Origin of the sequence: Tolypothrix tenuis PCC 7101 (assembly GCF_963874875.1) — a bacterium.
Taxonomy (GTDB): Bacteria; Cyanobacteriota; Cyanobacteriia; order Cyanobacteriales; family Nostocaceae; genus Aulosira; species Aulosira tenue.
On the sequence record NZ_CAWNJS010000001.1, the window covers coordinates 6,358,664 to 6,416,334 of the forward strand.

At 41.2% G+C, this 57,671-nt stretch carries 43 protein-coding genes (2 of these 43 running past the window's edge); 22 read left to right on the plus strand and 21 right to left on the minus strand.

Going from position 1 to position 57,671, the window contains the following annotated elements:
- Positions 1 to 362: the 3' portion of a hypothetical protein gene (locus tag AACU25_RS25150; protein WP_096580333.1), read on the plus strand. It extends 94 nt beyond the left edge of the window; only the last 362 of its 456 coding nucleotides appear in the window; its start codon lies beyond the left edge, outside the window; it ends in the stop codon at positions 360 to 362.
- Positions 363 to 1,132: 770 nt separating this feature from the next.
- Here the strand turns inward: AACU25_RS25150 and AACU25_RS25155 are convergent.
- From AACU25_RS25155 to AACU25_RS25170, 4 genes are all read right to left on the minus strand, one after another.
- Positions 1,133 to 2,245 carry a sensor histidine kinase gene (locus AACU25_RS25155; protein WP_096580335.1) on the minus strand — a complete coding sequence of 371 codons (1,113 nt, stop codon included), beginning with the start codon at positions 2,243 to 2,245 and terminating at the stop codon, positions 1,133 to 1,135.
- 157 nt (positions 2,246 to 2,402) lie between these two features.
- A complete protein-coding gene (locus AACU25_RS25160) occupies positions 2,403 to 3,113 on the minus strand; it encodes a response regulator transcription factor (RefSeq protein WP_096580337.1) in 711 nt (236 codons plus the stop codon).
- Positions 3,114 to 3,281: 168 nt separating this feature from the next.
- Positions 3,282 to 3,989, minus strand: coding sequence for a LabA-like NYN domain-containing protein (locus tag AACU25_RS25165; protein ID WP_096580339.1), 708 nt, complete (start codon positions 3,987 to 3,989; stop codon positions 3,282 to 3,284).
- A 1,193-nt stretch (positions 3,990 to 5,182) separates the two neighbouring features.
- Positions 5,183 to 9,364, minus strand: a complete 4,182-nt coding sequence (locus AACU25_RS25170) for a DUF4912 domain-containing protein (RefSeq protein WP_321206647.1) — start codon at positions 9,362 to 9,364, stop codon at positions 5,183 to 5,185.
- Between the two features lie 962 nt (positions 9,365 to 10,326).
- On the opposite strand from AACU25_RS25170, the gene AACU25_RS25175 reads away from it, so the two are divergent.
- Complete coding sequence (locus AACU25_RS25175; protein WP_096580341.1) at positions 10,327 to 12,063, plus strand: ABC transporter ATP-binding protein/permease; 1,737 nt, start codon at positions 10,327 to 10,329, stop codon at positions 12,061 to 12,063.
- Positions 12,064 to 12,207: 144 nt separating this feature from the next.
- Here the strand turns inward: AACU25_RS25175 and AACU25_RS25180 are convergent, their stop codons facing one another.
- Together AACU25_RS25180 and AACU25_RS25185 are read right to left on the minus strand one after the other, a co-directional pair.
- Positions 12,208 to 13,683 carry an ABC transporter ATP-binding protein gene (locus AACU25_RS25180; protein ID WP_096580342.1) on the minus strand — a complete coding sequence of 492 codons (1,476 nt, stop codon included), beginning with the start codon at positions 13,681 to 13,683 and terminating at the stop codon, positions 12,208 to 12,210.
- Between the two features lie 322 nt (positions 13,684 to 14,005).
- Positions 14,006 to 14,206: a hypothetical protein gene (locus tag AACU25_RS25185; RefSeq protein WP_096580344.1), complete on the minus strand. Its 201-nt coding sequence runs from the start codon at positions 14,204 to 14,206 to the stop codon at positions 14,006 to 14,008.
- 486 nt (positions 14,207 to 14,692) lie between these two features.
- On the opposite strand from AACU25_RS25185, the gene AACU25_RS25190 reads away from it, so the two are divergent.
- Complete coding sequence (locus tag AACU25_RS25190; RefSeq protein ID WP_096580346.1) at positions 14,693 to 15,157, plus strand: GNAT family N-acetyltransferase; 465 nt, start codon at positions 14,693 to 14,695, stop codon at positions 15,155 to 15,157.
- 56 nt (positions 15,158 to 15,213) lie between these two features.
- Here AACU25_RS25190 and AACU25_RS25195 read toward each other — a convergent pair whose 3' ends face one another.
- The 4 genes from AACU25_RS25195 to AACU25_RS25210 all read right to left on the minus strand — a co-directional run bounded on the left by AACU25_RS25195 (position 15,214) and on the right by AACU25_RS25210 (position 22,714).
- Positions 15,214 to 15,825 (minus strand): class I SAM-dependent methyltransferase, encoded by a 612-nt coding sequence (locus tag AACU25_RS25195; protein WP_096580348.1) that lies wholly within the window; start codon positions 15,823 to 15,825, stop codon positions 15,214 to 15,216.
- Positions 15,826 to 15,969: 144 nt separating this feature from the next.
- Positions 15,970 to 16,464, minus strand: a complete 495-nt coding sequence (locus tag AACU25_RS25200) for an ureidoglycolate lyase (protein WP_096580350.1) — start codon at positions 16,462 to 16,464, stop codon at positions 15,970 to 15,972.
- A gap of 30 nt (positions 16,465 to 16,494) precedes the next feature.
- On the minus strand, positions 16,495 to 16,938 hold the full coding sequence (locus AACU25_RS25205) for a DoxX family protein (RefSeq protein WP_096580352.1): 444 nt from the start codon (positions 16,936 to 16,938) through the stop codon (positions 16,495 to 16,497).
- Between the two features lie 328 nt (positions 16,939 to 17,266).
- Positions 17,267 to 22,714 (minus strand): ATP-binding sensor histidine kinase, encoded by a 5,448-nt coding sequence (locus tag AACU25_RS25210; protein WP_096580354.1) that lies wholly within the window; start codon positions 22,712 to 22,714, stop codon positions 17,267 to 17,269.
- Between the two features lie 501 nt (positions 22,715 to 23,215).
- On the opposite strand from AACU25_RS25210, the gene AACU25_RS25215 reads away from it, so the two are divergent.
- A complete protein-coding gene (locus tag AACU25_RS25215; RefSeq protein ID WP_096580356.1) occupies positions 23,216 to 24,277 on the plus strand; it encodes a BMP family protein in 1,062 nt (353 codons plus the stop codon).
- A 258-nt stretch (positions 24,278 to 24,535) separates the two neighbouring features.
- Positions 24,536 to 25,612, plus strand: coding sequence for an RNA ligase family protein (locus AACU25_RS25220; RefSeq protein ID WP_096580360.1), 1,077 nt, complete (start codon positions 24,536 to 24,538; stop codon positions 25,610 to 25,612).
- A gap of 122 nt (positions 25,613 to 25,734) precedes the next feature.
- Here AACU25_RS25220 and AACU25_RS25225 read toward each other — a convergent pair whose 3' ends face one another.
- Positions 25,735 to 27,168, minus strand: coding sequence for a carotenoid oxygenase family protein (locus AACU25_RS25225; RefSeq protein WP_096584028.1), 1,434 nt, complete (start codon positions 27,166 to 27,168; stop codon positions 25,735 to 25,737).
- A gap of 560 nt (positions 27,169 to 27,728) precedes the next feature.
- Positions 27,729 to 28,640 carry an EamA family transporter gene (locus AACU25_RS25230; protein ID WP_190445713.1) on the minus strand — a complete coding sequence of 304 codons (912 nt, stop codon included), beginning with the start codon at positions 28,638 to 28,640 and terminating at the stop codon, positions 27,729 to 27,731.
- 436 nt (positions 28,641 to 29,076) lie between these two features.
- Here AACU25_RS25230 and AACU25_RS25235 point away from each other — a divergent pair, with 436 nt between their 5' ends.
- From AACU25_RS25235 to AACU25_RS25255, 5 genes are all read left to right on the plus strand, one after another.
- Positions 29,077 to 29,610: a hypothetical protein gene (locus AACU25_RS25235; RefSeq protein WP_096580364.1), complete on the plus strand. Its 534-nt coding sequence runs from the start codon at positions 29,077 to 29,079 to the stop codon at positions 29,608 to 29,610.
- Between the two features lie 230 nt (positions 29,611 to 29,840).
- Positions 29,841 to 30,995, plus strand: a complete 1,155-nt coding sequence (locus AACU25_RS25240) for an NAD-dependent epimerase/dehydratase family protein (protein ID WP_096580368.1) — start codon at positions 29,841 to 29,843, stop codon at positions 30,993 to 30,995.
- Between the two features lie 285 nt (positions 30,996 to 31,280).
- The gene (locus tag AACU25_RS25245; RefSeq protein ID WP_096580370.1) at positions 31,281 to 31,925 is read left to right on the plus strand and encodes a DUF4291 domain-containing protein; all 645 of its coding nucleotides are present in this window, start codon (positions 31,281 to 31,283) and stop codon (positions 31,923 to 31,925) included.
- 6 nt (positions 31,926 to 31,931) lie between these two features.
- The gene (locus tag AACU25_RS25250) at positions 31,932 to 33,068 is read left to right on the plus strand and encodes a glycosyltransferase family 4 protein (protein WP_096580372.1); all 1,137 of its coding nucleotides are present in this window, start codon (positions 31,932 to 31,934) and stop codon (positions 33,066 to 33,068) included.
- A gap of 208 nt (positions 33,069 to 33,276) precedes the next feature.
- Positions 33,277 to 35,874, plus strand: coding sequence for a GAF domain-containing protein (locus tag AACU25_RS25255; RefSeq protein ID WP_096580374.1), 2,598 nt, complete (start codon positions 33,277 to 33,279; stop codon positions 35,872 to 35,874).
- Positions 35,875 to 36,041: 167 nt separating this feature from the next.
- Here AACU25_RS25255 and AACU25_RS25260 read toward each other — a convergent pair whose 3' ends face one another.
- Positions 36,042 to 36,317: a DUF7219 family protein gene (locus AACU25_RS25260; RefSeq protein WP_422641119.1), complete on the minus strand. Its 276-nt coding sequence runs from the start codon at positions 36,315 to 36,317 to the stop codon at positions 36,042 to 36,044.
- 581 nt (positions 36,318 to 36,898) lie between these two features.
- On the opposite strand from AACU25_RS25260, the gene purC reads away from it, so the two are divergent.
- The 6 genes from purC to lpxB all read left to right on the plus strand — a co-directional run bounded on the left by purC (position 36,899) and on the right by lpxB (position 44,339).
- The gene (gene purC, locus AACU25_RS25265) at positions 36,899 to 37,636 is read left to right on the plus strand and encodes a phosphoribosylaminoimidazolesuccinocarboxamide synthase (RefSeq protein WP_096580378.1); all 738 of its coding nucleotides are present in this window, start codon (positions 36,899 to 36,901) and stop codon (positions 37,634 to 37,636) included.
- A 243-nt stretch (positions 37,637 to 37,879) separates the two neighbouring features.
- Positions 37,880 to 40,444, plus strand: a complete 2,565-nt coding sequence (locus AACU25_RS25270; RefSeq protein ID WP_096580380.1) for a BamA/TamA family outer membrane protein — start codon at positions 37,880 to 37,882, stop codon at positions 40,442 to 40,444.
- A 137-nt stretch (positions 40,445 to 40,581) separates the two neighbouring features.
- Positions 40,582 to 41,433, plus strand: coding sequence for a UDP-3-O-acyl-N-acetylglucosamine deacetylase (lpxC, locus tag AACU25_RS25275; protein ID WP_096584031.1), 852 nt, complete (start codon positions 40,582 to 40,584; stop codon positions 41,431 to 41,433).
- 87 nt (positions 41,434 to 41,520) lie between these two features.
- On the plus strand, positions 41,521 to 42,036 hold the full coding sequence (gene fabZ / locus AACU25_RS25280) for a 3-hydroxyacyl-ACP dehydratase FabZ (RefSeq protein ID WP_096580382.1): 516 nt from the start codon (positions 41,521 to 41,523) through the stop codon (positions 42,034 to 42,036).
- Positions 42,037 to 42,240: 204 nt separating this feature from the next.
- Positions 42,241 to 43,059 carry an acyl-ACP--UDP-N-acetylglucosamine O-acyltransferase gene (gene lpxA / locus AACU25_RS25285; protein ID WP_096580384.1) on the plus strand — a complete coding sequence of 273 codons (819 nt, stop codon included), beginning with the start codon at positions 42,241 to 42,243 and terminating at the stop codon, positions 43,057 to 43,059.
- Between the two features lie 125 nt (positions 43,060 to 43,184).
- On the plus strand, positions 43,185 to 44,339 hold the full coding sequence (gene lpxB / locus AACU25_RS25290; protein ID WP_096580386.1) for a lipid-A-disaccharide synthase: 1,155 nt from the start codon (positions 43,185 to 43,187) through the stop codon (positions 44,337 to 44,339).
- A 140-nt stretch (positions 44,340 to 44,479) separates the two neighbouring features.
- On the opposite strand, the gene AACU25_RS25295 is transcribed toward lpxB, so the two are convergent.
- From AACU25_RS25295 to rpsU, 3 genes are all read right to left on the minus strand, one after another.
- Positions 44,480 to 44,884 (minus strand): ChuX/HutX family heme-like substrate-binding protein, encoded by a 405-nt coding sequence (locus tag AACU25_RS25295; RefSeq protein WP_096580388.1) that lies wholly within the window; start codon positions 44,882 to 44,884, stop codon positions 44,480 to 44,482.
- A gap of 333 nt (positions 44,885 to 45,217) precedes the next feature.
- On the minus strand, positions 45,218 to 46,171 hold the full coding sequence (locus AACU25_RS25300) for a PhoH family protein (protein ID WP_096580390.1): 954 nt from the start codon (positions 46,169 to 46,171) through the stop codon (positions 45,218 to 45,220).
- 258 nt (positions 46,172 to 46,429) lie between these two features.
- Complete coding sequence (gene rpsU, locus AACU25_RS25305) at positions 46,430 to 46,606, minus strand: 30S ribosomal protein S21 (RefSeq protein WP_045871170.1); 177 nt, start codon at positions 46,604 to 46,606, stop codon at positions 46,430 to 46,432.
- A gap of 46 nt (positions 46,607 to 46,652) precedes the next feature.
- On the opposite strand from rpsU, the gene AACU25_RS25310 reads away from it, so the two are divergent.
- A complete protein-coding gene (locus tag AACU25_RS25310; protein ID WP_321206648.1) occupies positions 46,653 to 46,775 on the plus strand; it encodes a hypothetical protein in 123 nt (40 codons plus the stop codon).
- 175 nt (positions 46,776 to 46,950) lie between these two features.
- Here AACU25_RS25310 and AACU25_RS25315 read toward each other — a convergent pair whose 3' ends face one another.
- From AACU25_RS25315 to AACU25_RS25335, 5 genes are all read right to left on the minus strand, one after another.
- Positions 46,951 to 47,388, minus strand: a complete 438-nt coding sequence (locus AACU25_RS25315; protein ID WP_096580392.1) for a KH domain-containing protein — start codon at positions 47,386 to 47,388, stop codon at positions 46,951 to 46,953.
- Complete coding sequence (rpsP, locus tag AACU25_RS25320) at positions 47,348 to 47,611, minus strand: 30S ribosomal protein S16 (RefSeq protein ID WP_045871172.1); 264 nt, start codon at positions 47,609 to 47,611, stop codon at positions 47,348 to 47,350. Before rpsP ends, AACU25_RS25315 begins: the two co-directional genes overlap by 41 nt.
- Before the next feature lie 330 nt (positions 47,612 to 47,941).
- Positions 47,942 to 49,402 (minus strand): signal recognition particle protein, encoded by a 1,461-nt coding sequence (ffh, locus tag AACU25_RS25325; RefSeq protein ID WP_096580394.1) that lies wholly within the window; start codon positions 49,400 to 49,402, stop codon positions 47,942 to 47,944.
- Positions 49,403 to 49,608: 206 nt separating this feature from the next.
- Positions 49,609 to 50,997: an aminopeptidase P family protein gene (locus AACU25_RS25330; protein ID WP_096580396.1), complete on the minus strand. Its 1,389-nt coding sequence runs from the start codon at positions 50,995 to 50,997 to the stop codon at positions 49,609 to 49,611.
- A 148-nt stretch (positions 50,998 to 51,145) separates the two neighbouring features.
- Positions 51,146 to 51,406, minus strand: coding sequence for a hypothetical protein (locus AACU25_RS25335; RefSeq protein ID WP_096580398.1), 261 nt, complete (start codon positions 51,404 to 51,406; stop codon positions 51,146 to 51,148).
- Between the two features lie 815 nt (positions 51,407 to 52,221).
- On the opposite strand from AACU25_RS25335, the gene AACU25_RS25340 reads away from it, so the two are divergent.
- The 5 genes from AACU25_RS25340 to AACU25_RS25360 form a co-directional block, all read left to right on the plus strand.
- Positions 52,222 to 52,386: a hypothetical protein gene (locus AACU25_RS25340; protein ID WP_190445953.1), complete on the plus strand. Its 165-nt coding sequence runs from the start codon at positions 52,222 to 52,224 to the stop codon at positions 52,384 to 52,386.
- A gap of 6 nt (positions 52,387 to 52,392) precedes the next feature.
- Positions 52,393 to 55,191, plus strand: a complete 2,799-nt coding sequence (locus AACU25_RS25345; RefSeq protein WP_199347468.1) for a PAS domain-containing hybrid sensor histidine kinase/response regulator — start codon at positions 52,393 to 52,395, stop codon at positions 55,189 to 55,191.
- A 42-nt stretch (positions 55,192 to 55,233) separates the two neighbouring features.
- On the plus strand, positions 55,234 to 56,031 hold the full coding sequence (locus AACU25_RS25350) for a PhzF family phenazine biosynthesis protein (protein WP_096580400.1): 798 nt from the start codon (positions 55,234 to 55,236) through the stop codon (positions 56,029 to 56,031).
- A gap of 296 nt (positions 56,032 to 56,327) precedes the next feature.
- On the plus strand, positions 56,328 to 57,188 hold the full coding sequence (locus AACU25_RS25355) for a DNA-methyltransferase (RefSeq protein ID WP_096580402.1): 861 nt from the start codon (positions 56,328 to 56,330) through the stop codon (positions 57,186 to 57,188).
- 296 nt (positions 57,189 to 57,484) lie between these two features.
- Positions 57,485 to 57,671: the 5' portion of a DUF4332 domain-containing protein gene (locus tag AACU25_RS25360; RefSeq protein ID WP_096580404.1), read on the plus strand. The gene runs 260 nt beyond the window's last position; 187 of the gene's 447 nt are visible here — the first part of the coding sequence; it begins with the start codon at positions 57,485 to 57,487; its stop codon lies beyond the right edge, outside the window.

Here is a 57,671-nt window from a genome sequence, read left to right on the forward strand (position 1 = left end):
TATTTATTTGGGAAGGTACTTGGAATTTAAAAACTAATAAAAAACGGGGAATTAATCTAGATAAGCTGATTAGTGAAAGCACTGGTGATGCAAGTTTGGCCAGGTTTCAACTGTTGATTTTCACTTTTGTGATTTCAATGAGTTTAGTCTTGATCATTACTAGTAACAAACCACCAGCGTTTCCTACTTCTATTCCCGATCAAATTTTGGGATTGTTGGGAATTAGTAGTACTTCCTATGTTCTGGGCAAAGCCTTACAATCACAGATTAAAGACTCCTCTTCTGAACCACCTCCACCTAGCGAACCACCTCCACAATCGCTACCACCAACAGATCCAAACTCCGATCCTTATTCAGGATAGAAATCCCAGTCAAGTATGATTCAATGATTTGGGTGCGTTAGCCTTGGGTGTAACGTACCCAACTTGTATTTTATAAATCAAATCTAAATCCTATAGTTATCAATATTAAGTATCATGGTGTTAGTCGTGAGAGTTTTTTTGCGGAAACAGGTAAGCGATCGCCGCACATCCAGACACAGTCACTAAACTTACTAAAAATCCAGCCAGAATAACAGTAGACATAATTCATTCAGGGAGTAGGAGAAGCAGGGTTGGTTGCTGTCAAAGCGGGAACGGGTATAAGTTTCTACTCCCAGCGATTTTTTTGCTGAGAATCATAGAGTGATTGACCAAAGTGGAATCAATGGAAAACTATATTTTTCTCAATCTCAGGCTAGCAATTGCATATTACGCAGCCATGACCACCTTGTGACAATCTATTGTATGTATAGAGGACTTCCAGAAAATAAATTATCCAATATAGTCCAATACGCTTGGGTTAAATTAATTAGTGATTAATTTGTCACTTAATTAAAAAAGCCAGATCAATTGGGGGATTCTCCCCCAAACCCCCGATTGGGTGACGGTTGCGTCCCCCAAACCCCCTCCAAAATTATTGTTCTGTTTTTTTGTTGAGTAACTAGTTTTTTGGTTTTGTGATCAATTAATTTTCTTAACCCAAGCGTATTGCAATATGGTCAGAGAATATTTTTATTCTCCCCCTGCTCCCTGCCAAAAAAAACGATAGTAGATTTCTTTTAGTTAGAAGTCCTTGGGAGGCAATTTTGTATTTAAGCTAAAGGCAGAGAGAATTTAAAAGTACTACCCAACCCTTGTTTACTCTCAACTTGGATTTCACCACCTTGCAATTCCACTAACCTCTGAGAGATGGTTAAACCAATCCCTGTCCCGCCAGATTGACGAGCGCGGGATGAGTCAGCGCGCCAAAAACGCTCAAACACATGGGGTAAATCTTGAGGAGCAATTCCAATCCCTGTATCCATAACGGCGATCCAAAGTCGAGATGATTCCGTCCAAACACGTAGAGTAATTGCGCCTTGTGCTGTATAACGTATGGCGTTCCCTAAAAGATTTACTAGTATTTGTTCTGTACGATCCAAATCTGCTAATACCAAAGGCATAGGAGATGGACATTCCAAACGGAGAACCGGGCCATCTTCTAATAACTGGTCTGTAAATTTTTCTACTAATGAATCTAATAAAGGACGTAAATTTACACGCTGTATGTTAATTGCTAAATAACCTGCTTCAGCTTTGGAAAGTTCTTGTAAATCGTTAACCAAACGCTCTAAACGCTTAGTTTCTTTTGCTAGCCGCCGATAAATTTCGGGTGATGGCTCAATTTCTTCATCGGCTAGTTGTTCTAAGTAACCGCGTACAACTGTTAGCGGTGTTCTTAGTTCATGAGTCATGTCTCCAATTAGTTCCCGCCGCCTTGCTTCCACACCTTCTAAACTGTTTGCCATGCGGTTAAAGCTAGCACCTAACTGGTTAATTTCGGGAATATCAGACATTGGTAAACGCGCTTCAAAATTACCAGCCGCAAATTGCCGGGTAATTTGCTCCATGTCGGTCAATCCCTGCATAATCCTTCTAGATACCCAGTAACTCAATCCACCTGCGGCTGTAGTACCCACTATTACTGACCAAATAGTGCTTCGTCGCCAAGCAGTTTCAAATCCTTGCACCAATTCAGCGCGAATATCAATTAAATTTAACCCTTCATTTTCTAGTCGTTCTAAGTGAAGAACAAAGAAGCGAGGAGAAGAAATTTTACTAATGATTACTAAGCTAAATACCCCTACTATCATCACGACTAAGTGAGAGAATAATAGGCGCGATGCTAAAGGCAAGGACTTTGTCCAGCGCCAGTCCTTTTTCATAAGCTGTTATACCAGTTTGATGAAAGTTTTAATGAATTTGGCAAGCAGCAGGGTAAGGAGAGTGGGGAAGATGGGAGATGAGGGAGAAATAGAATTTCAAATTATGGATTGTTCCGTTTCACAATCCAAAATCTAAAATCCAAAATCTAAAATTGTATTAAATTGTAGTTGAGTCATCAAATTTATAGCCTACTCCCACTACAGTTTTAATAAAAGTAGGATTCGCAGGATCGGGTTCAATTTTTTTGCGTAACCGAGCTATGTGAGTATCGACTACGCGCTCATCACCAAAAAAATTATCGCCCCAAAGTTTATCAATTAGTTGGGTGCGGTTCCAAACTCGGCCAGGATTGCTGACAAAGGTGCTTAACAAGTTAAATTCTAAGGTGGTTAAGTCTAAAACTTCTGGTGCGTTATCATCTAGCTGACGACTAGCAGTGCGCTGATCTATATCAACAATAAAATGTTGGCTACGATTAACTTGATTTTGTCCACCTTGGCGCAGGCTACGCCTTAACAAAGCACGCACTCTCGCAACTAATTCTCTGGGGCTGAAAGGCTTAACCATGTAATCGTCAGCACCAGTAGATAAACCAATAACGCGATCGATTTCTTCGCCTTTAGCTGTGAGCATTAAAATATAAGGGTCTTTTGCGCCTGGTTTTTGGCGAATTCTGGCGCAGACTTCTAGCCCATCTAAACCAGGCAGCATTAAATCTAAAATAATTAAATCTGGTGGTTGTTCCTGAAACATCCGTAAGGCATTGATCCCATCACGGCTAATACGGCAGATAAATCCTTCTTTTTCTAAACTAAGTTGGATTAATTGGGCAATTTCTATTTCATCTTCAACAATTAAAATATCCATCTCGATTAGGCGGGAGTATAAGACGCAGAGTTAACCCCAAGGGGAATTTCAAAATTCACCATTCAAAATAAAATTGCAGCCACCATGAGTGATTTCGGTAGCGCAATTTTTTCGCGGTTGCGGTCATTTACTAGTTTTTGACATACTCACCTGTGGATTTGTTGTCATTTAAAGACCAGAAGTGGAGAGATGACGATAATTATAGCCAACCTTAGAATCCTTTTGGATATGCTTTTTAATACTATCTAGGTCAACGAAGTAGTCAGCGACATCAATTAAGATGTCACTGGTAAGAGCTCGTAAACTAACAACTTCTACCCGGACTCCTGTGCTACTAACAGCATTCACAGCATAAGCTAAATCTCCATCTCCACTTACTAAGACAGCGGTATCATAGTAGGGAGCGAGATTGATCATATCTACAGCAATTTCAACATTTAAATTGGGTTTTTTAGAATTCTCGGAAATTTGGAATTCTTTGGTAACAACACGATAGCCATTGCGACGCATCCAGAATAAAAAGCCCTGCTGCTTTTCATGAGAACGGAGACGCATAGCAGGCGATCGCGAGTGGTCTATCCCAGTATAAAAGAAAGCCCGCAGTAATCGTGAGTTCTCTGTTAACCGACAAAGTAATTTGAGATAGTCAATTTCTAAACCGAGTTGCAAGGCTGCTTGCAATAAGTTTAATCCATCAATAAAAATAGCAACTCTACCACGATGAACGCCTTGAAAAAGTAAACTTGATGTTGCAGTGGCTGGTTTGTTGTTTTCTTCAGCTTCTTTATGATTAATTATCTGCCTTTCTTGCCATTGTGATTCCTGTTTCAGGTGTTTATCTTTTTCTTTTTCTTGGGTAAAACTACTAAGATTCATTGGGCTATTCCTCTGGATTATCCATGTTAAGAAGTGCTGGGCAATTGGCAGTATTCACTCTGCGCTGATAAATCAGCATCAGAGTCCATCTATTTTAGATTTGTTCCAATACTTTTCGGTTAAGGGAGAAAAGGGGAATGGGAAAAGGCAAAAAAACAACCTTTAACCCTTAACCTTTTTCCCAAAAGCTATTTTGAGTTCAAAACGCTATCCCTTGTAGTATTGAGATTTGTTCCACTTTAATGGCGCGATAGAGGAACAAAAAAATCTAAAATCGGCAATCTAAAATTTAAAATGGGCACAGTCAATGATATGCAATCAATAGCTGCAAATCGTTGTTTTGGCTGTTGATTGTGCAGATGTCAAAGTCTAAAGCGGAGATTTGCGGTTGGTATCAAAACAGATTTAACAAGATATCCCCAATATTTATCAATAGCTCACTATTTACCCTAATCTACTGAATGTTGGCTTTGCACAAAACAATCAGGAGTCAATGCGTACAGATTCCTATTAAGGAACTGGGCTATAGTGAGCTATCAGCAGTTATTTTTATTGTACATCTATATTTAAAATCAGAACTATAGACTAGTAACTATGGTCTAAAGAAGAAATGTTTTCTGATGCAATCATCAGAAAAAACTATTTTTTGATTTTTGTCAGTTTGATTATATACCAATCTGATTTAATTTGTAGAAATTATTAGCATAGAAAGGAAACAAAAAAGAAATATTTAAATATATTAGGACGTACGCAACTGGCACAGTGATCCTCTGGCATAAGAGTCAAGAGTCAAGGGTCAAGGGTCAAAAATATCGGTTTTTTGGACTCTTGACATTTGAACGCCAGTTCACTCAACGGAGGGAACCTCCGCACGTGACTGGCTCCCCTGGACAAACATCAACGAAAAAAATATGACACTTGCGTAAGTCCTATATATGATATTTTTTACAAATAATTTAGGCTGGTTATGAAAAAATAGATTCCCGCTTTCTTCAAAGATAGAAAATCGGGAATCTAAATTTTTCATTGCGAAAACTATTTTTTAAGCTTCTCAGATGGGGATCAATACTACTCGGTTAAGTGTTTTGAACTCAAAATAGCTTTTGGGAAAAAGGTTAAAGGGTAAAGGTTGTTTCTTTCCATTGAAATATTTCCCTTTTTTCCCTTAACCGAAAAGTATTGAGATGGGGCGACTATGCTTCTGGAGTTTCTTGGGAGAATTTTTTATGAATGCTTTGAGTTTGTTCTCCATTAGCAGAATGTGCTGTCATTAGATATTCCATTAACCCGTCGGAGAAGGGGATACGCAAGTGGAAAGTACCATCTGGCTTCAGTTTAATGTCATGCCCAGCAATGTTGACAGTTGCACCCGGTTCAGTTGCGCCGTGGATAATTAACTCCGCATCCGCTACAAACCAGAAATTTGCTTGGGGACGGCTGAAAACGCGGACATTGGCAGAACGAGTGATTGATTCCCAACGATCGCCTTCTGTAATATAGCCAAGTTCGGTCATGTAATCGCGATCGCTGTTGGGGATGGCGACAAAGCGATCTGTTACTAATTCCTCACATTCATATTGCTGCACTAGATGGGGAGTTTGATAACTCAAGTCAATGTCGGTGACATCGTACAGCCGCACAATCAATTGAGATATCCCAGCGTTGTGCAATTTTTGCTTGTCATGTTCGGAAATGTGCCAAGCAACGTAAGCCCATTTAGGGGTACGGGATGAGAAGGTAATGCTGCTTTCATGATTTGCAGCTGGTTCTGGTGTGGGGGTTGGGGCTACGGGGGTTGATTCCTGCACAGGTGTTGCTTCTGGTGTGGGGGCTGGGGCTACGGGAGTTGATTCTGGTACAGGTGTTGGTTCTGTTGTGGCGGTATCTGGGATGTAAGGGCTAAAGACACGCACGGTTTCAGAACGGTCGATTAATACCCAGTTATTTGCTGCAAGATAACCGATTTCTGCAATGTAGTTGCGATCGCTTCTCGGAATCGCTATTACAGTTTCATTTGTGCCGTCTGGACATTCTAACTCCTGAAGCAACTGAGGAGTTTGGTAACTCAAATCAAGTCCTGTAACATCGTACAAGCGGATCTTCAATTGATATCCGTAATTTTGTACGATTTCCCGGGTTACCTGGGTAATATCCCATAAAACATGAGCTGATTCTGAATTTAGGGGCGTGAGAGTGACTCTGTCTTGAACTTTGCTGTCTGTTTCGTCTTCTAGGATGGAGTAACTGCCAAAGACGCGCACAATTTCGGAACGGTCGATTAATACCCAGTTATCTGCTGCAAGATAACCAATTTCTGCAATGTAGTTGCGATCGCTAGCCGGAATTGATACTACAGTTTCATGTGTCCCAGATGGGCATTCATATTGCTGTACCAGGTGCGGAGTTTGATAACTCAGGTCAATTCCCGTAATATCATACAAGCGTAAAGCCAATTGCGAGCCTGATTCTTGTAGTTTTTGCTGGGTTGCGTCGGAAATTTGCCAGGAAACATTCGCTGAGTGCAAACTTTGGGGCGAAAGAGTTACTTTGTCTGCTACTTGGGTGTCTGCTGCTTCCTCTGTGGTGTAGGGACTGCTAAAGACACGCACGGTCTCAGAACGGTCGATTAATACCCAGTTATTTGCTGCAAGATAACCGATTTCTGCCATGTAGTTGCGATCGCTAGCCGGAATTGCCACAAAGCGATCGTATGATGCTAAATCGCATTCATACTGCTGCACCAGGTGCGGAGTTTGGTAACTCAGGTCGATGCCAGTGACATCATATAGCCGCAGCACTAATGGAGAACCGGAATCTGTCAATATTTGCTTGTTAGCATCAGAAATTTGCCACGCAGCATAAGCCCATTTGGGTGTGTGGGATCTGAGAGTAACTGTGTTCTCAACATGATCTGCTGCTACTGCGCTATCGCTATCATTTGTAGCAGTTGGTATGTTTGATTCTGTAGATTCTTCACTGCCATAAACTTTAGACCAAGCGCCAATTCCTGCACCTGCTGCTACTGCACCAGCAGCTACAGCCCCTAAATTAGGTAGAGAATCATCTGCGGGTAAGCTTTCTACTGTTTCTGTGGTCTCTTCTGGTAGATTTGCGAAAATTTCCTCGATTTCTTCTGTGGGTTCAGCAGTTGCTTCGGCTTCATCTGCTATGGCATTTAAATCCACTTCTGGAAAATCAGGTAAATCTGGAAGTGTGGCTGTTTCGGATGTTGATTCGCCGACATCTGGCAAATGGGGAAGTGCAGCAGCTGTTTCAATAATTGGCAGCGATGCATCCGCTGTTGGTTCTTCCACATCAGGTAGCAATACCTCCGATGTTGGTTCGCCGATATCTGGCAAATCTGGGATGGTGGCGGCTGTTTCCACATCTGGTAGCAATACCTCTGCTGTAGGTTCGCCCACGGCTGGCAAATTTGGCAGTGCGGCGGCTGTTTCAATAATGGGCAGTGCTACATCCGATGTTGGTTCGCCGACATCTAATGTATCAGTATTGGCAGATGTAATTTCAATTGTTGAGACTACATCTGCTGTGGGTTCTGGAACTGTTGGTGAATCTGGGATTGCCTCTGTAGTTTCAGGGCTGGGCTGTTCTATCTCAGCTAGTACTTCATCAGATGCAGGTGTATCCCATAGAGTATAATCACTGCCTTGGATTGTAGTATTAGCATCTTCGGGAGCGCTTTCTCTACTATCTACCACAGACCAGCCGACTGCACCTGCTGCTAAAGCTGCACCTCCAGCTAAGGCTGTAGCCCCTGCTGTGGAGATATTTTCGCCAATGTTGGATTCTGGCTGAGGCGGTTCTGTGGCATTGGCGCTAGGAGCATCTGAAGTATTAGATAATACTGCTTCTGGTGGCGATTCTGGTTGAGGTGTAACTTTAGATGCATCTGCTAAGTTGGGATAAGAAGTATTCACCACTGCTGCTGGTGCTTCGGTATCCCATGCAAATTCGCCGTTATTTCTCATCTCTTCCGATGATAGTGCTGCGCCTGTGCCTGCTGCTAAAGGTGGGTTAGTTGCTGCGGGTACTGACTGATTCGGGTCTACTGGTAAAGGTGGCGCTGTGGGCGCAGATCCTAAGTCTTTATCTGTTGTATCTTCTGCTGATGAGCGTCTTTTGAGTAACCACCAAGACAATCCGCCTAAAGCTGCGATCGCTAACAAAGGCAATAATAGCCAAAATGGCGCTTCTCGCTGCACGCTGGCATTGTTATCCGCAGCCGTTCCCGAGGTTGTATCTGGGACAGTGGTTGCACTAGGGTCTGCGGTATTAGTTATGCCTTCGGTTGTGGGGACAGTAGTTGCAGCCGTTGTCGCTTCAGTTGTGGGGGCAGTGGTTTCAGCCGTTGTGGCAGCAGCAATTGTGGGAGAAATGGTATTAGTTGTTACTGCCGCAACTGCCGGGGAAGTAGTAGCAGTTGTTGCTACCAAAGCTTGTATGCCACCTTTGGCGATCGCAGCTGCTTCGGCTGTTCTAGCTTGTTCTATAGCTTGCTTACCTGGCGGTGCGATCGCAAAACCCAGAAATGCAGCTGTCGCCGCGTTGGGGTTTTTCTTGTAGACGTAAACTAAAGGCTGGGAGAAGGGATATTTGGGATCGGTAGGTGAGGTTTGATGTACCTTGAGAGTCCGCACCCCTGGGAGTTGGGATACTTGATTGGCTAAAGCATAACTGATACCATCTTTACCCAATTGCTTGGCGATTTCTGCGGTGTTATCTTCCGGTACTTGAATTGCATTTGTGCCTGTAGTGAAGTTAGCAGCCTTAAATACTGGATAACTACGCAAATTTTCTCTAGTATCGCTAGTTGGGGGGCGATCAATAACGCGAATTTTACCTTTTGGCCCGCCTACCTGCGACCAATCTGTAATGCTACGTCCCCGGAAAATCCTGGCAAATTCTCTACCAGTCAAGCTACCTTTAAACGGATTCTCCGCACCGACAATGATGGCAATCTTTTCGCGGTATAAGCGGACTTGTGCTAACCCTTTTGCTTGTTCTTGTGGTGTCAAGCCACGTCCTAGGGCTGCTACATCAATTTTGTCCTCTAGCACAGCTTTTAGTGCGGCATCAGTACCATTAGCCCCTACTTCCACTTTACTTCCAGAGAATTGCTGCTCAAAACTCTGTTTCAAGTTTTGATTAATTAGACTCAAGCTACTTGAACCATCAATCCGCACTGTAGTCCCATTTTCCAATGTTTTTGGTAAAGGAAAAGCGGGAGCATCAGTTGCAGATTGTGCCTGTATCGGTGTTGGCACTAAGAGAGTTGCTGCCATAGGTGTAGTTCCTATCGCCAGCAGTAATGCCAGTCTGACTATTGCACTATCTTTCTTTTCTTGTTGCCACATATGCTCCTTATCAGGGTACAGAAAACAGAAATCCGGCCAGCCTTTAACTTATGCTTTTATCTATAAAACGAGGAGACGCGCTAATTATACATCTCTATTAACTTTGTTCTTAGTTGTTGGGAATAAACAAGGGACTAGGGAACGGGGAACAAGGAACAGAATTCATCGCGGGTAGTGCGTCGCCTGTGTGGTTGCTTGGAAGCAGTAAGGGAACAGAGAACGAGGCATTTGGTATTTGCTGCTTGCGTCTCAAAGCGGTATTTGGAGGCTTATAGGCTTAAATGTGCAGTTCAGTAAATGCTTATCAATAAACGAAACTATATTGCAGTAGATGCAGGAGAACAGCGAAAAGCCTTAACTTTTAAGCTTTTGCCCTTGCCCATACAAAACTTTACATATTTCAGTTTAATCAGGCTCACTTACTAAATACTGCGTCTCACTTTATCTTGTTTAGTGACAAGATTTTTAGACTGTTTATTTTTTTTAAAGTATACCCAGCCAGTATTTCGGGCTATCTTTCAAGAAATAAGGGAACAGGGAATAGGTATAAATAGGGTATGGGGCAATTTAATTTTGGATGTGTGATTTTGAAGTAGGGGACTACTTTGGGGAAGATATATCTCTTTAATTAGTCTGACAATTGACTGTTTTTTTATCACTAAGTTGACAGAAATATTTGCTGAATTTTCTCAATTTAAGGTGCGATCGCATTATTGCTTTTAACTAATTACTTGCACAAGCCAGTAATAATCATAGTTCTGGATTATTCTTTGTGAAAATCAACAGCAAATACATTGACAGCATAAAATACTAGCGTACTTAAGCATAAATAAACTTTATATATTTCTAACTTAAATATTGTATTTTTCGATTGAAACTTTATAGTTATCTGTCTATTGATAGTGATAATTTTAATTTTAATAATTATTTAATAACTCGCCTCCAGACGAGTAAAATCGCCTATGAATAAGCAAAATATAGTATTGAAGCTGAGTAAAATCACAAATATTGACCCAACTTTTTTACAACGCTTTTGGCAGGTAGGAAAACTTTATTGGCAAAGCGAAGAGAAATTTGGGGCAATTGGGTTGCTGTCAATTCTCATATTGATTGTTGTATCTACTACACAAATAGATGTCATTGTTAACACTCAAAAGGGTAATGTACTATCTGCGCTAACGGCAAAAAATTCTAGTACATTCTGGGAAACAATCAGTTATTTGCTGGGTTTATACCTTTTTTTAGTTTTAGTTTGGGCAGCTTACAACTATATCAGAAAAAAGCTAACTCTTTACTGGCGACGCTGGCTAACGGAGCATTTCCTCAATCACTATTTTAGAAATCGGTCTTTTTATCAGCTTACTCAATCCCAAAGAGAACTTGATAACCCAGATCAACGGATATCTCAAGATATATTCAGTTTTGTTGATGGGTTTATTTCTTTGTTTTTTGACGTGTTATACGCTACTTTACAGATGATTGCTTTTACTGCAGTCCTCTGGTTTATTTCACCAAATCTAATGATTGTTTTGGTCGTTTATGCCGTCAGTGGAACTCTTGTAACGGCAGGTTTTTTTGGTAAAAAATTAGTTAAAATCAACTTCGACCAGAATAAAAAAGAAGCTAACTTTCGTTTTGGCTTAGTCCGATTGCGAGAAAATGCTGAGTCTGTAGCTTTTTATCGAGGCGAAGCACAAGAATTAAGCCATATTAAATCTTTGTTTGATTTAGTATTTAAAAATTATAATTATCTGCTGCTATGGCAGGAATTATATTTAAATGGATTTGTCAAAATTTATGAATTTATACCCCAAATCATCCCTGCAGTAATTATGGCTCCACTAGTGCTATCGGGACAACTAGATATTGGAAAATATACCGAAGCACAAGGAGCATTCTTAATCCTGTTTTGGGATATGTATGTGATTACTCGCACATTTAATCAATTGACTGGTTTTGCAGCAGCCATTGAAAGGTTAGCTGAATTAAATTATTTTCTCAAAGAACCTAAAAATAGCGATTCCTGCGAAATAGTTCCGAATTCAACAATTCAGACTGTCGAAAATAGCCATTTAGCAATTCACAACCTGACATTGTATACACCAAACTATCAAAGAATATTATTTCACGACGTTTCGCTGACATTGCAACCAGCACAAGGGCTATTAATTGTCGGCACAAGTGGCTGTGGAAAAAGTTCTCTATTGCGAGCGATCGCAGGTTTATGGAAGTCTGGTACTGGTACAATTAGTCGTCCCAACCTTGAGGAAATCCTATTTTTACCTCAACGTCCTTATATGATATTGGGAACTCTCCGCGAGCAGTTAGTATATCCCCAAGTTAATACTAATATCAGTGACCAAGAACTCGAGCAAATTTTACAAAAAGTCAATTTACCAGATTTAGCCGCAAGATTTGGCGGTTTTGATGTCGAAAAAGATTGGTCTGATGTGCTATCTTTAGGCGAACAACAGCGCGTTGCGTTCGCGAGAATTTTAATATCTCAACCAGATTATGTAATTTTAGATGAAGCTACTAGCGCTTTAGATATTAAAAACGAAGAGAATCTTTATCAACATTTGTACAACACACAAACAACTTTTATTAGTGTTGGACATCGTCAGAGTCTCTTTAAATATCATCAACAAGTTTTAGATTTATGTGATGGCGAAAAGTGGGAAATTAAGTGTATCGGATAATTGGGCATGGGGCATGGGGCATTGGGCATTGGGCATTGGGCATGGTAATTGGTAATTTCTTCCTTGTCCCCAATCCCGAGGAGTTCTTTAATTTTGAATTTTGAATTTTGAATTTTGAATTGATTTGTCCCCAATCCCCAGTCCCTAGTCCCCATTCCCCAATCCCCCACCCATCAACAAACCAATCTCCGCTACTGTCGCCGTATGTGCATCTAAAATGGCGACAAATTCACCTCTGTAAATTACAGCAATGCGATCGCTCATTGCCATGACTTCTTCTAACTCAGTAGAAATATACACAATTGCGGCACCGCGATCGCGTTCTGTTAATAATCGCGTATGAACTGCTGCGGTTGCAACCACATCTAAGCCTCTGGTAGGTTGCATAGCGACGATTACACTTGGTTGGCGGGCTAATTCTCGCGCTAACACCACCTTTTGCTGATTTCCGCCGGAAAGCTGGCTTACCTTAATATCTTTGCCTGTGGTGCGAATATCAAATTCTTGGATTGCAGTTTGAGCATGATTAGCGATCGCTTCTTGTTGTAACAAAAAACGGCGACAAAATGGTAAATGTTTAAAAGCCTTTAAAATTAAGTTTTGGGCAATGCTAAATTGCATCACCAAGCCCATTGTTTGCCTATCTTCTGGGATGTAGCCCACTACGCAAGGATTGTGGCTAAACTCGATTTTACCTTGGACAATAGTGCGTAAAAGAGCGATCGCATCTGCTAATTCTCGCTGTCCATTTCCATCGACACCCGCCACACCTAAAATTTCCCCAGCCTGCAATTCAAAAGATATATTGCGGACAGTAGAAATACCTTTATCATCAGCAACCTGTAAATTTTGCACCGACAGCACAATTTCCCCTGTTGATTTCGGGCTTTTATTTAACTGTAAAGCCACCTCGCGCCCTACCATTAAATCTGCTAACTGCTGGGATGTAGCTGCTTTTGTGGTGGTTGTAGCTACAACCTTTCCCTGTCGCAAAACTGTGACAGTCTCGCAGAGATGCATAACTTCTTCTAATTTGTGGCTGATAAAAATAATTGTGTTACCTGCGGCTGCGAGTTGGCGCAAAATTGCAATTAATGATTCTACTTCTTTTGGTGTCAATACGGCTGTAGGTTCATCGAGAATCAATAACTTAACTTTACGGTAAAGAACCTTGAGAATTTCCACCCTTTGTTGTGCCCCAACAGGCAAATTTTCTACTTTAGCAGTGGGGTCAATTTCTAAACCGTAAGCTTGAGATAATGCAGCAATTTCTTGTTGTTTCTGGCGTAAATTCAGCCACCAGCTTTTCTCAGTTCCTAAAATAATATTTTCTGTCACAGTTAATTGAGGTACAAGCATGAAATGCTGATGAATCATGCCAATTCCCAATTTAATTGCTGCATGAGGTGAAGTAATTTTTATAGGTTTTTCTTGTAAATAAATTTCACCAGCATCAGGCTGATAGAGTCCACTAATAATATTCATTAAAGTACTCTTACCAGCACCATTTTCACCTAAAATTGCATGAATTGTCCCCGATGCCACACTCAGGCTAATATTATCGTTAGCCACAAAAGACCCAAAGCGTTTAGAAATATTTTGCAGCCGTAAATAGTTCATCTGAATCAGAGTTGATACTTTCAGGGACAAGAGAAAAGCTTGCCCTAATGATGGCAACTTAAACGCAATTTAGAACTACTATAATACTGATATTTAATTTTTGAAATATATAGGACTCATATTTTTGAAGTTCACGTAGGATGCGTTAGCGATAGCGTAACGCATCTGACATTTTTTCAGGAATCAAACTTTATTCCTATATAACCAACAAAAATGAGTGGAAATTGCCTATGAGAGTACAATTCTCCACTCATAATTTGCTGAATTAGTGCCAAAAGAACAAGACCCTGCTCAGATATCAATTTTCCAGAGTTGGGAATAATTAGCGAGATTCAGTACCTTGATTGGGGCTACCTGCTACATTATCTTCGCCTGGTGCTTCTGGTTTTGCAGTTTCTCTAGCATCGCTTTGTTCTGCATCACCAGTTTTGCGGATGCTATCTTCTAAGGGGGTTTGATAACCACCAGAGGCTGTAGGGGTAGTACCTTCGCTATTAGATTGATGCTTTTGTTGTTCAGACATAATTAAGGCTCCTGTGATTTAATTTATGCCTTATTTTATGAATATGTGAATGGAAATTTAATCTATCTAGAATATGGTTAAGGCTGCTTCATACCTCTATCGGAAGTAATGTTTAACCTGTTAAGTAGTAGGCGCAATTAAAAATCAATCTTTTAACCTGTAATTTGTTATTAGTCATCTGTCATTGGTAAGGATTACAAAATTTAAATTATCAAGAGGTAATAGATGAGAAAATATATAAATGTAGAAGCGCTTTGCAAAAATCAAATATGATTCCTATGATTTAGCAGTTCACGTAGGATGCGTTAGCGATAGCGTAACGCATCAGATAGCTGAGTTTTCTCGGAAATAAAATCGGATGCCTATAGATGTATAATCACTTTGCAAAAATCAAATATGACTTCTATGATTTAGCCGTAGATTCTGAGTAAATTGAATAACCGTAAAATCGAAATTTTTGTAAGATAAATTATATAAGAATAATTAATGAACCAGAGCAATTTAGAATTACCATCTGGCTGTACTCTCCGCAAAGCAACATCTCAAGATAATTGGCCGATTCGGTTTTTGGTGTTATCTGCTAAACTCGATCCAACTCAATTACGCTGGCAACAATTTTGGGTAATTGAGTGTAATGGAAAATTAGCAGCTTGCGGACAGCTACGCAACTTTGATGATACTCAAGAACTGGGTAGCTTGGTAATAACACCAGCTTGGCGCGATCGCGGTTTGGGGAGTTTACTGACACAGCATCTCATCACTACAGCCACGCAACCGTTATATCTAGAATGCCTAGGACAGCGTCTAGCAGAATTTTACAGTCGTTTTGGCTTTGTTGCGATCGCCTTTGAAGAATTACCGCGATCGCTTAAATCTAAGTTCGGCTTGTCACAATTAGGAAAAAAACTGATTCGGGTTCCTGTAGTGTTTATGCAATATCAGAATCGGTGATGGGTAATTGTAGTAGGATGCGTTAGCGCTAGCGTAACGCATCCGCACCAAAGCTATTATTTCTTAGCAAAAACCGTCAATAAAACAGGCCCTAATAAATAATAGTGTCCAACACAATCTAAACCAACAGCAGCCCCCATAACTTCCCGTTGATTAGGACTATAAAATCTCACTTTTCCTAGAGAACCCATTGTTATTTGCACTTCAGATTTACTTTTCAATGTGGTGTCAACTAAATAAAAGCATCCGCCTGGTGAAAGCACTCGCGCCACTTCGCTGAAAATCTGTTGCGGTTCCAAATAGTGTAAAAAACTGATCGTGTTGAAAACTGCATTAAATTGTCCTTCAGCAAAGGGAAGAGACTCCGCTTTACCTTCAACATAAATTAACCGGGGACGATGGCGATTATTGCGTCTGGCTACCCGCAACATCTCACTCGATAAATCTAATCCAGTTCCACGCAAATCGGGAAACTTTGCAGCTAGGCGTTCGAGTAACCTTCCAGTACCACAGCCTAAATCTAATACATTTGGGTGAGGTGGTAAATCGACAAATTCTAGCAACCGTTTGTGAATAGTTTGATAGAACACAGAGGGTAAAAGCCAGTCGTAGCTTGGTGCCCAAATATCAAAAATTTGCTTTTTGTTACTTATAAATTCACTAGCCATAGTTAGCAATAATTACAGTATTTGCAGGTAAATGAAGTATACAATTAGGGATACAATAAGATTGTATCCTAACAACAATCTGTAACTCATTTATTTACAATTTACTGGAATTAATCACTTCCTATACTTCTTTACTCACCCAGGTTACGCCATTTCAAACTTTAATTGATGACTCTTGAGAAAATCATGAGTAAAATGGTCTACCACATTGGTATTGCTTAATTCTAAATTATAAAAATCTACGAATTCATGGTCAAAATATGGCCCCGCGTGCCAAGTTCCTACCTCTAACTTAATAAAACAATTCCCTGGAATGCGAAAAGCGGCGATTTCTTCTAAAGCTGGTTCATTTACATCATTATGAGGAGGACAAACTGCAATTAACCAATCCTTACCTTCCAATGAACCTAAACATTGAGTACATTGCACATGACGGGTAATTTTATGAAAACTGCGCCCTTTACGATGCAAGCGCATAATATAAAAGCGTGGCGTGCCATTTTGCAGATTTAATTGTGCATCTTCTACATCAAAAGCTTTACCATCTGTACTTGCAAAAATCACCTGTCCATAACGCCGAAAATTTTCTGGTGTTACCAATTGAGCTTGTAATTGTTGGACTGTCTGTGATGTACTCATATAAAAACCTATCAAGATTTAAAATTTAAATTATTCCCATTCTAGTGATTTGGGAATCAGTGATTTAGGAATTATTGACGCTTGTTTGGCTTTATCTGAAGGTTTGGTATACCACCAAGCCCAAGCAATAAAAACTGCTTGGAAAGGAAGCCGGATTGCTTGTAACCAAGGCGAATCTGAATATGGTATGGTTTCAATCTTAATATGATTAACTGCCATATTGATATTCGCAGGGAAAACCGCAATAAATAATAAAATTAATCCCCAAGCTGCGGCTTGACTCACAGGTGGAACCAATAAACCTATCCCACCTAAAATTTCATAAAAGCCGCTGAGATAAACTAATTCTAAAGGATATGGCAGTTGCGGAGGCATAATTTTAACGTATGGTTGTGGCACTAAAAAGTGTGTCACTCCTACAATGATGATTGATACTGCTAGGATGACACGCCAAAGTTCTTTATTTTTGTACATTTGAGTTACCTAATCTCAACATAATTATTAATTCGTAATTCGTAATTTGTAATTAAGCAAAGGGTTAGAGTCCCAAACCTCAGACAGTTTATACCGTTATGGTGGAGTTTAAATCCCCATTCATCACGTAATTACGTGGGCGTAAGCCTTGGCTTTGCAACCTATCGCGAACCCACAGGGTATTAGTAACTACGAATTGTTAATTACTCACTTGTCTTCAGTTTTGACGATTAATGTAATTTTGTCTTCAGCCTACAGTGAGAATCAAGGGTTATTTATCAAGAAAATTCGGATGCGTTACGCTATCGCTAAGGCATCCTACGGTAAACTAAGGTGCTATTGGGATGGTAATTACAAATTCTGTTTCTTGTTGAGGTAGAGAATTGACAGTGATATTACCACCATGTTTTTTAATAATGGAATAGCTAACAAATAATCCTAAACCTGTACCCCTACCTATAGGCTTAGTAGTGAAAAATGGTTCAAATATCCGTTGTTGAATATGCAAGGGAATAAAGCTGCTGGTATTGGCGATCGCAATTTTTATCTGCTCATTTTCAACTACTTCTGTACGAATCCAAATTTGTGGCTGTTCGATATTTTGTCCAGCTTCGCGAATCGCATCAATAGCATTATTCAGGATATGCAAAAATACTTGATTCATCTGTCCCGGATAGCAGGTGACGGGGGGAAGATTAGCATATTGTTTAATGAGTTTTATCTCGGGTTGGTTTTTATAAGCTTGTAAGCGATTTTGCAAAATTAATACTGTACTTTCGATGCCACTATGTAAATCTACTGCTTTAATCGGTGCTTCATCTAAGCGAGAAAAGTTACGTAAACTCAAGACAATCTGACGGATGCGATCGCTCCCTGATTCCATTGATTGCAAAATGTCAATTACATCTTTATAAAGAAAATCAATATCGATTTCATCTTGTTTAGCTTGAATTTTGGCAGAAGGTTGAGGATATTCTTGCTGGTAAAGTGTGATTAAACTCATCAAGTCGGCAATGTAATTTTCTAAATGGTCGATATTGCCCTTAATAAAACTGATAGGATTGTTAATTTCGTGAGCAATTCCTGCTACTAATTGCCCCAATGATGACATCTTTTCAGAATGAATTAATTGAGCATGGGTTTTTTGTAGATGTTGCAATGTATCTTCTAAATCTTGAGCTTTTTGATTGAGTGCCTGGGTTTTTTGCTCTACTTCTGCTTCTAGATTTTGGGAATAATTAGCGATTTGTTGATACAGTCGAGCATTTTCTAAAGAAATGGCAGCTTGGGTACAAAGAAAATCTAAAATCAGGATGCGATCGCTCGTAAATACACCACTGGTAGAACGATTCTTCAAATACAAAATCCCAATCAAATGTCCTTGATGGAGAATTGGCAAGCACAAGATACTTTTAGGTTGCTGTTGAGTGAAATATTCATCAATGACAGGTAAATCTGTTTTCAGATGCTCAATTACTACAACTTCTTGGCTATTTTTAACATACTGAATCAGCTTGACTGGTATATTACAGTTTCCTTCTAGCGGTTGCGAGCAAAGTTCTGTAGTTTCTGGTGTTGCAATGGCTTGGAGATACCAATTACCATCACTATGGGGTAAGATTAAAGCACAGCGATCACCACCAGAGTTTTGCAGAATAATTTGAGTTAATTGGCGCAGTAGTTCATCAAAATGAATTGTACTCGAAAGAGTTTGAGAAGCTTTGAGAACGGCAGCAAAATCTAGAGCTGTGTTGAGACTCTGACTAGCAGCTTGGGTAACATTTGTAGAAGCATGAACTGAGGTGCGGGAAGTAGCAAGAGTTGCCAGATTTTCTAGGGGATTCCAGCTTTGGCTGGCTGGCTGTAAAACTGGGCGTAGTAAATCGGGGTAGCGATTGGCTAAATCATCGGTTTTGGCTTTTGCACCCCAACGGGAATAGCAATAATAAGCTGACTGCATATAACCCGCAGCTACATTTTCTTTACCCCAATCAAGGTAAAATTTAGCGGCAAGTTCGTTTGCTAAGGCTTCTTCTTGCAGGTAGCCGTTGTCTTTAGCTCCTGCTATGGCACGATCATAGAGTTCCATTGCTGTGTAAGAATTACCAGACACGCGACAACATTCAGCTTCTACTAAATGCAATTTATGTAAATGATTATTGGGGGCATAATCTGCATATTGCTTGAGTTTTGTTTGATGACTTTGAACGCGCTGCCAAATATGAGATGATTCTTCAGTCACAGATTTTAAGATTGCCAACTGCGCTAAAGCATCATAAAAAGGCAGCAAAACGCTAACAAATAATCCTGGTACGCCATCTAAATATTGTTCAGCAAGAGTGGCTTGGGCGATCGCTTGTTCGTATTCGCCAAACAAGTAGCAGAGAATTACTTTGTTAATTTGTACATGATAAACAGCCGGGCGATCGTTAACTTGTTGGTGTTGGGGTAACATCAAATCTTCGTTGTAGACATCACCAACCAAACGATAAGGAACTTGACTGTCACCTAGTAAATTTAAAACCGCTTGGTGATAAGCTTTGTGATAATTCAAGGCTGTGGTTTGTTTTAGTTCTGCGATCGCTATCCCATAGGTGGCTAATTCTGCTTCTAATTCTGTCAATTCTTTACCAACACAGTAAGATTGGAAACTATAGCCAAATATGCACCATACCGCCCATTCTAAATCCCCCGTTGTCAATCCACTTTGATAACCTGTGAGTAAAGATTCTAGGGTTTTTTGCAGAGGATCTTGCCAATGTCTAATAAAATTGTTGAATACAGCTGTGATTTTGGCACGTAGTTCTTCAGCCGAGAATTGCTCTATTAAATTTAATGCTAGTTGCCCAAATTGATAGCTTGTTTCTACAGCACCAGTAAAAGCACAAAGAATTAAGCCATAATTTGCATAAGCAAAAGCCGATAAGGTAGTATTACCATATTCAATTGATAAGTTAACCTGCTTACCGATAATTATGGGTAACATTTCGGGACAGCCATTATAAGCAGTACCAAACATACTCGACAAAATGCGAATTGCTGCTTTGGTGCGCGCATCTGTCATTAAAGGCAAATTAACTAATTCTAAGGGTTCTTTTCCTGCTAATATCTGATGAGTTTCCCCCATCGCTTTACCGATATCTTCTGGTGTGGGATAGGCAGGAATATCTATACCCAAATCATGGAGAATAGACAAAGCTGTATCTAATCCTAACCGCAGTTGATTCTTGGCAACACAAGCTAAAATTTTGGTTTCATAAATTGGTACACTATCTAAAATATTATTGACGTATGTAAGAACAATTTCCGCTAATTGTTCCATCTGCTCAAAATCAGTATTAAGATAAGCAGCTTCCACTGCTTCTGTATATACTGCGAGCATTAATTCATAAAATTCTTGCCAATTATGATTTGCTAACAATGTTCTCGCTATGCTGTAATAATCTACTGCGGCGGCATAAGCTGTGGCGTGTTTAGCTCTGCGCCCAGCAATTAACGCCAATTCAGCTAATTTTCTTTGCTCTTGGTAATCAGTAATTAAATCAATTCCTAATTTAAATTGATTAACTATATCAAAGATTTTTTCAGTAATTTCTGTTGGGTTTGTATATTTCAGTAACAGTTGCCCAATTGTGAGATGAGTAGTTTGTTTTTGCTCGATGGGAATTAGCGAATAAGCCGCTTGTTGAACGCGATCGTGTAAAAATCGATAGGTAGCGTTTTCATTATTTGTATTATCTACATCTGCGCGATCGCCGATTAAATAAAATTTATAAACTTCGCTTTGGGGCAAAATTAACCCTAACTCTAAAGCCTTCCATAAGGCAGTAGCAACTGTAGTTTCTGATTGCTCCGAAATAATTACTAATGTCTCCAAATCAAATTGATTACCAATACAAGCCGCTAGTTTTAATACTTCCTGTGTCTCAACTGGCAGTTTTTGCAATTGCTGCGCCATAAACTGTACTACATCATCTGTTAATGCCGCAGCGCTTACCTGAGTAATATCACATTGCCAATATCTAGTTTGGGAATCAAATGTAATCAATCCATCTTGATGTAATGCTTTCAAAAATTGGGTGGCAAAAAAAGGATTACCTTGAGTTTTTTGATAGATCAATTCTGTTAATGGTTGCGCCAATATCGCGGCACAATGCAAAGTATCGGCTACTAACTGATTCAAACTTGGCTGTGATAAGGGCTTTAAGGTAATAGTATTCACCTTGGCTTGAGCTTTGGCAATCGCATCTAAAGTCAACATCAAAGGATGCGCCGCAAAAACTTCATTATCTCGATAAGCACCAATTAATAATAAATGCCCTGTGGATGATTCACCCATCAATAATTCAATCAACTTCAGCGACGCAGAATCAGCCCATTGCAAATCATCTAAAAATATCACTAAAGGATGTTCTGGGGTGGTAAAAACTTGAATGAATTTCTCAAAGAGTAAGTTAAACCGATTTTGGGCAGATATACCTGATAATTCTGCTGCTGGTGATTGTGCGCCAATAATCCGTTCTAGTTCCGGAATTACCTCAATAATTACTTGGGCATTATCTCCTAAAGCAGCCAGAATTTTAGTTTTCCAAATTTGCAATTGAGTATCAGATTCCGCCAGTAATTGCCCCATTAAATCGCGGAATACTTGCACAAAAGCAGAGAAGGGAATATTACGATTAAATTGGTCAAATTTACCTTTAATAAAATAGCCTTTTTGACGGGTTATCGGCTTATGGACTTCATTAACAACAGCTGTTTTCCCAATACCCGAAAATCCCGCCACCAGCATCATTTCTGAATTACCATTGGCAATGCGCTCAAACGCTTTTAGCAAAGTGCTAACTTCCGCTTCACGCCCATATAATTTCTCCGGAATCAGGAAGCGATCGCACACATCCCGCTTGCCAATTTCAAAGTCTGTAATAATGCCATGATTTTTTAATTGAGATAAACAATTTTCTAAATCATGCTTTAATCCCAAAGCACTTTGATATCTATCCTCAGCATTTTTCGCCAACAATTTCATCACAATATCAGAAATTGCTTTTGGTATCTCTTCACTGTTTCCTAATTCCTGAGGATTTTTCGCTAGATGACAATGCACTAACTCCATCGGATCATCACAAACAAATGGCAATTCCCCACTCAATAATTCATAAAATGTCACACCCAACGCATAATAATCACTACGGTAGTCTATACCTCTGTTCATCCTCCCAGTTTGTTCGGGTGCAATATAAGCGAGTGTCCCTTCTAAGACATTGGGATTCTTAATTTCTGGGCTTTCTTTGGGTAAAAGAGAAGCAATACTAAAGTCAATCAGGTGAACTTGTTTTGTCTGGGGATTAATTAGAATATTTGCTGGTTTAATATCTTTATGAATAACAAGGTTGTGATGTAATTCTTGGAGAATACTAGTTAATTGAATAGCAATACTCAAAAATTCTAGTAGAGAAAGATGAGTATTTTTAACGTATTCTTGTAAAGAAATATCTCCTGTATATGGCATCGCTAGAATATAACCATTGTTATATGTTTCTAGCGATAGTGGCTGAATAATACCAGGAAAGTTGAGATGTTTGCTAATTATATATTGGTTACGAAATTGCAATAGTTCGTGGAAACTGGGATATTCAGCAGCCAACATTTTAATGATGACTGCAAGTGAATCGGATTCTCGAATAGCATGATATACATTTGTTCTAGCGCCCACATATAGTTGAGAAACAATTTGATATCCAGGAATAATCGGGGTGTAATTTTCATTAGTCATCTCAACATACCTCGTAGCACAAGCTGGTATTACTTTCTTAAATAAGTATTCCCATTACCTAGATGTTGGCTAACAAGAAGGATGAAGTATGTACCCCTATGGGGAAATAAGCTAGGCGTAGCGTCTTTACTGGAGAAGGCTAAAGTATGAAATGCAGAGGTATAAGACTCATATTTGATTTTTGAAGTTCACGTAGGATGCGTTAGTAACGGATCAGCCAAAGCTATTTTGAGATTTTTTTCAAAAATCACATTGTATTCCTATATATGAAATAGGTTTTGATGGATTTAAAATGGTAGCTTTATTATCGCTGTGTTGTCATAGCACTTGAGCATTAAACAAAACTTGAGATAAAGTATTAAAAACAAAAATATAAATCAAAGTTCAAATTTAGCCCTTAGGGTGTGTTTTTATAATCAAAAAGTAGGTTGGTTTAACCTTAGTGCAAGCTAACCCAGCATCAAAATCGTTCTTCTCTAGCCCGCATTTTCAATACAGTGTATGACAACAAATTTTAGTCGGCGTGAATTTATCTTATTTGGTTCAGCAGCGTTTACTACTAGCCTTTTCCTCAAAGCTTGCAGTAGCAATCAAACTAGCACACCCACAATTGCCACTACAGGCGGTACAGAAGGTTTTAAAATAGCGATCGCACTCCCGGGAATTATTACCGATAAAGCTTGGAATCAATCTGGCTATGAGGGCGTTAACCTCGCAAAGCAAAAACTGAGTGCAGAAACAGCTTATGTAGAAAAGGTAGTACAAGCCGATCAAACAGAAGTTTTAACTGATTTTGCGCGTAAAGGCTACAATCTCATTTTTGCTCACGGCGGACAATTTGATGCCGCAATAGAACAAGTCGCCTCACAATTTCCCAATACGTTTTTTGTGGGTGTGAATGGTAATCTCAAAGGAGATAATATTGCTTCTTTACGAATAGATCATCTGCAAGCTAGCTATTTATGCGGCATTATCGGCGCTTCTGTGACTAAATCTAATAAATTAGCTTACATTGCTGGCGAAAAATTTCCTGCTACCGAAGGCGAACTGCGAGGATTTGAATTAGGCGCAAAGTCGGTGAAACCAAATATTCAAATTACTTCGACTTTTACAGGCGATTGGAATGATGTAGCTAAAGCAAAAGAAGCGACTTTGGCTTTAATTTCTTCCGGTACAGATGTGATATATCAATGGTTAGATAATGCCTCAGCGGCAGTTTTACAAACAGCTAGCGAAAAAGGAATATACGCTTTTGGGAATACAAATGATCAATTAGATATTGCACCAAAAGCCGTTTTAACTAGCGCCGTCAAACGTTTAGATTTAGCCATAGCTTATATAGCAGAATTAGCAAAGCAAAAACAATTAAAAGGACAAATATATACAATTGGCTTAGAAAGACCAGATATATTATTTTTAGGAAAATTTGGGACAGCAGTACCGTCAGCAATTCAGCAAAAAGCTTTGAGTGCAAAGCAAGATATTGTGGCTCAAAAAATTATCTTTGAAGCTTGCAAAGAAGGCGGAAAAGATACGCGCTGTGTGAAAAAAGCCGCTGTTTAAATTGTAGTATTCGATGTGTGTTGTACAAAAACCCTCGCCCTCATCCCCTAACCCCTTCTCCCCCTGGAGAAGGGGAATTAAATCTCTTGCTCCCCTCTCCTGGTGGGAGAGGGGCTGGGGGTGAGGGCGAAACATTGCAACCAAGAGGGTTTCACGTTAAGTTGACACCACTGAGCAGTGCTGTACCCCTACCTGTTTGTTGCTTGATTTTTATACTACAAGTATACTACAAAAAATATAAGCGTAGTTTTACTATTTATGAATACAGTGGATAGCAACATCACAGACTGGACTTATCTCAGTTATGATAAAATTCCCGAAAACTTCAATAAATTGGGTTTGACAGAATCCGACTATCGCTTGTTTAACAAAACAGATTGGGTGGTAACGGAGAAAATTCATGGTGCGAACTTTGGGATATGTACTGATGGTTTTGAGGTACGCTTTGCCAAAAGAAAGGAGTTTTTACAGCCAGGGGAAGATTTTTTTGGCTATCAATCTCTACAAACTAAATTAGTCTTTCAGGCGCAAGAAATTTTTAGAATTTTGCAATCTGACACTCAGTTGCAAAAAATATATATTTATGGAGAATTATTTGGTGGTGAGTATCCTCACCCTGATGTACCCGCTATCAGCCATGTGCAGGCTGTGCAAACTGGTGTTTATTATTCACCAAAAATAGAATACTCTGCTTTTGATATTGTAGTGGTGCAGGGTGATAAAGCGGCAGAAAAATACTATTTAGATTATGAAATAGCACTCAAACTATTTCAGCAAGTAGGAATGATGGCATCTGCACCGTTATTTATCGGTAAATATCATGATGCCTTAGCATATAACATCGAGTTTGAATCTACAATTCCAGCAATTTTAGGTTTACCTAAATTACATTTTGCTAATAAGGCTGAAGGAGTAGTAATTAAACCTCTTCATTCTATTTATGTGGAGACTTCTAAACAGAAAATCCGTCCAATTATTAAGCAGAAAATTCCGGAGTTTGCTGAAGATAGCCGATTTCACCAAGCACAAAAGTGGACTGTAAAACAACAGCCTATACTACAACAACAGATAAGTCTTGAAGAAGAATTAAGCCAAGAAATGCTGGCGTTGGTTACACCTACGAGATTGAACAATGTTATTTCTAAATTTGGTAGGGTTGCTGCTAACAATACAAAACAGCGTCAACAATTAGTGGAATTATTAGTAAAAGATGTTTTAGAAAGTTTCCAAGAAGAGTATGCAAGTATTTTTACTTCTTTAGAACCTACGATTCAGCAAAGTATGATTGAGCAACTGAATCAAGCATCACAACAGCTAGTTGATGCACAATTATAAAGTTTTTCATTCACATAAAAAAGAGACAATTAGCGTTGGTATGGATGCGTTACGCTATCGCTAACGCATCCTACGTGAACCATATCACCAATTACCAATTACCAATTACCCATTACCAAAATTCATGACTGCTTCCAAGTACCGTGAAAACCTGGAGGAATAACACTAGGTAATCCAAGTTTGCACACGGGCGTTTCATTTAGGCGATCGCTATCAAATACCCAAACTTCGCTACTATGGCTATTACCATCATAAACAACGGTTAAAAGCCAGCTTTGTGCTTGATTTTGAGCATCTTGAACATGAATCGGTTCAGAACAATAGCGATTTTCGCCTAAATCCGCTTCGGTGAAGGTTTCTGTTTGATGATCGAAACGAGCGATCGCATTTAATATTTCTCGGTTAATATCTAATTCTGGGCGGAATGAAGACATATAGGTGTAGCGCGAAGCTTGTCCGACATTTTGCTGTGGTACACTCGGAAATTCACAAAATCTGTCTATTAGTTCTTGAATTGCTGTCACTTTACCTGTATCTGGACGCAGATGAACTCGCGTTAAGGTACTTTTAGCAGCAGTGTGAGTTTCTCCTGAAGCTACTTCCTTGAGATATTGGTTAGTTTGAAAATCTTGATAGCGGGCAATATCAACAATTACTGTACCGCTAGCATCAACATAACCGTTAGCAAAATGCCACTGAAACCAAGGTTCGGTTTGTCCCCGGCTTACCAATGATAAGTTTTCTCGGTCAATTACCAAAACCTGAGTCCCCACTTCTGGCTGCCATTTGAGAGAATCGCTATATGTGCTAGTTCCCAAAAGGATAGGCCAAATATTTACCCGCACAGCAGGCGCAAAAAACACAAGATACTGTCCTGCTAATACAAAATCATGAATTGCAGGAAAGCCCTCTAATGCAATCTTGGCTTTTTGCAGAATTTTGCCTGTAAAATCGCTTTTAAAAATATTAAGTATGGCATTTGGCCCGGGACTAACACCAAAGTTAAATATCTCTTTTGTTTGGTAATCAACTTTAGGATGAGCAGAATAAGGCAATCCTTTATCCAATCCGCCTAAATTATCTAAGCCTTGAGTTTCTAAGCTTTGAAGGTCGAGACTATATGGATTATCGCCTTCCCAAAGTGCCAGAAGTTTATCGGGTAACGCCAAAACTGAGGTGTTAGCGACATTTTTGATCGGTCTGCGCCATTGATTCCAAATTGGCCCCGGTGCAGTCATACCATAGTTACCATACAGCAGCTTACCTGCGGCAGTTTCATGTTGATAAGCAGCCGTTTGCACATAGCGATAAACTCCTGTGGCTCCAGCATCGGTAAAATTTACAGCTAGAATTGCCCCATCGCCATCAAACCAATGTCCTACATGAATCCCGCCACGTTCTAGCCTTGCAGGGCCATTGCGGTAAAGGGTGCCACGTAAGCCTTCAGGAATTTTGCCAGCCAGAATCGGTAATTCGGTACACGGAAATTCTTCCGCAGGTTGGGCGATCGCATTTGCCCAAGCTTTTTTTGTTGACTTTTTTTCTATTGTCTGCATCATAAAACTCGCTTTCACAACTCAAAGGCGATTCGAGCGATCGCCTTTACATTACACTAAATCTTTTTATTTATCAGTGTATAAAATGCTTGCTGTTTCAATAACACAGGGATGCTGATATTTTTTATTTTAACGAAAGATTGGAACGCGCCACCTTACTGCTAGATAATTTCCATGTATTGAGTCAGGGTGATCGCGCGCGCTTGATTCACTACATAATTTTGCACAGATGGAACAGTTTATTGGTGTTGTCACCCAACAGGCAAACTCTTTACTGGAACAGGTTAATGTTTACCGCATTAAAATTTAAGCTTATATCTCCCAGGATAAATTTGCACAAGCAATTGCGATCGCACGTCAGATTATGGTAGAAAAGCACAGTGATATTTTATCTATCAATTCTATACTAGGTGAAGGTACTGAATTGATAATTACTATCCCACTTTTAGCTCAGACGTTCGCTTGAATTAGAGCGTAGTGATTGCTGGTTAAGCTAATAAAATAATATAACAAATGTAGGGGCAAGGCATTGCTTTGCCCTCTAGAATATATTGATATGTCTAATAGCTAGATTTAAATCTTAAACAGCTACCAAGATTTAGCATAACTGAGCCAACTAAAATTATAAATCCAATTAATTGAATTGGCATAATTGATTCATGGAGAATTGACACATTGAACATGAGTGAAAATAGAGGAGTTAGCAATGCAATCATTGAACATATTTGTGTTGAGTTGAGATGCAATGCTTGATTCCATAGTAAAGAAGCAATCGTGTTAGGAAATACAGCTAAATAGATAATCCCAAGCCATTGAGTAGAAGTTAATGTTAATGTCAACCCAAATGCTGGTACTAAACCGAGTAAAAACAACAAGCCAAATAAGTTAAACAGAAACATTCCTGCATCTGGATCAAAATTTTTGTGCTTAATCAACACACAAAATAAAGCCCAAGTTGTTGCTGCTGTTAATGTTGCAGCAGTACCAAGATTTAATTGAATAGCCAATATTTGATTTTTGGCAATCAACAAATAAACTCCCGCACAACCTGTTATCAGCAACAAAACGGATTTGCGAGATAACCTCTCATGAAACCACAAGGCTCCAAAGAATGTCATCAGCAATGGATAGATATAAAACATTACAACCACCTGTGAAGCAGGCAGAAGTTGATAGCCTTTTAATCCGCATATTTGCTGAATACCCATACCCATAATTCCAGCAATTACGAAGAAAAACTGCTGTTTTTTCCATTCTTTTTGCAGAATTACCAATTTTTTCTGCCTGACAATGTTAATACCAAGAACGCAAGTTGACAAGAAAGTAACATATAGCGTTGTAGTAAAACTATCGAGATGTGGCACAGTTAATTTGAAAGTTACACCAATTGTTGCCCAAATCAAAATAGCTAACAATGCATATAGCAGACCTTTAAAACCGAAAGCAGACTTTTTTAAGTAATCTATTGTCATAATCATTGACTTATTTGTGTAGCCTACTTTCATAAGTCAAGATTTAACAATGGTCAATAGTCATAATAGATTTAAGCAAGATTTAGCGTATAGCAATCTCTTGCTTAAATTGCTCGTAATCGGCTATTTAGAAAATTAATTGCTGCTTCAACAATTAGATGACTGCATAAGTCAAAAATTCCACCCCTTGACTTGCCAATCTTTACAATGATGATTATTGCTATTTCTTACTATAAGACTCGTATTTTATTTTTTAATTACCCGAAAATTCCCAAAAATTAGCCTCGCCATTAGCGAACAAAAGACCCGTTGCTCACTAGAGAATAGGGAATAGTTAACTCTATTTTCTTGCTCGTGGAAAATCAAGGTGCTAAAAATGGCTTTTGGGTATAAACTAAAACCAAATTTCCGAGAAATTAGTTATTAGGTGCAATTAATGTCTACTGCTACGGTTAAAGCCTGTAGTTTGGGGCGCAACATTTATCTTAACGTCCACAGCTTTGGCAGAGCGATCGCTTTATTTATGATGCTGTGGGGGTGTACAGCGCCAGGCTTTAATGCCTCTAATTTAACTTGGAAAACTTATCTCAATACACGTTATAACTTTGAGTTTCCCTACCCTAGTAACTGGAATGCTTTACCACCACCAGAAAATAATGATGGAATAGTTTTTGTTTCCCCGCAAGATGAATCAGTAAAAATTCGGTCTTGGGCAGGTAATCAGCTACCAGCATCTTTGAATCCAGACCAGAACGCCAAAATCACAGTCAATCCCAACTTTCAAAATGCTCAAGGAATATCTGGGGTTTTAGTTGTAGAAGTAGGTCAAAAAGAAAGTTCCATGACCCTAACCATCACTCAAGGTCAAATTAAATACTACTGGCGAGGACAAAGCCAAAGCCAAGATTTTACTGATTACTACCACTTGTTTTATTACATAGCCCAGCAATATAAGGTGCCAAAGCAATAATGGGCATGGGGCATTGGGCATGGGTAATTGGTAATCGGTAATTGGTAATTGGTAATGAGTAATGAGTAATGAGTAATTGGAATATCTCCCAGTCCCCAATACCCAATCCCCAGTCCCCAGTCCCCAACCCCCAGTCCCCAATACCCAATCCCCAATTTTCACCCTTTAGGTAGTTGAGCGGTGACACAAACCTGGTAGATTTAGCTTACAGCGAGTGAAAACAGGTAAAAATGAAAGTCCTGGTTATTGGTGGCGATGGGTATTGTGGTTGGGCAACTGCTCTTTACCTTTCAAATCAAGGTTACGAAGTTGGGATTTTAGATAGTTTAGTGCGGCGGCACTGGGATAACGAGCTTGGTGTCGAAACTCTTACTCCGATCGCGCCAATTCAGCAACGTCTCCAGCGCTGGTACGATTTAACTGGTAAATCCATAGACTTGTTTGTTGGCGATATCACTAACTATGAATTCCTCCATAAAGCGCTGCACAAATTCCAACCCAGCGCTATAGTCCATTTTGGGGAACAGCGTTCGGCTCCATTTTCCATGATTGACCGCGAACACGCCGTTGTGACTCAGGTCAATAATGTAGTCGGCACTTTGAATTTGCTCTATGCGATGCGGGAAGATTTTCCTGATTGTCATCTTGTGAAGTTAGGGACAATGGGTGAATATGGTACTCCCAATATCGACATTGAAGAAGGCTATATCACCATTGAACATAATGGTCGCAAAGATACATTACCTTATCCCAAACAGCCAGGTTCAATGTATCACCTCAGTAAAGTGCATGACAGTCACAATATCCATTTTGCTTGTCGGATTTGGGGACTGCGCGCTACAGACTTGAATCAAGGCGTGGTTTATGGCGTTTTAACCGAAGAAACGGGAATGGATGAAATGTTGATCAACCGCCTGGATTATGATGGCGTGTTTGGTACAGCACTCAACCGCTTCTGCATTCAAGCAGCTATTGGTCATCCTCTGACTGTTTACGGTAAAGGCGGACAAACACGCGGCTTTTTGGATATTCGGGATACAGTAAGGTGTGTAGAATTAGCGATCGCTAATCCTGCTCAAGCTGGTGAATTCCGTGTCTTCAACCAATTCACTGAACAATTTAGCGTTGGTGATTTGGCAATCATGGTGAAGAAAGCCGGCAATGCTATGGGAATCAATGTGGATATTAATCATCTAGATAATCCCAGAGTTGAGAAAGAAGAGCATTATTTCAACGCTAAAAACACCAAGCTGTTGGATTTAGGCTTACAGCCTCACTATCTCTCTGATTCTCTTCTCGATTCTCTATTAAACTTTGCCATCAAATATCAAAACCGAGTCGATCAAAAGCAAATTCTGCCTAAAGTCTCTTGGCATAGAAAATAGGCTTAAGTAATTCGTAATTTCCAAGTCGTAATTCGTAGTTACAACTAATGGATAGCAGCTATCCATTTAGGGACTTCCAAATAAAAAAATATCCCAGTATTTATTGTGGGGTGGACATCTTGTCCGCCCAGTTTATGTGGCAGGCAAGATGCCCGCCCCACAAGAGGGAATAATTTATTTCTTGAAAATCCCTTAAACCTTGTCAATTTTGAAAACTATAGTTTTCAACGTAGACACTGTTCAATTACGAATTACGAACTACGAATTACGAATTATTCATTATTTATGCGGCTGATAACAGAATCTTATTTAAATCAAGTAAGTCGCTGGCCTCAGACTGGTCGTCACATTCTAGCCCAATATGATGACCAGTCAATTGTTGTTTATCAAGCATATCGTCCAGCTATTGGTTATTTCGCCGCCACTCATGGTTATTTTGGCGGCGAATTTAATTTTGATCGTATGAGTTGGATCAAGCCTAATTTTTTATGGATGATGTATCGTTCCGGATGGGGTATAAAAACTGAGCAAGAAGTAGTATTAGCTATTTGGATTCAACGTTGGGCTTTTGAAGAAATGTTGTCATCTGCAGTGCATTCTACTTTTATTCCCGAACTATATCCCAGTGAAACTACTTGGAAATCAGCGCTAAAAGAATCACAAGTACGATTGCAATGGGACCCAGATCATCACCCATCTGGTGCTAAATTAGAACGGCGTGCTATTCAGATAGGGCTACGCGGAAAATTCTTAGCTAATTATGCCAAAGATTGGATCTTGCATATTGAAGATATCTCTGATTTTGTCCAACAACAGCGGCAAAACATTAATTCTGACTGCGCGCAATTGATTACGCCACAGGAGACAGTTTACTCTGTGAGTGATCAACAAACGCAAAAGCAGCTGGGATTATCAGCCTGGACTGAATAGTATTTTATGAGAATTGCTCTATTCACTGAAACCTTTTTGCCCAAGGTTGACGGTATTGTAACGCGCTTGCGTCATACCGTTGACCATCTACAGCGTCATGGAAATCAAGTTTTAGTGGTTGCCCCCGAAGGCGGGATCACCGAACATAAAGGAGCTAAAGTTTACGGCGTGACTGGCTTTCCCTTGCCATTGTATCCAGAATTAAAAATGGCATTGCCTCGCCCAGCCATAGGTTACGCTTTAGAGGAGTTTAAGCCAGATATTATTCATGTCGTCAATCCAGCAGTTTTGGGTCTATCTGGCATATTCTACAGCAAAATACTCAAAATTCCTTTAGTAGCCTCTTACCATACTCATTTACCCCAATATCTCCAGCATTACGGCTTAGGAATGTTAGAAGGCTTGCTTTGGGAATTGCTAAAAGCTGGACATAATCAAGCAGAGTTAAATCTATGTACTTCCACTGCAATGATGGCAGAATTGACAGCACATGGCATTGAACGAGTAGATTTGTGGCAAAGAGGGGTGGATACAGAATTATTTCATCCTAGTTTAGCCAGTGCCGAAATGCGATCGCTTTTATCGCAAAATCACCCAGAAAGCCCTTTGCTACTTTATGTTGGTCGCTTATCTGCGGAAAAAGAAATTGAGCGCATCAAACCGATTTTAGAAGCAATTCCCCAAGCGCGCTTGGCATTGGTCGGAGATGGCCCCCATCGGCAAGCCCTAGAAAAGCACTTTGCAGGCACAAACACCAACTTTGTTGGCTATCTCATGGGTCGGGAATTAGGTTCGGCTTTTGCGAGTGCTGATGCCTTTATTTTTCCTTCCCGTACAGAGACACTAGGATTAGTGTTATTAGAAGCAATGGCAGCCGGTTGCCCAGTGGTAGCAGCTCGTTCTGGAGGAATTCCTGATATTGTTACAGATGGGGTCAACGGCTATCTTTTTGAGCCGACAGCAAATATTCAAGGTGCAATTACCGCTACTGTTCGCCTGTTACAAGAGAAACAAGAATGTGACCTGATCCGTCAAAATGCTCGTAAAGAAGCTGAAAAATGGGGATGGGCAAACGCCACTCGCCAGTTACAGGATTACTATGAAAAAGTGATTTACGCGCAACAATTGACAGCAGCCATCTGATAAAAATTTAACAGTCCCAACATTAGCAACAAGTCTTCAAATTCTTCAAGAGTCAAGGGTCAAGAGTCAAGGGTCAAGAGTCAAAAGTCAAACATATTTCTTAATTTTGAATTTTGAATTTTGAATTTTGAATTGTTTGCCCCTTGTCTCCCAATCCCCAGTCCCCAGTCCCCATTCCCCATTCCCCATTCCCCATTCCCCAGTCCTCATGACACTCCCTAATCCTGGTAGCGTCTTGGCTACATTAACCGAACTCACTCAAGTCAATCGTACCCACGCTTTATTGCGTCGTGTGAAAGACCTTTCTGTTAACGAATTTGTTTGTTTATTAGATTTTATTACTGCGGAATTTCAGCAATTTCTGAGAGCAATTGAATTAATCAATAATGAAGCTCTAGAAACTATGTTGGAAAAAGTTCTAGAAGCAATCACATTAAAAATAGGTCAAATTCTGCAAGCAGAACATACGGCGATTTTTTTAGTGGATTATGATAAAAATCAATTGTGGTCAAAAGTTCCCCAGGATAATACACAAAAATTTTTAGAAATTCGTACGCCCATTACAGTTGGAATTCCTGGTCACGTTGCCAGTACTGGACAATATTTAAATATAGCTGAAACTTCTACTCATCCCTTATTTAGCCCAGAATTAGAAAAGCAAATGGGCTATAAAATTCATAATATTTTATGTATGCCAGTTGTGAGCAGCAAAAATCAAACTGTAGCTGTAGTACAACTGGCAAATAAAGCTGGCGATTTGCCATTTAATCAAGATGATGAAGAACGATTTCGGGATTTTGCTGCTTCGATTGGGATCATATTAGAAAGTTGTCAAACTTTTTATGTAGCAGCCCGCAACCAACGGGGAGCAACAGCACTTTTAAGGGCAACCCAAACTCTAGGGCAAAGCTTAGATTTAGAAGCAACTTTGCAAATAGTCATGGAGCAAGCCCGCATTTTAATGCAAGCAGATCGCAGTACTCTGTTTTTGCATCGTAAAGAAATGGGCGAACTTTGGACAAAGGTAGCCGCCGCCGCAGATGGTGCAAATACTATAGAAATCCGGATGCCCAGCAATCGCGGTATTGTTGGGTTTGTGGCTTCCACTGGGCAAGCTGTAAATATTCCTGATGCTTATAAAGACCCCCGGTTTGACCCAACGACAGATAGAAAAACTGGGTATGTAACTCGCAATATTTTGTGTTTGCCTGTGTTTAATTCTGCCAATGAATTAATTGGTGTAACACAGTTAATTAATAAACAGCAAGGTAGTTTTACTGCCTCTGATGAAGAATTTATGCGAGCCTTTAATATCCAAGCTGGGATTGCTTTGGAAAATGCCCGTTTATTTGAAAATGTGCTGTTAGAAAAACAGTATCAAAAAGACATTTTACAAAGTTTGTCTGATGCGGTGATTTCTACAGATATGGAAGGGAGAATTGTCACTATTAATGATGCCGCATTAGCATTACTAGGTTGTCCTGTTAGAGATACAAATACAAAATCTAATAAGCGGTTGTGGGAACAAAATTTACTCGGCCGCCTGGTTTGGGAAGTGGTACCAATTGAAAATCTGCAAATGCGCTTGGAAGATAGTTTAAAAATAGGGGCTAAACATTATGTTCCCGAGCAAAGTTTGACTGTGGGGCTATATCCTATTCAAAGTTCTGAAACTAAGTCGCCCAGTGAAACTTCAGATGCAGGAGTTTGGACGCAGCATTTTATTTTGGCAGTCCGCGATCGCACTAATCCAGATGTGTTTATTCCCTGGAATCAACCACTGACTCCCCAATCGAAGTTTTTGAGTGCTAGCGAGGTACAAAAGTTAGAACGTAGCCTGAATTTAACAGTAAATCCCTTAACTAACCCAGAAGGCGGCGTGAGAGGTGGCTTGGTGGTTTTAGAAGATATCAGCCGCGAAAAACGCATGAAAACTACCATGTACCGCTATCTCACCCCCCATGTAGCCGAACAGGTGATGGCTTTGGGGGAAGATGCTTTAATGGTGGGGGAACGCAAGGAAGTAACCATCTTATTTTCCGATATCCGCGGTTACACCACACTCACAGAAAATCTCGGGGCGGCGGAGGTGGTATCACTGCTGAACCAATATTTTGAAACGATGGTAGAAGCAGTATTTAACCATGAAGGTACTCTAGATAAGTTTATTGGTGATGCTTTAATGGCAGTATTTGGCGCACCCTTACCATTAACAGAAAATCACGCCTGGAGGTCTGTACAAGCAGCCTTAGATATGCGTCAACGCCTAGCAGAATTTAATCGACGGCGGATTATTCAATCACAACCACAAATTAATATTGGGATTGGTATTAGTTCGGGAGAAGTAGTTTCTGGTAACATCGGTTCTCACAAACGCATGGATTACACCGTCATCGGAGATGGGGTAAATTTAAGTTCCCGCTTGGAAGCTGTCACCAAAGAATATGGTTGTGACATTATTTTGAGCGAATTTACCTACCAACTGTGCAGCGATCGCATTTGGACGCGTCAGCTAGATAAAATCCGCGTCAAAGGTAAGTATCAAGCGGTAAATATCTATGAATTAATTGGCGATCGCACTCAACCCCTCGACGATGTAACCCAAGAATTTCTGTTTTATTACCAGTCGGGACGCATAGCTTACTTAGCAAGGAACTTTACCCGGGCGATCGCTTGCTTTGAAGCCGCAAAAAACCTCCGCCCCCATGACCAAGCAGTTAATATCCATATAGAACGCTCTTATAACTACCAAAAAACACCACCCCACGATTCTTGGGATGGTGTCTGGACAATGACAAATAAATAGGGCATGGGGGATAGGGCATTGGGCATTTATTATTTGTTATTTCTCCTTCAGTTTCCTCTGCTTCTTCCTTTTTTGTTGTTTTCAAGTCAGCCATCAAGCAGATATACACCAGTTTTATAAAAATTCTTCTTACTAATCCCTAGTCCCTAATCCCTAGTCCCTAGTTCCTAGCTTTCTGGTGGTTGATCCTGATTATCTTGGTCATCCTGAAAAGGATTTTCACCAATTTTCAATTGTTTTTTTGTACGTTTTAATTGTTTCCACAGATCCTTGATTTGTTCGTATGCTTCTTCTGGTGGCAATTTCCCCCCGGTTTCTAAGTTACAAATGTAACTAACTCGTTGGGCAAATTCCTGTAGATTAGAATTGAAAACTAAGTTTTCTGGCTTCACTTGACCGTAGTAACGGCCACGAGGATAGAGAAAATCATCTTTGCTCACTATATTTTTCTCCACTTATTCAACTCCCCCCTGTATCTATATTCTGAAGCTGAATCTCTAGCCAATCTACATCTGCGTTCTGTCCAGTCGGGAGTAATTACAAAATTAAACCTCTCTGGTGTAAACCTTTTGGGTAAATTTGTCAATTTTGATAGTGCTAGGGATTATTAGGCTGACAATCATTAAATAGTAGGCTTAAAAACAGATGTTTTATTAACGTACAAAAAGTAATATAGTTTACGCTCCTTTTGCTGTCCAATTCATTACATTTTAGTGCATCATTCATGAAATAACGCACATCATTAAGTATACAGAAAGTATTATTAATAATGTATTAATATATACTATAATGTGCTGAACATAAGATGTATTTTTCTCTATTCATCAATAAATTTATATAGATTGTCAAAAAATACTCTTGGTAGGTAGCGTAAATTACGCGAAATCTCGATGGGAGTTAGCCAACTGCCAGTGGTAAATCACCCCTGACTGATGAATCATAGCTAATGACTATTAACTAAAGATAAAATGGTTAAGCCTCAAAAACCAAAATCTGCCCATCACCTGTAAATTTACTGCCAACCATGTCTGTTAATTCCAAGTTATACGAAGGCAAAGCAAAAATACTCTATACGACGGAAGATCCTGAAATCTTACTGGCTGATTATAAAGATGATGCCACAGCCTTTAATGCCCAAAAACGCGGCAGTATCATAGGTAAGGGAAATATTAATTGCACTATTTCTAGTAAACTGTTTGAACAGTTAGAGGCTAGGGGTATTAAAACTCATTTTATTGATAGCCCCGCCCCAAACCAAATGCGGGTCAAGGCTGTGAAGATTTTACCCTTAGAAGTAGTTGTGCGGAATATTGCTGCTGGTAGCCTGTGTCAACAAACAGGGCTACCATTGGGCACAATACTAAAACAGCCTTTGGTAGAGTTTTACTACAAAAACGACGCATTAGGAGATCCGTTATTAACACGCGATCGCCTCTACCTGCTGGAACTAGCTACTCCGGAACAAGTTGAGACCATTACCCATCTAGCATTGCAAATCAACGAGTTTCTACGGGACTTTTGGCAGCGCTGTCGAATTACACTAGTAGACTTCAAACTAGAGTTTGGCGTTGATTCACATCAGCAGGTGCTGTTGGCAGATGAAATTAGTCCAGACACTTGTCGGTTATGGGATTCAGCAGAAGCGGACGCTAACCGTCGGGTAATGGATAAAGACCGTTTTCGCAAAGACTTAGGAAATATAGAAGATGCTTACCAGGAGGTTTTACAAAGAGTATTACAAGCCGTAGGATCTGAAAATTAAATTAGCAAGGTAAAAATATGATTTCTGAAAATTTTTAATTTTTACCTTGGACATAATGAGGAGATTTACGTAAGAGTCATATTTTTATCGCTTAAGTAGTCCTGTGTTAAATGTCAAATTTTCACAAAAGTTTGACTCTTAACTCTTGACTCTTCCCTGAATAGATTTGCTAGTTGCGTAAATCCTGATGAGAGCATAATTGCCTTGTGATGGTGTGTGGACGAGAAGAGGAATTTAAATAAAATGCGTTTATCTCCCGCAATGGTGGCAGCAGTAGCAATTGCAGCCCCTCTAAGTACCCCAATCAGTGCCAATGCACAAACAGCTAACCCAGATTTGTCGCAACCAGCAGAGGTGTTGACACCAGCGACAAATCAAAAGTCAGAAAATGGTATCGCTCAAGAAGAATCTAGCGAACAGGTAAAATCTGCGGCTACTTTTCCAGAAGCAGTAACCGTGAAAGCTTCCCAGCCTCAGACTGTGGCTGCTTTGCCAATTCCAGCAGCAAATAAGACAAAGCCAGTCATAGTGCCAGCTGCGATGTCTACGACAGGCTACGCCTACGCACCTACGACCCCAAGTGCAGGGGTAAAGGCACTCCAAGGTCTTCAGTCTCGCAATATCGCTGCTGTGACCATTCAGCCAACAAATCCGTCCCTAAAATCTGTGATAGTGCCCAGCGCCACACCTAACACCTCTAGCGCCGGGGTAAGGGCACTCCAGGGTCTGCAATCTCGCAACATCGCTGTCTCGCCTATGCAGACAGCACAGACTCCACAGGAAACAACCCCACAGCCTACTCCACAGGAAACTACTCCCCAACCAACTCTCCAACAAGCTCCACAAACAACGCCCAGACAAACAACTCCGCAGCAAACAACCCCACAACCAGCACCTGCTCCGGCTCCTGGTACGACTCCACCCCTGGGTGCACCTGTATTTCCCACAAATCCAGACACCTCTACAGAGTCGAGTGAACCCCGGGTATTAGTATCAGAAGTTGCAGTGAGAGCGCAATCGGGGCAACTCACACCAGAACTGGAAAATCAAGTTTATTCTGTAGTTCGTACCCAGCCAGGAAGAACAACCACCCGTACCCAACTCCAAGAAGATATCAATGCCATCTTTGGTACTGGCTTCTTCTCCAATGTCCAAGCAGTACCAGAAGATACACCATTAGGAGTCCGGGTCAGCTTTGTTGTGCAACCCAACCCAATTCTGACAAAAGTCCAAGTCCAAGCAAATCCTGGTACTAGCGTGCCCTCAGTACTGCCGCAAAATACAGCAGATGAAGTTTTCCGCGAGCAGTATGGCAGAATCCTCAACTTGCGTGATTTGCAAGAAGGTATCAAGCAATTAACCAAACGCTATCAAGATAAAGGTTACGTACTAGCCAATGTCATCGGCGCACCCCAAGTTTCCGAAAATGGGGTTGTGACTTTGCAAATCGCAGAAGGGGTAGTAGAGAATATTCGAGTCCGGTTCCGCAATAAAGAAGGTCAGGAAACAGACGAACAAGGACAACCAATTCGCGGGCGGACACAGCCATATATCGTTACCCGAGAATTAGAGTTGAAACCAGGACAGGTTTTCAACCGCAATACTGTGCAAAGAGACTTGCAACGGGTTTACGGCTTGGGCATCTTTGAAGATGTCAACGTTTCCCTTGATCCTGGTAGCGACCCCAGCCGAGTAGATGTGGTAGTTAACGTAGCTGAACGTAATAGCGGTTCCATTGCTGCAGGTGCAGGGATTAGTTCTGCCAGTGGGCTATTTGGTACTATTAGTTACCAACAGCAAAACCTCAATGGCAGAAACCAAAAATTGGGGGCAGAGTTACAAGTAGGTGAAAGAGAACTACTATTTGACCTGCGCTTTACAGATCCTTGGATTGACGGCGACCCCTACCGCACTTCCTACACCGCAAATATTTTCCGCCGTCGTTCTATCTCCTTGATTTTTGACGGTAAAGACCAAAATATTGAAACATTTCTCCCTGGAGACACAGAAGGCGATCGCCCCCGTGTTGTCCGCTTAGGTGGAGGTGTAACTTTTACACGTCCGCTTTCGGCTAATCCCTACGGTAATTCCGAATGGACTGCTTCAGCAGGTTTCCAATATCAACGGGTTTCCACCAAAGATGCTGATGGTAATAGCGTCACTCAAGGCACAATTTACCAGAATGGTCAACCAACAGAACTGATTCCCCTCACGCAGTCTGGCTCAGGTGATGACGATTTATTCTTATTACAGGTAGGGGCACAGCGCGATCGCCGTAATAATCCCTTACAACCCACTAGCGGTTCTTATCTGCGTTTCGGGGTCGATCAATCTGTACCCATTGGGCAAGGGAGCATTTTCCTTACCAGGTTACGGGGCAGTTACAGCCAATATTTACCCATCAGCTTATTAAACTTCAGCAAGGGGCCGCAAACCCTAGCCTTTAACTTGCAAGGTGGTACTGTTTTAGGTGACTTACCCCCTTATGAAGCCTTTACTTTAGGTGGTAGTAACTCCGTGCGGGGTTATGAAGAAGGTACATTAACCAGCGCCCGCAGTTACGTACAAGCCTCATTAGAATATCGTTTCCCCGTATTTTCCGTAGTTAGTGGCGCATTATTTTTTGATTTTGGTACTGACTTAGGTACCAGCACCAGAGCTGCTGAAATACTCAACAAAAACGGTACAGGCTACGGCTACGGTTTAGGCGTACGTGTCCAATCCCCCTTAGGGCCAATTCGGGTTGACTATGGTATCAACGACGACGGCGACAGCCGCATCAACTTTGGGATTGGGGAAAGGTTTTAAATGGGCATAGGGCATAGGGCATGGGGCATTGGGCATGGGTAATTGGAATTTACAATTTCTCCCTTGCTCCCTGCCCCCCTGCTCCCTGCTTTACCAAATCCCCAGTCCCTAATCCCCAGTCCCCAATCCCCAAACTTATGCAACAACACACGATAGCCGCAGAAATCACTCAAGCTGGAGTGGGACTGCATAGTGGTGCTAATACTCAGGTGCGAATACTACCAGCTGAAGTAGGTAGCGGGCGCTACTTTGTGCGCGTCGATTTACCAGATTCACCGATTCTTCCGGCGCAAGTTGCCGCAGTTAGTCAAACTGTTCTTTCTACCCAATTAGGTAAAGGTGTGGCTTCTGTCCGCACTGTAGAGCATTTATTGGCCTCTCTGGTGGGTATGGGTGTGGATAACGCCCGAATTGAAATTGATGGGCCAGAAGTGCCGTTAATGGATGGTTCAGCAAAGATATGGGCGGAAAGTATCGCCCAAGTCGGGTTGCGATCGCAATCGGTAACTGCAGACGAAACACCCCTAGCTATCCAAGAGCCAATTTGGATTTATGAGGGCGATACTTTTGTGGCGGCTATCCCCGCACCAGAAACCCGTTTTAGCTATGGTATTGACTTTGATTTGCCTGCTATTGGTAATCAATGGCACAGTTGGTTACTTAATGCCAATATGGAAAATCCTGATACAGACTTTGCTACAGAAATTGCTCCTGCCCGTACATTTGGTTTATTGCATCAAATCGAACATCTGCAAAAGTCTGGGTTAATCAAAGGTGGTAGTTTAGAAAATGCCCTGGTTTGTGGCCCTGATGGCTGGTTAAATCCACCATTAAGATTTGCAAATGAACCAGTACGTCATAAAATCTTGGATTTAGTAGGAGATTTGAGTTTAGTAGGAAATATCCCCCGCGCTCATTTCTTAGCGTATAAGGCCAGCCACAATTTACACATTCAACTGGCACAAAGAATTTTAGATTTGCAATTTTAGATTTTGGATTGATGCAAAAATCTGAAGTTATAACTCTAAAATTCCGTCGCTGACTTGATTCCAGATAAAAAAAACAACACATAGCCAATGACAACCCTCACCGAAGCCAATACCGTCGATGCGATCGCACCTGCTGCTAATGATGACAATCAAAGCGCACCAGAGCCGAAAAAAACCTTGGCTATTGAAGAAATTCAAAGCCTGTTGCCCCATCGCTACCCATTTTTACTGGTAGATAAAATTATTGACTATGTACCAGGCAAACTAGCGGTAGGCGTGAAAAATGTCACCATTAATGAACCCCATTTTCAAGGACATTTCCCCGGACGGCCGCTCATGCCTGGAGTGCTAATTGTCGAAGCAATGGCACAGGTAGGCGGTATAGTCATGACACAGCTACCGGCATATGAAGGTGGACTATTTGTGTTTGCTGGGATTGATAAAGTCCGTTTCCGTCGGCAGGTTGTTCCCGGCGATCAGCTGATCATGACCGTGGAACTGTTGTGGGTTAAACAACGTCGTTTCGGTAAAATGCAAGGTCGTGCTGAAGTGGACGGTCAGTTAGCGGCTGAAGGCGAATTAATGTTTTCTCTAGTAAACTAAAAACCTGCTCTTGTGGCGAGCGCACTGCCGTGATGTGCTTTTTACTGACAACCTAAAAAAGGTTAGCAGTAAAATCAACTAGCCACAAGAGTAATTTATAATTTTTAAATTTCGCTGCCCTCACACTTAACTTGCTTTGCCCGACACTTTCGTAACTGAATACTCAAAAAGTTCAGCACTCATGACAGTTCTGGAGATTTACCCTTGAAGACGCTTATTCATCCAACTGCTGTAATTCATCCTAAAGCAGAACTCCACCCAACGGTGGAAGTCGGTGCCTATGCTGTGATTGGAGCGCAGGTTAAAGTTGGCCCTGAAACTGTAATTGGCGCTCACGTAGTGCTAGAAGGGCCATGTGAAATTGGGGCGCGAAATCAGATTTTTCCTGGTGCAGCTATCGGTATGGAACCCCAGGATCTCAAATATGTGGGAGAACCTACCTGGGTCAAAATTGGCGACAATAACCAAATTCGTGAATATGTCACGATCAACCGTGCTACTGGTGCTGGGGAAGCCACAATCATTGGTAACGGTAACTTACTGATGGCTTATGTTCATGTAGCTCATAACTGCGTGATCGAAGACCATGTAATTATCCCCAACTCAGTAGCCTTAGCGGGTCATGTTCACATAGAATCACGGGCTAGGCTAGGCGGAGTTTTGGGAGTCCATCAATTTGTGCGAATTGGTAAACACTCAATGGTAGGTGGAATGGCACGTATTGACCGCGATGTGCCCCCATATATGCTGGTAGAAGGCAATCCCGCCAGAGTCAGAACCCTCAACTTAGTCGGGTTAAAACGCTCTGGAATGGATGCTAGCGAGCTACAACTGCTCAAAAAAGCCTTCCGCATTCTCTATCGCTCTAACTTAACCTTTAAAGAAGCTTTAGAACAGTTAGAACAACTAGGCGACACTGAACAGTTACAACATCTGCGGCGCTTCCTTCTGCTTTCTCAAATGCCAGGAAGACGTGGTTTAATTCCTGGAAAAAGAAAAGCTAGCGCCAGTGATGAGTCTTAATGTAGCTATAAGTTTGAGTTGAGGTTTAAATACTCAACTCAAACTCTAAAAACTCTGCGTACCTTAGCGCTGACTCCGCGTTACTCTGCGTTGCAAAACTGTTATTTATTTTCCTTAATTACCAAATGCGGATATTTATCAGCACTGGCGAAGTGTCTGGCGATTTGCAAGGTTCTCTCATAATTGCGGCGCTGAAGCGACAAGCTGCGGCTGTTGGCTGTGAATTAGAGATTGTGGCGCTGGGTGGCGCAAAAATGGCTGAGGCTGGGGCGACCATATTGGGCGATACCAGTCATATTGGCTCAATGGGGATTTTAGAAGCATTGCCTTATCTTGTACCGACTCTCTTAGTACAACGAAAAGCGATCGCTTACCTCAAGCAAAATCCCCCAGATTTGGTATTACTTATTGATTACATGAGCCCCAATATCGGTATTGGCAGTTATTTGCAAGAACATTTCCCAGATGTGCCAGTAGTTTATTACATCGCTCCTCAAGAGTGGGTATGGTCGATGAATTTGCGGAGAACTCACCGCATTGTCGGCTTTACAGATAAACTCTTAGCCATCTTCCCCGAAGAAGCCCGTTATTATCGCCAGGAAGGTGCCAATGTTACCTGGGTAGGGCATCCCTTAGTAGATCGGATGCAAACCGCCCCTAGCCGCCAGGAAGCCCGCTCTAAATTGCATATTTCGCCAGAGGCGATCGCAATTGCGCTGTTACCTGCTTCTCGTAGTCAAGAATTAAAATATCTTTTACCAGTAATTTTTCAAGCTGCCCAAACTATTCAAGCGAAATTACCAGAAGTACATTTCTGGATTCCCCTGTCTTTAGAAGAATTTAGAGAACCGATTACTCAAGCAATTGCGCGTTACGGTTTGCGCGCCACAGTATTATCAGGTCAACAACAAGAAATCATCGCTGCGGCTGATTTTGCCATTACCAAATCAGGAACCGTCAATTTAGAACTGGCCCTGTCAAATGTACCCCAGGTTGTTATTTATCGCTTAAATGCCATTACAGCTTGGATTGGGCGGAAAATTCTCAAAGGTTCGATTCCCTTTGCATCCCCAGTAAATTTGGTAGTCATGCGGGAAATCGTACCGGAGTTTTTACAAGAGCAAGCCACCGCCGAAAATATTACCCAAGCTGCAATGGAATTATTGCTTAACCCTGACAAGAAACAGCAAACCCTAGCCGATTATCAACAAATGCGGCAGTCTTTGGGAGAAATTGGAGTATGCGATCGCGCGGCTCAAGAAATTTTGCAAATGCTCTAGTGGGGACTGGGGACTGGGGATTGGTGACTGGGGATTTGGGAGAAAAACAATTTAAAATTCAAAATTCTGCTCTGTTTCCTTACACAAACACCAGTTACCAATTACCAATTACCAATTACCAATTACCAATTACCAATTATTTATATTTCCGCTGGTAAAGGTTGCCAAACTTCTCCATATTTCTCTTTAAGAGCTTGCCAAGTTTCTACTTGACCTGGTTCATATTCTCCTGGTTTACCCCATTGCAAAAATAGGCTTAAAGCGGATTCCTGTTTATCATCTAAAAACCGAATTGCATAGGTTGTAAAGTTGCCTCTTTTCGCCTCAGCAGTTTCAAATTTCACTTGAGTAATTTTGTCCATATTCAAGTGGAACTCAAAATTTTCGGTATGCATATTGGCATATTTACCCTTGGGTAACTCTGCATAAAATAGCTTTTCTAGCTTGCTTCTAACTTCTAAAACACCAGCACTGCTAGTCACAATTAAACGCAAAGTTCCTAAATTTTCACAAGCTGTTAAAAATTCTTTTAAGGTTGTGGTCATTTTTCATTTGTCCTTTGTCATTTGTCATTTGTTGTTGGTCATTCTCTAATGAAATCAGGACTCACGCAACTGGCACAATTATCCTCTGGCATAAGAGTCAACAGTCAAGAGGAGCCACTGCGGTCTTGGGGTTTCCCCAAGTAGAGCAAGTGGCGTTCAAGGGTCAAAAATTTAGTTTTTTTGGACTCTTGATATTTGACCCTGGACAAACCTAAACGAAAAAAATATGACACTTGCGTAAGTTTTAGAAATGACCAATTATTTATTGATAGTACAAAGAAAGTGGATTGATTCGTGACATTAATCCAAAATCCAAAATTGCTCAATTCTGGATTATGCTTCGTATTTTTCGTAAGCGGCGACAATGCGCTGAACTAGGGGATGACGCACAACATCTCTTTGAGAAAATTCGCAAAAGGCAATACCTTCAACGTGTTTTAAGATGTGTAAGGCTACTGCTAAACCTGATTGTTGGTTTACTGGTAAATCGGTTTGTGTCATGTCACCTGTGATTACCATACGCGAACGGAAGCCCAAACGCGTCAAAACCATTTTGATTTGCGCTGGTGTGGTATTTTGGGCTTCATCGACAATCACAAACGCGTTATTTAAGGTGCGTCCTCGCATATAAGCCAGTGGTGCGACTTCAATCACACCGCGTTCTATTAAATTGGGGACTTTTTCCGGATCGATAAATTCATTAATCGCATCATAAAGTGGGCGCAGATAGGGATTGACTTTCTGCTGTAAATCTCCAGGTAAAAAGCCGAGTTTTTCTCCTGCTTCCACCGCAGGACGCGTTAAAATCAGCTTTTCATACTGGTTGGCTAAGAGTGCTTGCACAGCAACAACAACCGCCAAAAAAGTCTTACCAGTTCCAGCTGGCCCCGTGCAGAAAATGAGGTCACGTCTGCGGATAGCATCAATATATTGACGCTGTTTAAAGGTTTTAGCGCGAATTTCCTCACCCCGGCGAGTTTTGGCGAGAATATCTCGCTGTAAATCTTGCAACTCGCCTTCTCGTTGGGTATCTAAAGCTTGACGGGCTGTATCAATATCCGCACTAGAGATAGAATTACCTTTAATCCAGAGGTCTTCGAGCGATCGCACTAATCGTGAAGCTAAATCAATTTGCTTTTGTGTGCCTGAAATATGTAAGTCCTGTCCGCGTAACACCAAGCTAGCGCCTGTTTGCTGAGATAAGAGTTTAAGATTCTCTTCTCCATCTCCAGCAAGAGCGATCGCACTGGGAATATCCGGCAGCTCAATCTTGAAGGCATCTGCCATAGTATTTGTTAATTTATCTTTTTATTTGGTGTTTCGTAGGGTAATGGGTAATGGGTAATTGGTAATTGGTAATTGGTAATGGGTGTTTGTTATTTCCCTTCATCTTCCTCATCTCTCAGTCCCCAGTCCCCAGTCCCCAGTCCCCAATCCCCAATCCCCCTTCAAGGGGAAAAGTAGAGACACGATGATCGTATCTCTACTTTTTCTAGGGTTGCTTTAATATGAGTTAACCACATTTAGCAAGGATGCTACCGTAATTTAGTAGCGGATACCTTTGCGTGCAGCTTCCTCTTTACGTTTGCGTCGTAAGCTAGGCTTTTCGTATCTTTCCCTGCGTCTAACTTCAGATAAAATTCCAGCTTTTTGAATTTTCTTTTTAAAGCGTCTAATAGCAGAGTCTATTGACTCGTTCTCACCTAAACGGACTTCGGCCACTCCCCAGTTTCACCCCCTTACAGAGATAATTCAGAGTTGCATAGAAATGTTAATAACAGCAGTATGGCGATCGCTTCTCTGGATGAGAAATACTCATCTGTTCAATTCTCAAAAGAATTTCGAGCATTTATCTAGTGACGCGATGCCTACGCCATTGATGCCAGATTAGCAAATTTGGATGTTTTTTCACAATTCCCAAATTTTTATTAGTCAAACCGATACTGAAGCAATAAAGCTCTCAAAATAATTGCCCAATTCTAGCAAGTTGCGATCGCTTATTTCCTATTTTTGCCAGAATGCCTGAGCGGAGTAGAAACCGCCCAGACTGATGTTGCAATTTCAACCTAGCGGATACGGGGTTTAGCAATAGGTCTGGGGCTATTTCCGTTTCCACGTCTGTCTCTTGATTTGGGCGGGGGTAATCGCTCTTCCCTGTCGTCATCAAAAGAAGCACCTTCTCTTGAGGCGCTGCTGCCATAAATATCCAGGTATACCGATTGTCCAGCAATTTCAGCCGCAGCTGCAATTACTGTGCGAATCGCCTGAATATTGCGTCCTCCGCGACCAAACACTTTTCCTTTATCTGTGCTGTCAAAGGCGATGCGAATCCAAGCCTTTTGTAGGCTCTGAGAAATTTCACAATCGACGCTTAAAGACTCTGGCGATTCCAAAAAAGGCTGCAATAAAAACTTGACCAACCCCTCGTAGTTGGGTCTAGCTGCGGGGGATTGTGTTTCGACATTATGATGCGGCTGTTGTTGCACTGACCTGTTCAAAAACATTGGCTTTTACTAGGATGCGACGGACGGTGTCAGTGGGTTGAGCGCCTTGTTGTAGTCGCTTGACGATGCCGGGAACGTCCAATCGTACTTCATCCGTTCTGGGGTTGTAGAATCCCAGTTCTTCTAAGGGACGACCATCGCGGCGAGCCAGGCTGTTAATAGCTACGATGCGGTAACTAGCTTCCCGTTTTTTACCATATCGCTTCAAGCGCAGTTTGATCATGATTGAAGAATCGTTCTCCTGTGTACTAGATATGTTTTGACAGCAAGTGTCGTTATGAGGATTCAAAAGTCGAAAAACTTTGTGGTATGTAGCTTTCGACTGTTACAAGCAAGTAAGCTAACTGTGGCTGTTGCCAATTAATTGCAGCCTAAATTCTTGTAGACACAATTTTCCATACTGGAATGATAATTTTAGCACTTGCTGGGCATTAACTGCTATTAGTTGTTTGGTAATGGGTAATGGGTAATGGGTAATGGGTAATGGGTAATGGAAATTTCTCCCCTGCTTCCTCATCTTCCTCATCTCCCTGCCCCCTGCCCCTTTTCCTCTTTAAAGATTCCCAAAACCTTTCCTTTTCTTGTCTTTCTTTTTCTTTTTAGCTGCGCCAGGGTTGCCGGGATAACCTCGCCAGCCGGGGGCTGCGGGACGATTGCCGCCACCAGCGAAGGCGTTGCCCATACCACCGCCGAACATTCCGGGCATACCAGGAAATTGACCTTGGCCCATTTGTTGCATGAGCGATCGCATTTTTTGGAAATCAGCTACTAGTTTGCTGACATCTGCTTCTTTATAACCAGAGCCAGATGCAATCCGCCGTCTGCGGCTGGGAGAACTGGCTAATAAATCAGGGTCGTGGCGTTCTTGGCGAGTCATGGAGTTAATCATGGCTTCACAGCGTTTTAGCTGGGTTTCTCCATGCTTTAGCTGGTCGTCGGAAAGCTTGTTCATCCCGGGAATCATTTTGATGATTCCACCCAGGGAACCCATGTTTTTCAGTAAGCGTAATTGCTTGAGAAAGTCCGTAAAGTCAAATTTTGCTGACAGGATTTTCTCCTGCATTTGCTCGGCATCTGCCAAGTCAATTTCTTCTTGGGCTTTTTCTACCAAGGTCAAGACATCGCCCATACCCAAAATTCGGGATGCCATCCGGTCTGGGTAAAATGGTTGCAGCGCCTCGACTTTTTCACCAACACCGACAAATTTAATGGGTGCGCCGGAAATTTGCCGCACCGATAGCGCTGCACCACCACGGCTATCACCATCCATTTTGGTCAGAATTGCGCCAGTAATACCAATTTGTTCGTGGAAGGTACGGGTAAGATTTGCTGCTTCTTGCCCAGTCATGGAGTCCACAACTAGCAAGGTTTCGTGGGGCTGGACGGTGTCTTTAATCCGGGCTAGTTCTGCCATCATGTCTTCGTCAATTTGCAGACGACCAGCCGTATCAATAATTACTGTATTTACGCCTTGTGCCTTGGCTTGTTCTACACCTTGACGAGCAATTTCTACTGGATCGGCATCGCTTCCCAGTTCAAATACTGGTACTTCAATTTGCTTACCCAAGGTAATTAACTGATCAATCGCCGCTGGACGATATACGTCTGTTGCCACCAGTAAACAGCTGCGATCTAATTTCCGCAGGTGTAAAGCTAACTTAGCAGTAGCAGTGGTTTTACCAGTACCTTGCAACCCAGCCATTAACACAATAGTAGGCTGTTCCTCCGCTTCTACTAGGGGAACATTTTCTTCCCCCATCACCTGCACGAGTTCATCGTAAACAATTTTGATAAACTGTTCGCCAGGTCGCACGCCAGCGATTACCTCAGCCCCCTGTGCTCTGGCTTCGACTTCACTAATAAAATCTTTGACTACCTGGAGATTAACATCTGCTTCCAACAAGGCGCGGCGTACTTCTCGCAAAGCGTCTTGAATGTTGGACTGAGAAATTTTATCTTGTCCTCGGAGTTTCTTCCAGGCAGATTCTAAACGATCAGATAATGCATCAAACATAATTTCGATTACAGATAGTAAGCCAGTAGGAAATTTGGGTAGAGTTGTAACGTGCTATTTACCAGCTTAGTAGTTTTCCCAGCGACTTGAGCAACTCGATACGTATCTGGGGGGATTGGGGACTGGGGATTGGGGAAAAGGGGAAAAGGGGAAAGGGTAAAAGGGGAAAGGGGAACAAACAGCAATTACCTATTACCAATTACCTATTACCAATTACCCATTACTAGATTTTCTATGGTAGCGGCATCATTCGGTAATGCAGCGGTTAAAACTTCGCTACCTGCATCTGTGACTAAAACGTCATCTTCGATGCGGATACCGCGGACATCGGCAAATTGAGATAAGCGTTCCCAGTTAACTATATTTTGGTATTTTGAGCTTTGTTTAGCATCATTTAACATTGCTGGGACTTGATAAAAACCAGGCTCAATTGTGACTAACATTCCTGGGCGTAGGGGACGATTTAAACGTAGGTAGCTGAAGCCAAAGCGATCGCTTCTTGTACGTCCTGCTTCATAACCTGCTAAATCACCCAAGTCTTCCATATCATGCACATCTAAGCCCAATAGATGCCCAATACCGTGGGGGAAAAACAAGGCATGAGCATTTATCTCTACTAAATCTTCAGCTTTTCCTTGTAAAATGCCTAAATTTGCTAAACCATCAGCTATGACTGTGGCAGCTAATAAATGAATTTCCCCATACTCCACACCTGGGCGGATTTTGGCAATACAAGCATCATGGGCTGCTAACACGACATCATAAATATCTCTTTGGGTGGAGGAAAATTTACCGGATACAGGCCAGGTGCGAGTAATATCAGCCGCCCAGCCCATTTCGGTTTCCGCGCCCACATCAGCCAGTAGTAAATCACCAGGTTGCAGGGGATGGTGATATTGCTCGTTGTGCAAAACTTCGCCGTGGACTGTGACAATACTGTTGTAAGCAGTCGTCATGTTATGGGCGATGATCACTCCTTCCATTGCGCCACGCACTTCTGCTTCCCTTTTAGCTTTGGGTGTGGCTGCCATCCCGGCTTTATGGGCTGCTATACTCACAGCCGCGGCTTTGCGTAATTCAGTTAATGCGCCTTCATCGTGGGTGAGGCGTAAAGAAACAATCGCCTTGGCTAACTCTAAGTCAATTCCTTGGGGTGAACTTTGCGGCAAAACCCATCTATTGAATAGCTGGGATTGCTGTGTCCAAGTAGCTGCATCTTGGACTGCGATCGTCGCTGCGTCTGCTAGGGATGACTCTAGTTCTGCCATTGGTTTAGCGCCATCAGCCCCAATCATCTGGGCGATTTCCTCACGCTTGGGCATTTCTCCATGCCAGAGAGCGCTGCTAGGTTTAGGATCGTCTATGAATAATTCCAGCTTTCCTGCTTCCAAGCGAATTGCCGCATTTGGTAAGGGTAGCCCAGCAAAATAGAGAAAATGACTACTAGCGCGGAAAGGAAAAACATTAGCTTGAAAGTTACGCGGATTGCTACTTCCTGACCACAGAATTGCTGGAAAATCAATCAGGCTAGCTAACTTTTGCCGTCTTTGGCGTAGGATATCAACCAGAGAACTAGAGGTTTGTTGAATAACCATAAACACAAACTCAGCTTTTATTAAAATTATGAATTATCAATTATTGATTTAAAACTCTCATGCCCTTCAGCAGCGTGGAGTTATATTCAGCCAAGATGCAATCTTGACTGAAAAAATTCTTGCATGAACGAATCCGCAAAATTGTTAATCAATTTTTATCATCATCGTCTTTGTCATCTTTGCTGTCATCATCTTTTTCATCCTCATCATCATCGTCTTTATCTCGATCTGATTCAGGCTGTTCGGTAGATTTATTTTTGTACTGTTCTTTTTGTTGCTCGGTTTTTTCTTGTGGTTTTTGTACTTCATTAGTGCAGCTGATTAATCCTACAGAAATTAGCGCTAAGTTAATAGCTGCGACAATGAATCCAAGGATTTTGAGGCTTAAATTCGGCTTTTGGTGTAGCATTACCTTAAACTTTCATGCTGGAAGTGTACTCATTTCTCAAACATAAACTACATTTAGATTGAAAAACCATGATTTTTAGAGCCAAACCTTTAAATAAGCTAAACCACATCTAGTTTGCATAATCTGAAATTGTATATTTATTCTGGGTTGGGCATCTTGCCCGCTCAATATATGCAAGTTAAATATGGAACAGCTTATCAATTGATGTTCAGTTAAAAAGTGGTTAATTGAGAGCATTTCAATTTTGCAAATTTATCAAATTAAAACTAGTCATTACGAATGTGGTTAGTTTTTCTGAATTATTGTCTTAGTCCTAGCCACAATTTTGAATACTAAATTGGTGTTCTAGCAATCATGCAAAGTTTTGTTAGCAAAACTAATATGAGTCTCATATTTGATGTTTGAAATAAACTTAGCTGCGTTAGCTTTAGCGTAACGCACCACAAATTAATCTGAGGGGTACTTGTACATTGACAAAACGTGGCATCTATGCACAATAGGTTGTATACAAGTGTGTAACGCTGACTATTATCTAAAAACCTTTATCCGTACCTGAGCGGGTAATATAATTGCTTTAATACGCCAGTTTATATATAAGCTGGCATAGAGTAAAAATTCAACATTTTTAGTTTTCCCTATTGATATTTGCGGCTTCTCATCTACTAGCAAAGTTTAATTAAGCTAAAATGTGCGAGTTCATTAGGGCTGGAACTTAATTGACCCACCCTGGCAAGCTATTCATGCTGATGGTACTCCTTTTCCCGGTGATACCCATCCAGCAATAATCACGTTACAAGCCCTGTAATGATGTGGTGATGGGGTTGTATCAACCCAATGGCAAAGTGGTTTGGTTACTGATGCAGACAAAACCTTTGTGGGGAGTAGAAGTGACCCCCTACGGTATGATAGCCACCTTTGCTGATATTACAGAGCAAATTTGCTCATCCCCTACAGATCCGCCTCTAGAATTACAAAGCTAACCAACCGTGAACAAGCAGGAACCAGACAATAGTGCATCGACATCAGAAGCAGCCTTTTTCTTTGAGCGATCGCTCGATCTGCTGGCGGTGATTGGTATGGATGGGTATTTTAAGCGGATAAACCCAGCATTTACTCAAATTCTCGGTTACTCCAAAGCAGAATTTTTAGCCAGTCCTTTTATCAACTTTGTCCATCCAGATGACCATTCCGTCACGCTGGCAGAAATGGAGAAGTTAAAAGCAGGCGCACCTATTCTAAATTTTGAGAATCGTTACCGGACAAAGGATGGCCGCTATCGCTGGTTGGAATGGACAGGATCGCCGCAGATTGACCAGGATGTAATATACTGCGTTGCCCGTGATATTACTCAGCAAAAAGAGACAGAAGCAGCTCTAGAACGCGCTAACCAGGAACTAGAACAGCGCGTTGCCGAACGGACTGCCCAGTTAGAACAGGTAAATGCAGCATTGCGGGAGAGCGAACAACGCAACCAGTTGGCAATGGAAGTTGCCCGGATATTTACCTTTGAGTGGGAACCACATACTGATATCGTTAAGCGATCGCCTCAATGTGGTGTGATTTTGGGTTTAAGCTCAACAGATGCAGAAGCGGACACAGGAGCCAATTTTGTGCAACGAGTGCATCCAGAAGATCGCGATCGCTTCATAGCAGTTTTACAAGCACTGACACCTGAGAACAGCACTTACAAGACTACCTATCGAGTTATACGCCCAGATGGACAAATTGTGACATTGGAGGAAAGCGCACGGGCGCTGTTTGACGAGCAAGGACAGTTAACCCGACTGATTGGCATGACGGCGGATATCACAGAACGCCAGCGACTAGAAGCCGAATTAAAGGCAAGTCAGACGACTTTGCAACGACAACTAGCTGAAATTGAAACTATTTACCAGTCTGCACCCATCGGGTTAAATGTACTCGATGCCGATCTGCGCTTTGTGCGAATTAATCAGCGATTGGCAGAAATCAATGGATTTTCCACAGAAGAACACATTGGGCGAACAATACGAGAGTTACTGCCCAATATTGCGGATACTGCCGAAGCGTTGTTACTCCCTATCTTTGAAACCGGAGAACCGCTACTAAATGTCGAAATCCGGGGCGAAACTCCAGCAAAACCGGGAGTAAAGCGTGTTTGGTTAGAAAGCTTTTTGCCGTTGAAAGATGGCGATCGCATAATAGGCATTAACACCGTTTGTCAAGAAATCACCGATCGCAAACAGGTAGAAGAAGCCTTGCGTAGTTCAGAAGAACGCTATCGCACCTTGTTTGAGACGATGGAAGATGGCTTTTGTGTGGTCGAAATGCTGTTTGATGAAAATACTACCCCGATAGATTACCGCTTTTTGGAAATTAACCCAGCATTTGAGCGAGAAACTGGACTGCAACAGGCAATTGGTAAAACTGCAAGTCAACTGCTTCCAAATCTCGAAAAATTTTGGTTTGAAACTTATGGCAGAGTCGCTCTCACAGGTGAACCGGTGCGCTTTGAAAATGGCTCTGATGCCATGAATCGCTGGTTTGAGGTTTATGCTTTTCCTATCGAAGGGTCAGAGAATCACAAAGTTGCGATCTTGTTTAAGAATATTAGCGATCGCAAAGCCATTGAAGCGCAAAAAGAAAAGTTACTTCAGCAAGAGCAAGCTGCACGAGAAGCTGCAGAACGTGCCAATCGAGTCAAAGATGAATTTCTCGCGATTCTCTCCCATGAACTGCGAACACCCCTAAACCCGATTTTGGGTTGGGCAAAAATCTTACAATCACCGAAAATTACTCCCGAAAAGCTCCAGCAAGGGTTAAGCACAATCGAGCGTAATGCTAAACAACAGGTGCAACTAATTGACGATCTGCTCGATATCTCTCGCATCATTCGTGGCAAACTCTCTTTGAGCTTTGCAGCGATTAATTTATCAGAGCCAATCGCTGCAGCTTTAGAAACTGTTAGTTTAGCAGCAGAAGCAAAAGCTATTCAGTTGGAAGTCTTGCTCGATTCCACCGTCGGGTACGTCAAAGGAGATACTAGCAGATTACAACAGGTAGTCTGGAATTTACTCTCGAATGCGATTAAATTCACCCCCACAGGCGGACAGGTGACGGTGCAACTTACCCGTGTTGATCGCTATGCTCAAATTCAGGTTAGCGATACCGGCAATGGCATTAAACTCGAATTTTTGCCCCATGTATTTGAGTTATTTCAACAACAGGATAGTTCTACCACTCGTGCCTTTGGTGGATTGGGTTTAGGATTGGCGATCGCGCGTCAGGTAGTGGAAGCGCACGGTGGTACAATCGCTGTTGCTAGTGCTGGAGAAGGGCAAGGGGCAACCTTTACCGTACAATTGCCGTTGATGTCTGTATCAAATCTCAATATTCCTGATTTCTGCAACCATCCCACACTCAATTTAAAGGATCGGCGGGTGATAGTAGTAGATGATGAGGCAGATTCCCTGGAACTGGTTAAGGTGGTACTAGAAGAAGAAGGCGCAGTTGTAGAAGTAGTATCCTCAGCTACTAACGCCCTACCAGTACTGACTCAAGCACCATTCGATTTGCTGATCAGCGATATTGGAATGCCAGAGATGGACGGTTACAATTTCATTCGTCAGATTCGCGCCCTACCACCTCGATTCAACCGAGATATTCCGGCGATCGCCCTCACCGCCTATGCTGGTGAGGAAAATCAACGCAAAATCCTCGCCGCTGGTTTTCAAGCACATTTAGCCAAACCAATTGAACCGCAAAACTTGTTAGATGCGATCGCTGCTTTAATGATTTCAAATTAGCTGGTGAATAAATTCAAAAATATTTCAAATAAGGGTGATTCTATGGGACAAATCATTACACAGGTGGATGCTTTCACCAATACACCATTTGCAGGCAACCCTGCGGCTGTTTGTGTGTTACCTGCGCCGAAAAGCGATCGCTGGATGCAGAATGTGGCGCAGGAAATGAATTTATCGGAGACGGCTTTTCTCGTCAAGCAGGATGATGGTTTTAATCTGCGTTGGTTTACACCAACTGTAGAAGTACCCCTTTGTGGTCATGCAACTTTAGCTAGCGCCCATGTACTTTGGTCTGAGGGACATTTATTATCTAATGAAGCTGCTCGTTTTTATACTAAAAGCGGTGTATTAATTGCCAAAAAGCTGGGCGAATGGATTGAGTTAGATTTTCCTGTTAATTATTCACAACCTACTGATGCACCAGAGGAACTGTGTGAAGCTTTGGGTGTAGGTTGTAAATCTGTTTTACAAAATTCCCTCGGTTATTTGGTAGAAGTAGATTCTGAGGATTTGGTATGGCATATACAGCCTAATTTTCAACTACTGAAGACTTTGCTGGTGTCGGATGTGATTGTTACTAGCCTAACTCACGGCAATTCTGATTACGATTTTGTTTCTCGCTTTTTTGCGCCCGGATTGGGTATAAATGAAGACCCAGTCACTGGTGCGGCTCATTGCTGTCTTGCACCCTTCTGGCGCGATCGCTTGGGTAAGGATGAGTTTTTAGCTTATCAAGCATCCAGCCGTGGAGGAGTGGTAAAGGTGCGTTATCCAGGAGGCGATCGCGTTTTTTTAGCTGGACAAGCAGTTACTGTATTACGTGGGGAACTATACAATTAATTTTGATAAATTTCATCACGAATTGCCAAAATAAAGTTCACGAATAATTACAATATACCTCTTGCATAAGGCTTGAGCATCAGCGTTTATCAAGTAACCACAAATTAATATTATTGACGCTGACTGATATCAAATCTGGCTAATTACTTACGATATGGTTGGTCTTGTTAGTCATTAGTAATTGGTAATTGTTAAATTGTATTTTTCTTTCCCATTACCCATTACCCATTACCCATTACCAACCTTCACAGATATGATAAATGTTCAACCGGATATGACTGATTGATATTGAGGCTATGAAATTATTTTATTCCCATGAAAGTGGCAAACTTTGGCAAGGAGATGCTATCGAATGGTTGGGTAGTTTAGATACAGAGTCGGTTGATTTAGTGATTGCCGACCCTCCATATAATATTAAAAAAGCAGAGTGGGATACCTTCGCATCTCAGGAAGCTTATGTGCAATGGTCTTTAATTTGGATTGAGCAAGTATCACGTATTCTTAAACCTAAGGGAAGTTTTTATATTTGTGGTTTTTCGGAAATATTAGCTGATATTAAATTACCTGCTTCGCGGTTCTTTAAAGGTTGTCGTTGGCTAATTTGGCACTATAAAAATAAAGCAAATCTATCCAATGACTGGGGGCGTTCCCATGAAAGTATTTTGCATTTTCGCAAGTCAAAAAATTTTTATATGAATATAGATAACGTGCGGATTTTATATGGAGAGCATACATTAAAATATCCATCTCACCCACAAGCAATCACTAGCCAGTATGCAAATAATGGTAAAAATAACGGCAAAAATTGGCATCCACATTCAAAGGGAGCTAAACCTAGAGATGTGATAGAAATCCCTACAACTTGTAATGGGATGAATGAAAAAACTACACATCCTACACAAAAACCCGAAGAATTAATCAGAAAATTTATCCTGGCTTCTTCTCAACGGCAAGATATTGTTGTTGATCCATTTTTAGGCTCAGGTACTACAGCAGTAACGGCTGAACAATTAGGTAGAAGATGGTTAGGATGCGATATTAATTCTCAATATTTAGAATTTGCTTGTCAACGCATAAAAAATGCTAATCACATGAGTGATGAAGAATGGTTTTGTTTTGATAGAAAAAATGAAGAACGCAGAAAAAAAATCAGGTAGAATTAAACCTTTCTATCGCAGCCAAAATTATACACATTTAATGTGAAGTTGCACATATTTAGATCCCCCTAAATCCCCCTTAAAAAGGGGGACTTTGATAATTGTTTCCGGTTCCCCCCTTTTTTCAAGGGGGGTTAGGGGGGATCGAATTCTATGCAGTCTCATAAAGAATTGGTATTACTTCTAAAGTATTAACATCCTTTATAGCTGTCATTGATGGTCAGCATAGCCGCCTTATTTAACTAGAATAATTCTGCGGCACAATAGTTAAAGCAGCCCTGATTTAATGTGTAAAAATGTCTTCTCAACACAAAGCTAGTATAAGTTCTATCCAATCTTGTTGGCCGATTGAACAATTACCGGGATTAAGCCCAGCAGAACAATCCCAATTGCAAAATTGTGGAATTACAACCACAGGATTATTAGTCAAAAATGGCAAAACTCTAGAAGCAAGAGTGGCTTTAGCGAATAAATTACAGGTTC

Excerpts from the sequence above, each read along its gene's own strand:
- AACU25_RS25155 (WP_096580335.1), bottom strand. The coding sequence starts at position 2,245 with ATGAAAAAGGACTGGCGCTGGACAAAGTCCTTGCCTTTAGCATCGCGC.
- AACU25_RS25160 (WP_096580337.1), bottom strand. The coding sequence starts at position 3,113 with ATGGATATTTTAATTGTTGAAGATGAAATAGAAATTGCCCAATTAATC.
- AACU25_RS25165 (WP_096580339.1), bottom strand. The coding sequence starts at position 3,989 with ATGAATCTTAGTAGTTTTACCCAAGAAAAAGAAAAAGATAAACACCTG.
- AACU25_RS25170 (WP_321206647.1), bottom strand. The coding sequence starts at position 9,364 with ATGTGGCAACAAGAAAAGAAAGATAGTGCAATAGTCAGACTGGCATTA.
- AACU25_RS25175 (WP_096580341.1), top strand. The coding sequence starts at position 10,327 with ATGAATAAGCAAAATATAGTATTGAAGCTGAGTAAAATCACAAATATT.
- AACU25_RS25180 (WP_096580342.1), bottom strand. The coding sequence starts at position 13,683 with ATGAACTATTTACGGCTGCAAAATATTTCTAAACGCTTTGGGTCTTTT.
- AACU25_RS25185 (WP_096580344.1), bottom strand. The coding sequence starts at position 14,206 with ATGTCTGAACAACAAAAGCATCAATCTAATAGCGAAGGTACTACCCCT.
- AACU25_RS25190 (WP_096580346.1), top strand. The coding sequence starts at position 14,693 with ATGAACCAGAGCAATTTAGAATTACCATCTGGCTGTACTCTCCGCAAA.
- AACU25_RS25195 (WP_096580348.1), bottom strand. The coding sequence starts at position 15,825 with ATGGCTAGTGAATTTATAAGTAACAAAAAGCAAATTTTTGATATTTGG.
- AACU25_RS25200 (WP_096580350.1), bottom strand. The coding sequence starts at position 16,464 with ATGAGTACATCACAGACAGTCCAACAATTACAAGCTCAATTGGTAACA.
- AACU25_RS25205 (WP_096580352.1), bottom strand. The coding sequence starts at position 16,938 with ATGTACAAAAATAAAGAACTTTGGCGTGTCATCCTAGCAGTATCAATC.
- AACU25_RS25210 (WP_096580354.1), bottom strand. The coding sequence starts at position 22,714 with ATGACTAATGAAAATTACACCCCGATTATTCCTGGATATCAAATTGTT.
- AACU25_RS25215 (WP_096580356.1), top strand. The coding sequence starts at position 23,216 with ATGACAACAAATTTTAGTCGGCGTGAATTTATCTTATTTGGTTCAGCA.
- AACU25_RS25220 (WP_096580360.1), top strand. The coding sequence starts at position 24,536 with ATGAATACAGTGGATAGCAACATCACAGACTGGACTTATCTCAGTTAT.
- AACU25_RS25225 (WP_096584028.1), bottom strand. The coding sequence starts at position 27,168 with ATGCAGACAATAGAAAAAAAGTCAACAAAAAAAGCTTGGGCAAATGCG.
- AACU25_RS25230 (WP_190445713.1), bottom strand. The coding sequence starts at position 28,640 with ATGACAATAGATTACTTAAAAAAGTCTGCTTTCGGTTTTAAAGGTCTG.
- AACU25_RS25235 (WP_096580364.1), top strand. The coding sequence starts at position 29,077 with ATGTCTACTGCTACGGTTAAAGCCTGTAGTTTGGGGCGCAACATTTAT.
- AACU25_RS25240 (WP_096580368.1), top strand. The coding sequence starts at position 29,841 with ATGAAAGTCCTGGTTATTGGTGGCGATGGGTATTGTGGTTGGGCAACT.
- AACU25_RS25245 (WP_096580370.1), top strand. The coding sequence starts at position 31,281 with ATGCGGCTGATAACAGAATCTTATTTAAATCAAGTAAGTCGCTGGCCT.
- AACU25_RS25250 (WP_096580372.1), top strand. The coding sequence starts at position 31,932 with ATGAGAATTGCTCTATTCACTGAAACCTTTTTGCCCAAGGTTGACGGT.
- AACU25_RS25255 (WP_096580374.1), top strand. The coding sequence starts at position 33,277 with ATGACACTCCCTAATCCTGGTAGCGTCTTGGCTACATTAACCGAACTC.
- purC (WP_096580378.1), top strand. The coding sequence starts at position 36,899 with ATGTCTGTTAATTCCAAGTTATACGAAGGCAAAGCAAAAATACTCTAT.
- AACU25_RS25270 (WP_096580380.1), top strand. The coding sequence starts at position 37,880 with ATGCGTTTATCTCCCGCAATGGTGGCAGCAGTAGCAATTGCAGCCCCT.
- lpxC (WP_096584031.1), top strand. The coding sequence starts at position 40,582 with ATGCAACAACACACGATAGCCGCAGAAATCACTCAAGCTGGAGTGGGA.
- fabZ (WP_096580382.1), top strand. The coding sequence starts at position 41,521 with ATGACAACCCTCACCGAAGCCAATACCGTCGATGCGATCGCACCTGCT.
- lpxB (WP_096580386.1), top strand. The coding sequence starts at position 43,185 with ATGCGGATATTTATCAGCACTGGCGAAGTGTCTGGCGATTTGCAAGGT.
- AACU25_RS25295 (WP_096580388.1), bottom strand. The coding sequence starts at position 44,884 with ATGACCACAACCTTAAAAGAATTTTTAACAGCTTGTGAAAATTTAGGA.
- AACU25_RS25300 (WP_096580390.1), bottom strand. The coding sequence starts at position 46,171 with ATGGCAGATGCCTTCAAGATTGAGCTGCCGGATATTCCCAGTGCGATC.
- AACU25_RS25310 (WP_321206648.1), top strand. The coding sequence starts at position 46,653 with ATGTTAATAACAGCAGTATGGCGATCGCTTCTCTGGATGAGAAATACT.
- AACU25_RS25315 (WP_096580392.1), bottom strand. The coding sequence starts at position 47,388 with ATGTTTTTGAACAGGTCAGTGCAACAACAGCCGCATCATAATGTCGAA.
- rpsP (WP_045871172.1), bottom strand. The coding sequence starts at position 47,611 with ATGATCAAACTGCGCTTGAAGCGATATGGTAAAAAACGGGAAGCTAGT.
- ffh (WP_096580394.1), bottom strand. The coding sequence starts at position 49,402 with ATGTTTGATGCATTATCTGATCGTTTAGAATCTGCCTGGAAGAAACTC.
- AACU25_RS25330 (WP_096580396.1), bottom strand. The coding sequence starts at position 50,997 with ATGGTTATTCAACAAACCTCTAGTTCTCTGGTTGATATCCTACGCCAA.
- AACU25_RS25335 (WP_096580398.1), bottom strand. The coding sequence starts at position 51,406 with ATGCTACACCAAAAGCCGAATTTAAGCCTCAAAATCCTTGGATTCATT.
- AACU25_RS25340 (WP_190445953.1), top strand. The coding sequence starts at position 52,222 with ATGGGGTTGTATCAACCCAATGGCAAAGTGGTTTGGTTACTGATGCAG.
- AACU25_RS25350 (WP_096580400.1), top strand. The coding sequence starts at position 55,234 with ATGGGACAAATCATTACACAGGTGGATGCTTTCACCAATACACCATTT.
- AACU25_RS25355 (WP_096580402.1), top strand. The coding sequence starts at position 56,328 with ATGAAATTATTTTATTCCCATGAAAGTGGCAAACTTTGGCAAGGAGAT.